General features: G+C 63.2%; 59 protein-coding genes, 4 tRNA genes and 1 rRNA gene (1 of these 64 cut by a window edge). 56 read left to right on the top strand and 8 right to left on the bottom strand.

Annotated features, from left to right (window positions below):
- From V4529_08760 to V4529_08745, 4 genes are all read right to left on the bottom strand, one after another.
- Positions 1 to 229, bottom strand: the start of a protein-coding gene (locus tag V4529_08760; GenBank protein ID MES2358420.1) for a hypothetical protein. It extends 356 nt beyond the left edge of the window; 229 of the gene's 585 nt are visible here — the first part of the coding sequence; it begins with the start codon at positions 227 to 229; its stop codon lies beyond the left edge, outside the window.
- A gap of 57 nt (positions 230 to 286) precedes the next feature.
- Positions 287 to 967, bottom strand: coding sequence for a hypothetical protein (locus tag V4529_08755; GenBank protein ID MES2358419.1), 681 nt, complete (start codon positions 965 to 967; stop codon positions 287 to 289).
- 836 nt (positions 968 to 1,803) lie between these two features.
- Entirely contained in the window at positions 1,804 to 2,826 is a 1,023-nt protein-coding gene (locus V4529_08750; protein MES2358418.1) for a hypothetical protein, read from the bottom strand.
- A gap of 362 nt (positions 2,827 to 3,188) precedes the next feature.
- Positions 3,189 to 3,815 (bottom strand): redox-sensing transcriptional repressor Rex, encoded by a 627-nt coding sequence (locus V4529_08745; protein ID MES2358417.1) that lies wholly within the window; start codon positions 3,813 to 3,815, stop codon positions 3,189 to 3,191.
- Between the two features lie 89 nt (positions 3,816 to 3,904).
- Between V4529_08745 and V4529_08740 the strand changes: the two genes are divergently transcribed.
- The 18 genes from V4529_08740 (at position 3,905) to recN (ending at position 21,489) form a co-directional block, all read left to right on the top strand.
- Complete coding sequence (locus V4529_08740; GenBank protein ID MES2358416.1) at positions 3,905 to 5,137, top strand: arginine deiminase family protein; 1,233 nt, start codon at positions 3,905 to 3,907, stop codon at positions 5,135 to 5,137.
- Positions 5,134 to 5,835 (top strand): 3'-5' exonuclease, encoded by a 702-nt coding sequence (locus V4529_08735; protein MES2358415.1) that lies wholly within the window; start codon positions 5,134 to 5,136, stop codon positions 5,833 to 5,835. The genes V4529_08740 and V4529_08735 overlap by 4 nt, the downstream gene beginning before the upstream one ends.
- Before the next feature lie 32 nt (positions 5,836 to 5,867).
- On the top strand, positions 5,868 to 6,752 hold the full coding sequence (locus V4529_08730) for an MBL fold metallo-hydrolase (GenBank protein MES2358414.1): 885 nt from the start codon (positions 5,868 to 5,870) through the stop codon (positions 6,750 to 6,752).
- Between the two features lie 190 nt (positions 6,753 to 6,942).
- Positions 6,943 to 7,458, top strand: a complete 516-nt coding sequence (gene infC, locus V4529_08725; GenBank protein ID MES2358413.1) for a translation initiation factor IF-3 — start codon at positions 6,943 to 6,945, stop codon at positions 7,456 to 7,458.
- Positions 7,459 to 7,467: 9 nt separating this feature from the next.
- The gene (gene rpmI / locus V4529_08720) at positions 7,468 to 7,665 is read left to right on the top strand and encodes a 50S ribosomal protein L35 (protein ID MES2358412.1); all 198 of its coding nucleotides are present in this window, start codon (positions 7,468 to 7,470) and stop codon (positions 7,663 to 7,665) included.
- Between the two features lie 98 nt (positions 7,666 to 7,763).
- Positions 7,764 to 8,129 (top strand): 50S ribosomal protein L20, encoded by a 366-nt coding sequence (gene rplT, locus V4529_08715; protein ID MES2358411.1) that lies wholly within the window; start codon positions 7,764 to 7,766, stop codon positions 8,127 to 8,129.
- Between the two features lie 106 nt (positions 8,130 to 8,235).
- Entirely contained in the window at positions 8,236 to 9,276 is a 1,041-nt protein-coding gene (pheS, locus tag V4529_08710; GenBank protein ID MES2358410.1) for a phenylalanine--tRNA ligase subunit alpha, read from the top strand.
- Positions 9,273 to 11,663 carry a phenylalanine--tRNA ligase subunit beta gene (gene pheT, locus V4529_08705; protein ID MES2358409.1) on the top strand — a complete coding sequence of 797 codons (2,391 nt, stop codon included), beginning with the start codon at positions 9,273 to 9,275 and terminating at the stop codon, positions 11,661 to 11,663. The genes pheS and pheT overlap by 4 nt, the downstream gene beginning before the upstream one ends.
- Positions 11,641 to 11,934, top strand: coding sequence for a hypothetical protein (locus tag V4529_08700; GenBank protein MES2358408.1), 294 nt, complete (start codon positions 11,641 to 11,643; stop codon positions 11,932 to 11,934). The genes pheT and V4529_08700 overlap by 23 nt, the downstream gene beginning before the upstream one ends.
- Positions 11,931 to 12,230, top strand: coding sequence for a cell division protein ZapA (locus V4529_08695; GenBank protein ID MES2358407.1), 300 nt, complete (start codon positions 11,931 to 11,933; stop codon positions 12,228 to 12,230). Before V4529_08700 ends, V4529_08695 begins: the two co-directional genes overlap by 4 nt.
- A gap of 9 nt (positions 12,231 to 12,239) precedes the next feature.
- Positions 12,240 to 13,829 (top strand): ribonuclease Y, encoded by a 1,590-nt coding sequence (gene rny / locus V4529_08690; protein MES2358406.1) that lies wholly within the window; start codon positions 12,240 to 12,242, stop codon positions 13,827 to 13,829.
- Complete coding sequence (locus V4529_08685; GenBank protein MES2358405.1) at positions 13,819 to 14,706, top strand: tetrahydrofolate dehydrogenase/cyclohydrolase catalytic domain-containing protein; 888 nt, start codon at positions 13,819 to 13,821, stop codon at positions 14,704 to 14,706. The genes rny and V4529_08685 overlap by 11 nt, the downstream gene beginning before the upstream one ends.
- 10 nt (positions 14,707 to 14,716) lie before the next feature.
- A complete protein-coding gene (gene xseA, locus V4529_08680) occupies positions 14,717 to 15,952 on the top strand; it encodes an exodeoxyribonuclease VII large subunit (protein MES2358404.1) in 1,236 nt (411 codons plus the stop codon).
- Positions 15,949 to 16,161, top strand: a complete 213-nt coding sequence (gene xseB, locus V4529_08675) for an exodeoxyribonuclease VII small subunit (GenBank protein MES2358403.1) — start codon at positions 15,949 to 15,951, stop codon at positions 16,159 to 16,161. Before xseA ends, xseB begins: the two co-directional genes overlap by 4 nt.
- Complete coding sequence (locus tag V4529_08670; GenBank protein MES2358402.1) at positions 16,154 to 17,053, top strand: polyprenyl synthetase family protein; 900 nt, start codon at positions 16,154 to 16,156, stop codon at positions 17,051 to 17,053. Before xseB ends, V4529_08670 begins: the two co-directional genes overlap by 8 nt.
- Before the next feature lie 7 nt (positions 17,054 to 17,060).
- Positions 17,061 to 18,959: a 1-deoxy-D-xylulose-5-phosphate synthase gene (dxs, locus tag V4529_08665; protein ID MES2358401.1), complete on the top strand. Its 1,899-nt coding sequence runs from the start codon at positions 17,061 to 17,063 to the stop codon at positions 18,957 to 18,959.
- Positions 18,956 to 19,828 carry an NAD(+)/NADH kinase gene (locus tag V4529_08660; protein ID MES2358400.1) on the top strand — a complete coding sequence of 291 codons (873 nt, stop codon included), beginning with the start codon at positions 18,956 to 18,958 and terminating at the stop codon, positions 19,826 to 19,828. The genes dxs and V4529_08660 overlap by 4 nt, the downstream gene beginning before the upstream one ends.
- A complete protein-coding gene (recN, locus tag V4529_08655) occupies positions 19,822 to 21,489 on the top strand; it encodes a DNA repair protein RecN (GenBank protein ID MES2358399.1) in 1,668 nt (555 codons plus the stop codon). Before V4529_08660 ends, recN begins: the two co-directional genes overlap by 7 nt.
- 128 nt (positions 21,490 to 21,617) lie before the next feature.
- On the opposite strand, the gene V4529_08650 is transcribed toward recN, so the two are convergent.
- Entirely contained in the window at positions 21,618 to 23,279 is a 1,662-nt protein-coding gene (locus V4529_08650; GenBank protein ID MES2358398.1) for a hypothetical protein, read from the bottom strand.
- A 30-nt stretch (positions 23,280 to 23,309) separates the two neighbouring features.
- On the opposite strand from V4529_08650, the gene V4529_08645 reads away from it, so the two are divergent.
- Entirely contained in the window at positions 23,310 to 25,121 is a 1,812-nt protein-coding gene (locus tag V4529_08645; protein ID MES2358397.1) for a hypothetical protein, read from the top strand.
- A 67-nt stretch (positions 25,122 to 25,188) separates the two neighbouring features.
- A tRNA-Leu gene (locus V4529_08640) sits at positions 25,189 to 25,273 on the top strand.
- Positions 25,274 to 25,379: 106 nt separating this feature from the next.
- Here the strand turns inward: V4529_08640 and V4529_08635 are convergent.
- On the bottom strand, positions 25,380 to 26,213 hold the full coding sequence (locus V4529_08635; GenBank protein ID MES2358396.1) for a Rad52/Rad22 family DNA repair protein: 834 nt from the start codon (positions 26,211 to 26,213) through the stop codon (positions 25,380 to 25,382).
- A gap of 534 nt (positions 26,214 to 26,747) precedes the next feature.
- Between V4529_08635 and V4529_08630 the strand changes: the two genes are divergently transcribed.
- The 23 genes from V4529_08630 (at position 26,748) to murI (ending at position 47,945) form a co-directional block, all read left to right on the top strand.
- Complete coding sequence (locus V4529_08630) at positions 26,748 to 27,269, top strand: hypothetical protein (protein ID MES2358395.1); 522 nt, start codon at positions 26,748 to 26,750, stop codon at positions 27,267 to 27,269.
- Between the two features lie 89 nt (positions 27,270 to 27,358).
- Complete coding sequence (locus tag V4529_08625) at positions 27,359 to 28,357, top strand: M20/M25/M40 family metallo-hydrolase (protein ID MES2358394.1); 999 nt, start codon at positions 27,359 to 27,361, stop codon at positions 28,355 to 28,357.
- Positions 28,354 to 29,430 carry an aspartate-semialdehyde dehydrogenase gene (gene asd / locus V4529_08620; protein ID MES2358393.1) on the top strand — a complete coding sequence of 359 codons (1,077 nt, stop codon included), beginning with the start codon at positions 28,354 to 28,356 and terminating at the stop codon, positions 29,428 to 29,430. Before V4529_08625 ends, asd begins: the two co-directional genes overlap by 4 nt.
- A complete protein-coding gene (lysC, locus tag V4529_08615) occupies positions 29,427 to 30,788 on the top strand; it encodes a lysine-sensitive aspartokinase 3 (protein MES2358392.1) in 1,362 nt (453 codons plus the stop codon). The genes asd and lysC overlap by 4 nt, the downstream gene beginning before the upstream one ends.
- The gene (locus V4529_08610) at positions 30,785 to 31,477 is read left to right on the top strand and encodes a dihydrodipicolinate reductase C-terminal domain-containing protein (protein ID MES2358391.1); all 693 of its coding nucleotides are present in this window, start codon (positions 30,785 to 30,787) and stop codon (positions 31,475 to 31,477) included. Before lysC ends, V4529_08610 begins: the two co-directional genes overlap by 4 nt.
- Positions 31,474 to 32,373 carry a 4-hydroxy-tetrahydrodipicolinate synthase gene (dapA, locus tag V4529_08605; protein ID MES2358390.1) on the top strand — a complete coding sequence of 300 codons (900 nt, stop codon included), beginning with the start codon at positions 31,474 to 31,476 and terminating at the stop codon, positions 32,371 to 32,373. The genes V4529_08610 and dapA overlap by 4 nt, the downstream gene beginning before the upstream one ends.
- The gene (locus tag V4529_08600) at positions 32,370 to 33,245 is read left to right on the top strand and encodes a 2,3,4,5-tetrahydropyridine-2,6-dicarboxylate N-succinyltransferase (protein ID MES2358389.1); all 876 of its coding nucleotides are present in this window, start codon (positions 32,370 to 32,372) and stop codon (positions 33,243 to 33,245) included. Before dapA ends, V4529_08600 begins: the two co-directional genes overlap by 4 nt.
- On the top strand, positions 33,242 to 34,513 hold the full coding sequence (gene aroA / locus V4529_08595; protein ID MES2358388.1) for a 3-phosphoshikimate 1-carboxyvinyltransferase: 1,272 nt from the start codon (positions 33,242 to 33,244) through the stop codon (positions 34,511 to 34,513). The genes V4529_08600 and aroA overlap by 4 nt, the downstream gene beginning before the upstream one ends.
- Positions 34,503 to 35,051: a (d)CMP kinase gene (locus tag V4529_08590; GenBank protein ID MES2358387.1), complete on the top strand. Its 549-nt coding sequence runs from the start codon at positions 34,503 to 34,505 to the stop codon at positions 35,049 to 35,051. The genes aroA and V4529_08590 overlap by 11 nt, the downstream gene beginning before the upstream one ends.
- A gap of 184 nt (positions 35,052 to 35,235) precedes the next feature.
- Positions 35,236 to 35,511, top strand: a complete 276-nt coding sequence (locus tag V4529_08585) for a hypothetical protein (protein ID MES2358386.1) — start codon at positions 35,236 to 35,238, stop codon at positions 35,509 to 35,511.
- A gap of 5 nt (positions 35,512 to 35,516) precedes the next feature.
- On the top strand, positions 35,517 to 36,890 hold the full coding sequence (gene nusA / locus V4529_08580) for a transcription termination factor NusA (protein MES2358385.1): 1,374 nt from the start codon (positions 35,517 to 35,519) through the stop codon (positions 36,888 to 36,890).
- Entirely contained in the window at positions 36,890 to 37,213 is a 324-nt protein-coding gene (locus tag V4529_08575) for a ribosomal L7Ae/L30e/S12e/Gadd45 family protein (protein ID MES2358384.1), read from the top strand. Before nusA ends, V4529_08575 begins: the two co-directional genes overlap by 1 nt.
- A complete protein-coding gene (gene infB, locus V4529_08570; GenBank protein MES2358383.1) occupies positions 37,206 to 40,079 on the top strand; it encodes a translation initiation factor IF-2 in 2,874 nt (957 codons plus the stop codon). The genes V4529_08575 and infB overlap by 8 nt, the downstream gene beginning before the upstream one ends.
- Positions 40,080 to 40,088: 9 nt before the next feature.
- Positions 40,089 to 40,454 (top strand): 30S ribosome-binding factor RbfA, encoded by a 366-nt coding sequence (gene rbfA / locus V4529_08565; GenBank protein MES2358382.1) that lies wholly within the window; start codon positions 40,089 to 40,091, stop codon positions 40,452 to 40,454.
- Positions 40,444 to 41,139, top strand: coding sequence for a tRNA pseudouridine(55) synthase TruB (gene truB, locus V4529_08560; protein ID MES2358381.1), 696 nt, complete (start codon positions 40,444 to 40,446; stop codon positions 41,137 to 41,139). Before rbfA ends, truB begins: the two co-directional genes overlap by 11 nt.
- Positions 41,136 to 42,104 (top strand): bifunctional riboflavin kinase/FAD synthetase, encoded by a 969-nt coding sequence (locus V4529_08555; GenBank protein ID MES2358380.1) that lies wholly within the window; start codon positions 41,136 to 41,138, stop codon positions 42,102 to 42,104. Before truB ends, V4529_08555 begins: the two co-directional genes overlap by 4 nt.
- A gap of 12 nt (positions 42,105 to 42,116) precedes the next feature.
- Positions 42,117 to 43,772: a protein translocase subunit SecD gene (gene secD, locus V4529_08550; GenBank protein ID MES2358379.1), complete on the top strand. Its 1,656-nt coding sequence runs from the start codon at positions 42,117 to 42,119 to the stop codon at positions 43,770 to 43,772.
- The gene (secF, locus tag V4529_08545) at positions 43,773 to 44,768 is read left to right on the top strand and encodes a protein translocase subunit SecF (protein ID MES2358378.1); all 996 of its coding nucleotides are present in this window, start codon (positions 43,773 to 43,775) and stop codon (positions 44,766 to 44,768) included. It abuts the gene before it with no gap.
- Positions 44,699 to 45,472 carry a TatD family hydrolase gene (locus V4529_08540; protein ID MES2358377.1) on the top strand — a complete coding sequence of 258 codons (774 nt, stop codon included), beginning with the start codon at positions 44,699 to 44,701 and terminating at the stop codon, positions 45,470 to 45,472. Before secF ends, V4529_08540 begins: the two co-directional genes overlap by 70 nt.
- A gap of 89 nt (positions 45,473 to 45,561) precedes the next feature.
- Complete coding sequence (locus V4529_08535; GenBank protein ID MES2358376.1) at positions 45,562 to 45,906, top strand: hypothetical protein; 345 nt, start codon at positions 45,562 to 45,564, stop codon at positions 45,904 to 45,906.
- Positions 45,907 to 46,077: 171 nt separating this feature from the next.
- On the top strand, positions 46,078 to 46,464 hold the full coding sequence (locus tag V4529_08530; protein MES2358375.1) for a Rid family detoxifying hydrolase: 387 nt from the start codon (positions 46,078 to 46,080) through the stop codon (positions 46,462 to 46,464).
- A gap of 1 nt (position 46,465) precedes the next feature.
- On the top strand, positions 46,466 to 47,110 hold the full coding sequence (locus tag V4529_08525; GenBank protein MES2358374.1) for a hypothetical protein: 645 nt from the start codon (positions 46,466 to 46,468) through the stop codon (positions 47,108 to 47,110).
- 7 nt (positions 47,111 to 47,117) lie between these two features.
- Positions 47,118 to 47,945, top strand: coding sequence for a glutamate racemase (gene murI, locus V4529_08520; GenBank protein MES2358373.1), 828 nt, complete (start codon positions 47,118 to 47,120; stop codon positions 47,943 to 47,945).
- Here murI and V4529_08515 read toward each other — a convergent pair.
- On the bottom strand, positions 47,901 to 48,665 hold the full coding sequence (locus V4529_08515) for a UDP-2,3-diacylglucosamine diphosphatase (protein ID MES2358372.1): 765 nt from the start codon (positions 48,663 to 48,665) through the stop codon (positions 47,901 to 47,903). The two genes, murI and V4529_08515, sit on opposite strands and share 45 nt — an antisense overlap.
- A 35-nt stretch (positions 48,666 to 48,700) precedes the next feature.
- Here V4529_08515 and V4529_08510 point away from each other — a divergent pair, with 35 nt between their 5' ends.
- The 10 genes from V4529_08510 (at position 48,701) to V4529_08465 (ending at position 54,705) form a co-directional block, all read left to right on the top strand.
- Positions 48,701 to 49,111, top strand: coding sequence for a thioesterase family protein (locus V4529_08510; GenBank protein ID MES2358371.1), 411 nt, complete (start codon positions 48,701 to 48,703; stop codon positions 49,109 to 49,111).
- 1 nt (position 49,112) lies between these two features.
- Positions 49,113 to 50,927 (top strand): peptidylprolyl isomerase, encoded by a 1,815-nt coding sequence (locus V4529_08505; GenBank protein MES2358370.1) that lies wholly within the window; start codon positions 49,113 to 49,115, stop codon positions 50,925 to 50,927.
- Positions 50,924 to 51,589, top strand: coding sequence for a hypothetical protein (locus tag V4529_08500; protein ID MES2358369.1), 666 nt, complete (start codon positions 50,924 to 50,926; stop codon positions 51,587 to 51,589). Before V4529_08505 ends, V4529_08500 begins: the two co-directional genes overlap by 4 nt.
- On the top strand, positions 51,567 to 52,079 hold the full coding sequence (gene lptE / locus V4529_08495) for an LPS assembly lipoprotein LptE (GenBank protein MES2358368.1): 513 nt from the start codon (positions 51,567 to 51,569) through the stop codon (positions 52,077 to 52,079). Before V4529_08500 ends, lptE begins: the two co-directional genes overlap by 23 nt.
- The gene (locus V4529_08490; protein ID MES2358367.1) at positions 52,073 to 52,423 is read left to right on the top strand and encodes a hypothetical protein; all 351 of its coding nucleotides are present in this window, start codon (positions 52,073 to 52,075) and stop codon (positions 52,421 to 52,423) included. Before lptE ends, V4529_08490 begins: the two co-directional genes overlap by 7 nt.
- 26 nt (positions 52,424 to 52,449) lie before the next feature.
- On the top strand, positions 52,450 to 52,896 hold the full coding sequence (rfaE2, locus tag V4529_08485) for a D-glycero-beta-D-manno-heptose 1-phosphate adenylyltransferase (protein MES2358366.1): 447 nt from the start codon (positions 52,450 to 52,452) through the stop codon (positions 52,894 to 52,896).
- The gene (gene rph, locus V4529_08480; GenBank protein ID MES2358365.1) at positions 52,889 to 53,608 is read left to right on the top strand and encodes a ribonuclease PH; all 720 of its coding nucleotides are present in this window, start codon (positions 52,889 to 52,891) and stop codon (positions 53,606 to 53,608) included. The genes rfaE2 and rph overlap by 8 nt, the downstream gene beginning before the upstream one ends.
- Positions 53,605 to 54,228 carry a non-canonical purine NTP pyrophosphatase gene (locus V4529_08475; protein MES2358364.1) on the top strand — a complete coding sequence of 208 codons (624 nt, stop codon included), beginning with the start codon at positions 53,605 to 53,607 and terminating at the stop codon, positions 54,226 to 54,228. Before rph ends, V4529_08475 begins: the two co-directional genes overlap by 4 nt.
- A 41-nt stretch (positions 54,229 to 54,269) precedes the next feature.
- Positions 54,270 to 54,343 (top strand) — tRNA-Pro (locus V4529_08470).
- A gap of 125 nt (positions 54,344 to 54,468) precedes the next feature.
- The gene (locus V4529_08465; GenBank protein MES2358363.1) at positions 54,469 to 54,705 is read left to right on the top strand and encodes a hypothetical protein; all 237 of its coding nucleotides are present in this window, start codon (positions 54,469 to 54,471) and stop codon (positions 54,703 to 54,705) included.
- Positions 54,706 to 54,872: 167 nt separating this feature from the next.
- On the opposite strand, the gene V4529_08460 is transcribed toward V4529_08465, so the two are convergent.
- On the bottom strand, positions 54,873 to 55,298 hold the full coding sequence (locus tag V4529_08460; protein MES2358362.1) for a DUF2267 domain-containing protein: 426 nt from the start codon (positions 55,296 to 55,298) through the stop codon (positions 54,873 to 54,875).
- Between the two features lie 218 nt (positions 55,299 to 55,516).
- Between V4529_08460 and V4529_08455 the strand changes: the two genes are divergently transcribed.
- From V4529_08455 to V4529_08445, 3 genes are all read left to right on the top strand, one after another.
- Positions 55,517 to 55,593 (top strand) — tRNA-Arg (locus V4529_08455).
- 111 nt (positions 55,594 to 55,704) lie between these two features.
- Positions 55,705 to 55,778: transfer RNA gene (locus V4529_08450), tRNA-Lys, on the top strand.
- A 504-nt stretch (positions 55,779 to 56,282) separates the two neighbouring features.
- Positions 56,283 to 57,070, top strand: a 16S ribosomal RNA gene (locus V4529_08445); the annotation flags it as partial.

The following is a 57,070-nucleotide window of genomic DNA, read 5'->3' as shown; positions in this document are numbered from 1 at the left end:
AATTGGAGCCGCGCCGCGGATCATAGTCTGGCGGCTTGAGGTCGGCGGGAAGTGGCAAGCCGCTGACGCGCCTGAGCACATAGACGCCCGGCTCGGGGAGGCGTGCCGACTGAGCCGCTGCTCGCGGCTGGCCGACCACTCCAGCCGGTGATGGCGCAACAGCGCGCGGTCGGCATGCCGACAGGGCAGCGAGTGCGATCGGGACCGAGAGAAAAAACACCCGTCTCATCGACGCTCCCAATCCTCTATGGGAGTCCCGCACAATCCGCGCAAGACTACGGACGTTTCACAGACCCTCGCCATGGCTTATGTCACTCGGCTTCGGGTGCGCACCCCGTTCTAGTGAGTTGCGGACAGGGGCGCAGACGTATGCCGGGATCGGGGGACCGCGCAAGAATGCTGCTGCAAGCGAACTCGTCTGGTCGCGAACGTACAGATTAGCGGCGAACTCTATCGTATCTCCCCTGACTCGCACCGCTATACTGTCCGGCGGTCCATCAACGATGAGGGCGCTAAAATAGATCCGGCCACCAGCAGTCCAGTACCGGCCCTCGGTCTGCCGGTCCATCGTGTTCGGCCCCTTGTCCGTCGAGCCGACCAGGTCGGCACAGATGATCGTATGGTAGATGCTATCAGGTGTCAGGTAAAGCCGACCACCGATGACGCGCTCGAAAAGATTGTAAGCTCCGCTCGGCTTGAGATCAGCGGGAATCGCCAAGCCTCTGACGCGCATGAGAGCATAGACGCCCGGCGCGGGGAGCCGCGCCGACTGCTGCTTCGACTGAGGCCCCGCTTGGGATCCCGACTGGGGTTGGTCGACGGCCCCAGTCGGTGCTTGTGTGGTGGCTGGCGGGCGGCACGCCGAGAGGAATACGAGCGATCCGAGCAATCCGCCGCTCGCTCGTGCAAGCCTCCGACGCGTCGCCGTACCCTTGTCGGTGAGCCACATCGCATTGCTTCTTATCATATACCAAACCGACTCAACTACAGGTCAACTGCAGTAGAAGAGATTGCACATCCATACCGTCCGCACGCTAGGGTCATAACCGTTTCGTTGCGGTATCGCGCCCCACGACCACTGGACCGGGACCGGGTCGTATGGGCTGCGTAGCCCCGCGAACTTGCTGCGCTCATCCGGTGTGATGTTCGGCGAATAATATCCAGGTACCGGCTGGCAGCCTGGTGGCCCTGTGTTTGCCGGCGACGCTCCCGATGTTTCTGACGCTCCTGATGTTGCTGCGGGTGCTGTCATCGAGGCCGACGCAGTTGTCGGAGATCCAGTCACACTATATATACACGCACTGTTGTAACTGGCGGGCTTTTCCATGCAGTACATCAGGTAGTCAATGCCGTCAGCTGGGATGAAGGTGTTGTCTGACCGGGTCACCGTGCAATCGCGTATTGCGGTCGCGACCGTTGCGTGCGTGAATGCGACGTTGTCACTGTAGTACTGGTAGCCGGGGTCGCTACGGTACACGGTCCGCGTCGCTATACCATCTCCCAGGTGCAGCAGCGTCGACGCGATCGCCCCTTCCGTCCTTGGGCCGGTTGGCCCAAAGCCCGTGCCGACCGGCGGTCCGGCGAAGTCACCGTTGTTGAACTCCGGGTACAGCGTATCTCCGAGCGTGGCACCCCAGAGAGCAACGGCGTGATAATCGGCGAACCCTTCGCGTAAGGCACATTGGTAATTCGTAACTAGGGTGTAGCTGTGGTGCGAGCAGGTGGGATCGTTAGCATTGGCGGTCGTAATGCGTATTCCTCCCAGCCTTGTTTGATGCACGGCGTGTCCGTACTCGTGCGCTGCTACAAAGAGGCCGTAGGTGCCCGTGGCGTAGCCCTCGTGGATCGTGATGGAATCTGTCGTGGTATTGTAGTTGGCCAAGTAGTATCCTGCGGCCCGTCGACGAAATTGACACCGATCGGATTTCTCGAGACCGCGAACACCTGCCGCGACCTGGTCACGGTCTGGCTTGTGTTGTCGAACGCCTCGGCCTGCGATGGAGCACCGACCGGGTAATCCCCGGTATACGTTCCACACCAATCCACGGACGCATTTGCCTGGTCCGGCCAGTAGCCCAGATCCGCTTGCGGCATCGAGGGCCGGTTCGTTACGAGCACCTTGACATCGGAGTTGACCGAGCTCGCCGCCATCTGGAGATAGCCACGCTCGTATGCAGGCGGGCAGGTCAATGTGAAGTTGCCATCGGCGTCAGTCTGCGTCACCGAATTAAACCCGGTTCCGCGCGTGTCGAAGATCCCGATCGTGGCGCTAGGGAGAGGCACACTGTAGCCTACCCTGGCATTGTAGTAGACAAGCGTGCCAGCGAATTGTGTGGACGACGGGCCCGGCGGTGGTGGCGGCTCGCAGGTCGGGTCGTTTGGATCGCAGATCGGTATTAGTGCGGGCTGCGCTGAGAGGCCTACCGCAGCGGATGGAGCGGCTGCGTATTGTAGCACAGGGTCGTGCGTAGTGTTGGTCTTACGAAACCCTTGAAGCTCCGCAAGCGAGTGAATAACCTGGCCACCCGTGGTCGTGACGTTCACCCATACGACCTTTGTAGCAGCGGAGTTCTGCACCATGCCACTGGCATCGATTTCGGGGTCGTCGCTGGTGAGTGATGCGCGCACGTAGTACAGACCAGGCACAGGGAAGGTCACACTCACTGCCCGTCGAACCTGCCCCGGTCCCTGCTGTGCTGCGCCGCGCCACGATAGCTGCACACCTGGATTACGCCGCGCGACGCTGCGCATCCCGTGCGTCGACCGATAGGCGATCTGGGCGATCGCTGGCACGTCAAGCTCCGCATGCGCACGCGTGGTCTGCATGTTTACATCGGCTGATACTTCGAGTGTGACCGGCGTTCCAACCCGAATGGCCGAGACAGCGTTAACACTGATCGGGCCGAACCGTTGTCGGACCGGCGGCTCGACGATTAACTACTCCATCAACGACAACCGCAGCTTCGGATCATTCTATTTTGCGCCAGGCAGTATACACAGCTCGCAGGACGCAAGCTTTGTCCTGGAATGTCCCTCCCCCAGGCGAAAATGTACCGGACTGTGTGTACGCGCAAGGTGGAGTCGAATCAAAGGCGGTCGGTGGCCCTGGAATCGCCCTGATGTTAAGTGCGAGAATGTCCGGTGCCTAACGCGCGGACTTCGCCATCTCCCCGAATTCCGTGAAGAACCTATTTCGAGAGGTTCGCCAGGGCGAACGATAGCGCCTCGAATTCCAGCCCCATGTTCACAGTACGCGTCACGACATCGGCGGGAACGGTAATCTGTGCAGGCGCGAAATTCATGATTGCCTTTATGCCAGCGGCCACCATCGTATCCGCCACAAACTGCGCCCCATCGGCTGGCACGGCAATCACGCCGATGTCGAAGTGTTCCTTCGCGGCATCGTCGGCGAGCCGGTGGACGTCGCGCACCGGAATCGAATCCAGTCTCGTTCCAACCTTGGCAGGCGACGCGTCGTAAAGCGCCGATACGTGGAAGCCCTTCTCCCGGAAACCCGGGTACTGGGCCAGCGCCAACCCGATCTTGCCGGCTCCGACTATGGCCACGTGCCAGTCCCGTCCGAGTCCCAGAATCTCGCGCAGCCGCGTAGTGAGCTCGGGGACGAAATAGCCCAGTCCTCGCTTTCCGAACGAGCCAAAGATCGACAGGTCCTTGCGCACTTGCGCCGAGGTGGTCCCGCCCAGGCGGGCGAGAACATCGCTGGATACGGTTGCTTCACCGCTGTCTTCGAGTTCCTCCAGGAATCCGAGATAGAGCGATAGACGACGGACTGTAGAGTCTGGTACGCGTTTCAAGTACGAAATTGGGCTTGTGAAATTCTTCACAAAGGTATGATAAAAGCACCAAAGCCCGCAAGTTGACCGCGCCGCTATCTTACGAAAAGATGCCAGTCAACATCAATTCCGAGATCGGACCCCTTCGCTCCGTCCTGGTGCATGAGCCCGGTCCGGAACTCCTCGCCGTCACCCCCGACACGCGCGAGGACTACCTGTACGACGACATCATCCACGTGGAGACGGCGCAGACGGAGCACCGCCGCCTCGTCGCCGTGCTGGAGCGGTTCGCCACCGTACACTACGTGCGCGATCTGCTCGCGGAAACGGTAGCGACCATCGAGGCTCGGCATCTGATCATCCGCGAAGCGATGGACATTCTCCAGTCCGCGCCCATCGCCAAGGACCTCAACGACCTTCCACCGGAAGACGTCGTGCGCGTCCTGATCGAGGGCCGCGAGGAAACCCCGGGACCACTCGCGCGTACGCTCAACGAAACCGGATACGCCCTCCCGCCAGTCCCCAATCTCTTCTTCACACGCGACACCGCGATGGGACTCGGCAAGCACGTCATGATCGGCTCCATGAGGTACGGCACCCGCTGGACCGAAGAGCTGATCATGAAGACGCTCTTCGCACACCACCCGGCGCTCGCAAATGCGGGAATCCTGTACGACGGATCCGTCGAGCGGCGCGTGAATTACACACTGGAAGGCGGCGACGTGCATCCGTTGCGGCCGGACCTGCTGATGATCGGGTTCAGCGAGCGGTCCAGCCCGGCCGCGATCGACGAGCTGGTGTCACTCGTGTTCGGCAATACTGCTTTCACGAACATCATCGTCGTCGTGATGCCCAAGGAAAACACCGCGATCCATCTCGACATGATCTTCACGCAGATCGATCGCGAGCAGTGTGTCATTCACGCGCCGCACTTCATTGGCGCAGAGCGTCTGTCGATCCTGCACTGGAGCAAGGGCGACGCGACGATGCGTGAGATGCCCAACGTCTTTGTCGCGCTGCACCAATGTGGCATGCGTATAGAACCGATCGTTTGCGGCGGCAAGAAGCGCATAATGCAGGAGCGCGAGCAGTGGGCGTCGGGTTGCAACTTCTTCGCGATTCGTCCGGGACTGGCGGTGAGCTACGCGCGCAATCATGAAACGCTGCGCGAGATGGAGTCTTCAGGATACCGCGTAGTCGCCTCGACGTCGTTCCTGGAAGGTCAGGAGCGCATCGAGGATGACGAGCGCGCGGTGATCACCATCGACGGAAGCGAGCTCGTGCGCGGCGGCGGCGGACCCCGCTGCATGTCGTGCCCCATCGAGCGGGAAGACGTCTGGTGAGCGATACGGTGAGCCGCGCAGTCGGCAGCACGATGAATCTGAGCCGGCTGTCGTACGCCGTTGTAGACGTCGAAACGACCGGCGGCAGTCCGGCGTACGGCCATCGCATAACCGAGATCGCGGTAGTCGTCGTATCGGAAGGTCGTATCACCGAGATATTCGAGCGCCTGGTGAATCCGGATCGCTTCATCCCGCCCTTCATTACGCACCTCACTGGCATCAGCGAGGGGATGGTCGCGACAGCGCCGCGCTTCGAGGAGATCGTACCGGAGCTTGTGATGGCACTGGCCGGCAACATCTTCGTCGCGCATAACGCACAGTTCGACTGGGGATTCGTGAGCGCCGAGCTGGAGCGCGCGGTGGGCAAGACGCCGACCGCATTGCGGCTCTGCACCGTTCGACTTGCGCGCGCGCTGCTTCCGCAGTTGCCGCGCAAGTCGCTCGACTACGTAGCACATCATTACGGCGTTCTCGACGTGCCGTCGCGCTATCAGCTCAACCGCGGCACGAGACACAGCGCAGCCGGCGACGCGATCATTACGGCGCATTGTTTGCTCCGTATGATAGACGATGCCGCGGATCGCGGCTTCACCACCTGGGACGACATTCAGCGCGCCACGAGTCGTGGATCGCGCAGCGGCAAGAACCGGCGTCCGTCGCCGATGCCGACCGCCGCTCTCGACGACCGCACCGCGTAGGCAATACTCGCAGGCAATACAGGTACTACAAAATGCCAGCACCCACTCCACTCGTACAATCACGTAGCATCGGCAATCTTGTCGTTCACGCGATACAGGCAGGCGGTCAGCGACTCGACGGTGGCGCGATGTTCGGCGTCGTGCCCAAGCCACTGTGGGAGCGTCGCATACCCGCCGACGAGCGCAACCGCATCCAGCTTGGCATGCGCTGTCTTCTCATCGAGCATCCGAGCGGTCTCATTCTCATCGACAGCGGTGCAGGCAACAAGGAGAACGCGAAGTTCCACGAGATCTACGGCGTGGAGAACGTCGGCGCCAATGGACGCACCGCGCTCGAAGACGGTCTCGCACAGGTAGGCGTGAGCCCCGAACAGATTGCGATCCTCATCAGCACACACCTGCACTTCGACCACGCCGGCGGCAACACGTTCGTGGACGACGCGGGCGTGGTACGTCCCACGTTTCCGCGCGCGCGCTACCTGGTGCAGCGGGGCGAGTACGAATTCGCAACCCATACGAACGAGCGCACAGCGGCGAGCTACTTCGATCGCAACTACGTCCCGACTCTCGAATCCGGGCAGCTGGAGCTGCTGGAAGGGGAATCGGAAATCGTGGATGGGATCGGCGTGCTGGTGACGCCGGGCCACACGCCATACCACCAGAGCGTGGTCATTCGTTCGGCGGGCGAGACCGCGATCTTTCTGGGCGATCTGGTCCCGACGCATGCCCATCTGCCGCTCCCGTGGATCATGGGTTACGACGTGGAGCCGCTGGTCACTCTCGAGTCCAAGCGTGGGCTCCTCAAGCGAGTGGAGCAGGGAGACTGGACCGTCATCTTCGAACACGACGCCGTGGTGCCGTGGGGTCGGGTGCAATTCGACGGGAAGGCCTACAGCTTGCGTCCGGAATCGGCCTAGGGTAACTTTCCAGGCTTAGTTTAATGCGGAAAGTGGTTGCCTAGCGGCGACCCACCCTCCGGCCCCGGCGTTGCCGAGGTGCTGTAGGCGTCCTGAATCATTCACACCGTGACCGCCACGGTGGGTTTGGCGCGGACTCCTACGTGGGAGGCCCGCGTTTTTTGTTTTCTCTCTTATCGAGGTTTTGCTCATCCCCCCAGACGTCAAAGGTCCGCGCGTCAATCGTCAGATCCGTTTTTCGCCTCTTCGTGTCATAGGCGACGACGGCGCCCAGCTTGGAATCATGGATGTTGATACGGCATTGAGCAGAGCGCAGGAGCTCGGCCTCGATCTCGTCGAAGTCGCACCACTTGCTCGTCCTCCGGTCGTCCGAATCATGGACTTCGGGAAGTACAAGTTCGAGCAGGCCAAGATGGCTCGTCAGGCCAAGAAAAAGCAGCATGTGATCGAGCTCAAGGAAGTCAAATTCCGCCCGGGCATCGAGGAGCATGACTTCCAGACCAAGGTCCGGCACGCGCGTGAATTTTTGGGTGAAGGGAACAAGGTGAAGGTCACCTTGATGTTTCGCGGGCGCCAGATCGCGCACCCCGAGCTGGGAAGGAAGGTCGTGATTCGTGTCGCCCAGGAGCTGGTCGACGTGAGCAAGATCGAGGCAGATCCGAAGTTCGAGGGAAAATCCATGACGATGATTCTGGCACCCAAGTGAGGGACTAGCATGCCGAAGATGAAGACACACAAGGGCGCGAAAAAGCGCTTCTCTATTACAGGTAGCGGCAAGGTTCGGCGCAACAAGGCCAACAAGAGCCACATCCTCACCAAGAAATCCGCCAAGCGGAAGCGCAACCTGCGCCGCCCCGGCACCATCGCGACATCGGGCGACGAAAAGCGCATGAAACGTTTGTTGGTGGCGTAGTTGTAGGGCGCGGATGTATCCGCGCCTGGCCCCGTCGAATGCAATCGAACTGTCCAATCCGCGACCACACGTCGCCTATCATAGAGGAGTAGCAGCCCATGCCAAGGGTACGATCCAATGTCGCGCGTCTGAAGCGCAAAAAGCAGGTAATGAAAGCCGCGCGCGGTGCGTTCGGCGCGCGTAGCAAACTCTGGAAATCCGCCAAGGAAAACGTCGAGCGTGGCTGGAAGTACGCTTACCGCGACCGCAAGAACAAAAAGCGTGAGTTCCGCAAGCTCTGGATCGTTCGCATCAACGCTGCCGCTCACATCCACGACATGAGCTACAGCACCTTCATCAACGGGCTCGGCAAGGCCGGCATCGAGATCGACCGCAAGGTCCTCGCCGATATCGCCGTGCGCGACGCAGCCGCCTTTGGCGTGCTCGCCGAGCAGGCCCGCAAGGCGCTGAGCGCCGCCGCGTAGGCAGCGTCAACGATTCACCGGCATCGCGCCGGATGATGCGCTGACGGGGCGGCCTCGATACTTTACGAGTCCGCCCCTTTCATTTGTAAGTCCATCCATCGCAAAAGTGCCAGCAACGACGCTCAACGACTTCCAGTCATCGGCTGCCGACCTCGAACGCGCAGCATCGGCGGCTTTCGCCGCGGCCGACTCGTCCGATTCACTGGAAAGGGCGCGCGCGGAATTCATAGGCCGATCCAGCGGACGCCTGCTCGAGCTGCAACGTCTCGTTCCCACGTTCGAAGGTCCCGACCGCGGTATCGCCGGTCGCGCCTTCAACGACCTCAAGAAGGCCCTGGAAGGCAGGCTCGAAGCGCGCCGAACGGAGCTCGAATCCGGCGCCCGCGCCAGCGCGCCGCAGATCGACCTCACCATGCCGTCACGCCGCCAGTTCCGCGGCGCCGAGCATCCTGTGACCGTCGTCATCGAAGAAATCGTCGAGATATTCCGCGAGATCGGATTCACGGTCGCGACAGGCCCGGAAGCGGAAACCGAGTGGTACAACTTCACCGCGCTCAACTTCCCGCCGGATCACCCGGCGATGGACATGCACGACACCATGTATCTCGCCGAGGACGTGGTGCTTCGCACGCACACGTCACCGGTGCAGATTCGGTCGCTGCAGGCCGGCCCGCCGCCAATTCGTGTCGTGATACCCGGCAACGTGTATCGCCTCGATCCATTCGACGCGAGTCACGCGCCCATGTTCGCACAGATCGAAGGACTCGCGGTGGATGAGGGAATCAGCTTCGTCGATCTCAAGGCGACGCTCACCCATTTCGCTACGCGCTTCTTCGGCGCGACCCGCACGCGCTTCAGGCCAAGCTACTTCCCGTTCACCGAGCCATCCGCGGAGATGGACGTGGAATGCCGGCTCTGCAAGGGATCCGGCTGTCCTGCGTGCAAGGGAACGGGATGGATGGAGATTCTGGGATCGGGAATGGTGCATCCAAACGTACTGGACGCCGCCGGCGTCGATAGCGAGAAGTACACGGGCTGGGCGTTCGGCATGGGGCCCGCTCGCATCGCGCTTCAACGCTACGGCATTCCGGACATTCGCGTTCTGTATGACTCCGACATGCGCTTCCTCGCGCAGGTGGCGCGATGAACGCGTCGTATGAATGGCTGCGCGAGTTCACCGATTTCGATCTCACGCCGGAACAGCTGCGCGATGTGATAACCAGTCGTGCAGCGACAGTCGAGGATGTGATTTCGCTGCGCGCGGATCTCCGCGACGTCGTCGTCGGTCTGGTGGTCGAGGCCAGGCCGCATCCCAATTCGGATCATCTCTGGGTTACGAAAGTGGACGCCGGGATGGGCGAGCTGCTCGACGTCGTGTGTGGCGCACCCAATGTTCAGGCCGGCTCGAAGTACCCCTTCGCGCCATCCGGCTCGACGCTGCCTGGCGGTCTCAAGCTCGAGCGCCGCAAGATACGTGGCGAGACTTCAAACGGAATGCTGTGCTCAGCGCGCGAGCTCGCGCTCGGCACCGAGCACGACGGCATACTGACGCTCCACACCGATGCAGCGCCAGGCACACCGTTCCTCGACGCCTTTCCCGCCGGCGATACCCGCTTTGTAGTGGACGTGCTTCCCAATCGCCCCGATCTGCTGTCGCACGAAGGCCTGGCGCGCGAGATCTCGGCGTACACTGGCAACGACCTGCACATGCCGGAACATCCCGGCATGTCGGCTGCCCCCGCGTTCGAGCACGGTACCAGTGACGGAAGCACCGGCGGCGTTCGCGTCTCCATCGATGAGCCGTCAGCGTGTCCGCTGTACACTGCGACGGTGATTCGCGGCGTCAGGATCGAGCCGAGCCCTGAGTGGCTTGCGAATCGCCTCATCAGTATTGGATTGCGGCCGATCAACAACGTCGTCGACGCGACCAATTACATGCTGCACGGCTTTGGTCAGCCGATGCACGCGTTCGATCTCGATCGCCTGCGCGGACCGGAAATTCACGTGCGCAACGCCCGGCCTGGCGAGCGCATCACGACGCTGGACGGCGTCGAGCGCAAGCTCGATCCGACCATGACGGTGATCGCGGACGCCGATCGTGCGCAGGCCATTGCGGGCGTGATCGGTGGCAGCGAAAGCGCCGTGTCGGATGGCACCAGCAACGTTCTGCTCGAAGTCGCAGTATTCGATCCTCGCTCGGTGCGCTCGACGCGTCGCGCGCTCGGCACATCCACCGATGCGAGTTATCGCTTCGAGCGTGCACTCGACGCGCACGCGTCCGCCGATCTGGCGCGCTACGCCACGGCGCTCATAATATCGCTCGCCGGCGGACGTGTCGACGGCGCGCCGATCGCAGTCGGTTCGCCGCGCCCATCGCCGCATCAGTTGTCGCTCCGCGTATCGCGCGTCGCGAAGATTCTTGGCGAGCATGTCTCCGCGCCAGAGTGCATGCGTCTGCTCGGCAGCGTCGGCTTCGGGGTCAACTCCGGCGAGAACGAGGTGCTGCACGTCACGCCGCCACGCTGGCGCTCCGATGTCACCCTCGAGGTGGATCTGATCGAGGAAGTCGCGCGCTTGCGTGGCTACGATTCCTTCTCCGACGAGCTGCGTCCATTCAGGGTCGGTTCCGCGCCGGAGTCGCCCGCATACGTCGTCATGCGGCGCGTGACGCGTGCGCTCGTCGAAGCCGGCATGATGGAGGTGCGCCCCATTCCATTCGTCGCCGATGCGGGCGAGCATGGTGTGCGCGTTCTCAATCCGCTGGCGGAGAGCGAGGCGTTGCTCCGAACCAGCGCGCTCCAGACGCTCGCGCGCCGCGTGGAGCACAACTTCGCGCACATGACGCGCAACGTTCGGTTGTTCGAAGTCGGTGTCGTCTTCAGTCGTGGCCTGGATAAGCGGATTCCCATGGAGCGCACCGTGGCCGCGGCCGTGATATCGGGCGACCGCAGTCCCGCGCATTTCACCGATCCGAGACCGGCACAGATGGACATCTGGGACGCGAAGTGGATCGCGGAGACGATCGTTCGCGCCGCCTTTGGCCAGTCCGGTCCGTCCCGTCCGGAGCTGCAGCCCAATGCGGCGCGCGATGGGTGGGATGTGGTTCACGACGGCTCGACGATCGGGACCGTCGGACCGATCACCGTCGACGCGCCGGTCTGGGCACCGCCGGTCTTCGGAATCGAGATCGACCTCACTGCTGCGTTCGGGATCGCGCGGGAGCCGGTTGTTTATCGTCCGCTACCCGTCACCCCCGCCGCCGAATTCGACCTGGCGCTGCTGGTACCGGCCGACGTCGTCGCCGCCGACGTCGCCCGCGTCATCAGAACGAATTCGGGCGAGATGCTGGAATCGCTCGTGCCTTTCGACGAATTTCGAGGTGCGGGGGTGGGCGACGGATATCGGAGTATCGCCTGGCGCTTGACGTTCAGGCATCCAGAGCGCACCCTACGCGACAAGGAAATCGAAGGCCGCCGCGCGCGAATCCTGCGCGCCCTCAACGAGGAGCTCGGTGTCAGACCACGCACTACCTGAGAATCCGCAGTTCGCCCAGCTTGGCCGCCTCGTGCGCCGCCTGGGCGAGGAGCTGGCGAGCTATCGCAAGCGCGCGTTGAGCGCCGAGGCTCGGCTCCGCACGGTCGAAGACGAGGCCGCCCGCGTTGCTGGAACGTCGCCTCAGCGCGTGCTGGAGCTGGAGCGCGAGAACGCGGAGCTCAATCGCAGGCTCAAGGTCGCCAGGACGCGAACGGAGAAGATGCTCGCGCGTGTCAGGTTCCTCAAACAACAGCGGGACGGCACGGCATGACCAAAGCAAAGACTACCACCGTCCGCGTCACCATACTCGGCGACGACTACACGCTGCGGTCGGCCACGTCGGCCGAGGAAACCCAGGCGATCGCGAAGCAGGTCGATCAGTCGATCCGCGAGATAATGCAGTCAGGTCTGGTGGTGGAGACCCACAAGGCCGCAATTCTGGCCTGTCTCCGCATGGCCGGCGAGCTGGCCCAGGTCCAGGCCGAAGCCGCAGAGCTTGCGGCCCAGATGACCGCCCTCAGTCAGGAGATCCGGCCGTGGCTGCCACCGGCCAAGCGTTACGATTAGCTTCCGAAGATGGACTTCACGGCTATTTTGGCCGCGGGCGCGATTCTTGTGCTGGTCGCCGGCTGCGGCCTTTTTTTCGTCATAGGGCGTAAAGCTGGTACCAGAGTGGAGGCGGAACGGCAGCAGGCAGCCGGTGCCTCTGCCGAACAAACAGCGAAGCGCATTATCAGTGATGCTGAACGTGACGCACAGGCTCTTCGCAAGACCGCCGTACTGGAAGGAAAGGAAGAACTCATCCGGCTCCGCGAGGAGTGGGAAGCGGAAGCGCGAAAGCGTCGCGAGGACGTCGAGGGCGACGAACGACGGTTGCAGGAGCGCGCGGGAACGATCGAGCGCAAGGCCGACGCACTTGAGCAACGCGAGCGCGAGATCAAACGCACCGCGTCTGAGATTACCACTCGCGAAAGCAAGCTCGGGGAACGTCAGGCGGAGCTGGACCGGCTCATCGCCGACGAGCGGCGCCGGCTCGAGACGCTGGCCGGCATGTCGGCGGCGGACGCCAAGAACGAGTTGATAAAGCGACTCGAAGAGGAGGCCCACGCCGATGCCGCCAATCGCGTGCGAGTCATTCGTGAGGAATCCCGGCGCAACGCCGAGCGGGAGGCGAAAAAGATCATCGCACTGGCGATTCAGCGGATCGCCGCTGAGCAGACAGTGGAGACGACGGTCTCGACCGTCGCCCTTCCCAACGATGAAATGAAGGGACGGATCATCGGCCGCGAAGGACGTAACATTCGCGCCTTCGAGCTGGCGACCGGCGTCGATGTGATCATCGACGATACGCCAGATACCGTCGTGGTGAGCTGCTTCGAGCCGATGCGGCGCGAGATTGCGCGCATGGCGCTGGAGAAGCTGGTGGCAGACGGGCGGATCCATCCAGGGCGCATCGAGGAAGTCGTAACGAAGGCGCGCGAGGAAGTCGACAAGGCGTTGATCGAGACTGGCGAGCGTGCGGCGTACGAGAGCGGCGTCCACGGATTGCACCCCGAGCTGCTCAAGCTCATCGGGCGTATGAAGTGGCGCACGAGTTACGGCCAGAACATCCTCAATCATTCCAAGGAAGTTGCCTGGCTGGCGGGCATCATGGCTGCAGAGCTGGGGCTGGACGTGGCGATGGCGCGGCGCGGCGCATTGCTGCACGACGTTGGCAAGGTGCTCACGCACGAGCATGAAGGAACGCACGTGCAGCTGGGCGTCGAGATGGCCACCAAGTACGGCGAGCATCCGCTGGTCGTGAACGCGATCGCCGCGCACCACGACGACGTTCCGCACGAGAGCGAGATATCCGTGCTCGTCCAGGCAGCGGATGCGATAAGTGGAGCGCGTCCGGGCGCACGTCGTGAATCATTCGAGACGTATGTGAAGAGGCTCGAAGGAATCGAGCGGATCGCGTCGGACTATCGCGGTGTCGAGAAGGTGTTCGCAATCCAGGCGGGCCGCGAAGTTCGGGTGATAGTGACGCCGGACGTGATCGACGATCCTCGCATGGAGACGCTGTCGGAGGAAATCGCCTTGAGGATCGAGCGCGAGCTGCAGTATCCCGGTCAGATCAAGGTAGTGTTGATTCGTGAGACGAGGGCCGTCGGAATTGCCCGCTGAACTGATAGACGGAACCGCCATCGCCGCGCGGATCCGCGGCGAGGTGAGTGCGGAAGTCGCGACGCTGAAGGCTACGGGCGTCGTGCCAAAACTTACCGTCGTGCTCATTGGCGACGATCCGGCGAGCGCCGTGTACGTCGCTGGCAAGGCGCGTGCGTGTGTTGAAGTCGGCATGGAGGAGAATACGATTCGCCTCCCGGCATCGACGTCACAGCACGAGTTGATGGAGCTGCTCGACCGGCTGAACGGCGATTCGTCGGTGCACGGCATTCTGGTGCAGTCGCCCTTTCCCCGACAGATCGAACCGGGTGCGGTGATCCGTCGGATAGATCCGGCCAAGGACGTCGACGGTTTTCATCCTGTCAATGTCGGGAAGCTTCTAGCCGGCGACCGCGATGGATTCGTTCCGTGCACTCCCGCCGGAATCCAGGAACTGCTGCGTCAGTCCAACGTGACGACGCACGGGCTGCATTGCGTTGTCGTTGGCCGGAGCAACATCGTCGGCAAGCCCATGGCCGCGTTGATGGTGCAGGATGCGCCGACGGCCAACTGCACTGTCACCATCTGTCATCGCTACACGCGCGACCTCGGGTCGTTCACGCGTTGCGCCGACATTCTCATTACCGCCGTGGGTCGGCCTGGTCTCATTTCGGCTGACATGATAAAACCCGGCGCCGCCGTGCTCGACGTCGGCATCACGAGAATTCCGGATGCGACACGGAAGAGCGGCACACGCCTCGTGGGCGACGTCGATTTCGACGCCGCGCGTGAAGTTGCTGGTCTCATTACGCCCGTGCCAGGCGGTGTCGGGCCGATGACGATCGCGATGTTGCTGCGCAATACTGTCCGCGCGGCGCAGCGTCTGGCGGCCGCGTGAGCTCCGCGCGATGAGACGCTCATACGGCTCTCGCGCGACGCGCTCCGGTGTCGAGTTCGATCTGTTCGGGTCCGGACCCGGCGCGACACCAATCGTCGCGCCGGCAACACCGGGCTCATCCCCCGAGACGGCGATACAGGTCGCGTCGCTGACCGAGACCGCACGCGCTGTGATCGAGGGCTCGTTCGCTCCGCTGTGGGTGCGCGGCGAGGTCAGCGACTTCAAGCGTCACAGAAACGGGCACTGGTATTTCTGCCTCCGCGATGCATCTGCGCAGGTGCGCTGCGTGGTGTGGTCGCGCAGCCAGCGCGGAATTCCGGCGTCGCCGGACGAGGGAATGGAAGTCACGGCCTTTGGCCAGCTCACCGTGTATTCCGCGCGCGGCGAGATGCACCTCAACGTCACCGCTCTCGATGCGATTGGCGATGGGCTCTGGCGCAAGGCGATGGAAGAAACGCGAGTGCGTCTCGACCGTGAGGGCCTGCTGGCTCCGGAGCGCAAGCGCGCCCTTCCGTCGGCACCGACGCGCGTCGGCATGGTGACCAGCCCGGATGGTGCCGCACTGCGCGACGTCATCTCCGTGATTCGTCGCCGCGCGCCGCACGTGAGTCTCGTGGTGAGCGCCGCGACGGTGCAGGGGCCCGGCGCGCCTGCGGAAATCGTCGCCGCCATCCAGCGCATTTGCCGCTTCGGCGAGATCGACGTTTTGATCGTCGGACGCGGCGGCGGTGCACGCGAGGACTTGTGGGCGTTCAATAGCGAAGCCGTTGCGCGCGCAATCGCGGACTCCACCGTGCCCGTGATTTCCGGTGTCGGTCACGAGATCGACGTGACGATCGCCGATCTCATCGCAGATCATCGCGCCGCGACTCCATCCGCTGCCGCGGAAGCAGCGGTACCGATGCGGAGCGACCTGCTCGCCGCGCTACGCGACATGAGCGACGAGTTGTGTGCGTCGCTCGCCCAGCGTGCGTCGCGGGCCCGCTCTGATCTCGAGAGCGGGGCCATGGCGCTCCGGCGCGCCGCGTCGATCGATGCGGAGCGGCGGCGCGCGGCAATCAGCGCAACCGCCGGTCGTCTCAACGCGCTCAGTCCGCTCGCGACGCTTGCGCGTGGCTACGCGGTCGCTCGCGACACGGTCCACAAGACAACGCTCGCAAGCGTCGCCGACTTCAAGCCGGGTGCGCCTTTCACTCTCACATTGCGCGACGGTGACGTCGCCGCGCGGGTCGCGGACAAGCCATGAGCTACGAAAAGCGAGTCGAGCGGTTGCGGGAAATAGTCGCAGATCTCGAGGGCGATGGACTGCCGCTGGACAAGGCGCTCAAGCTGTTCGAGGAAGGGATCGAGATACTCCGGCTCGCATCCGACGAACTGACCAGGGCCGAGGGACGCGTTCAACTGCTCATCGAGAGCGCGGAAGGCGTCTTCGAGACACGCGACATCGATGTCTGAGCCAAACCTGGCTGTGGACTTCGGATCCGACCGCAGCTACATCGACGCTGCGCTCGGCGCGGCCTGCGAGACCCTCCCGCCAATGTCGCAACGTCTCGACAGGGTTGTCCGCTACGCTCTTTCAGGGCCCGGCAAGCGTCTGCGTGGCATTCTCGTCGCAGCGTCGTACCGTGCAGCTGGCGGTGGGGGCAACGTCTACGGTCTGGCAGCCGCTGTGGAGATGCTGCACGCGTATTCCCTCGCGCACGACGATCTACCCTGCATGGATGACGACGACATGCGGCGCGGTCGTCCGACCGCCCACAAGGCATGCGGCGTCCCGGCGACTGTCGTCGCTGGCGTTGCGATTATCCCGATCGCTGCCGCGGCCGCTGCGCGCTCGGTGCGGGCTATGTACGGCGGGGCTCCGCGGGCAGCGCCAATCGTTGCCGTGCTGATGCAGGCGGCCGGCGCCAGTGGTATGATTGGAGGACAGCTGCACGACCTCATTGCCGAAGACATTCCGGCAGATTCGCTCGAAAAGCTGGAACGGATTCACCGCGCGAAGACAGGTGCACTGATGGCCGCGTCGGCAAAAGTGGGCGGTATGGCGGCAGGTGCCGCCGGCCCCGCGGTGGAGGCGCTTGGAAGCTTCGGTGCCGACATTGGCCTCGCGTTCCAGATAGTGGACGACGTGCTCGACGTTACTTCCTCCTCCGACGCGCTCGGCAAGACGGCTGGGCGTGACGCGGAGCTGGGCAAGAGCACATATCCGGCGTTGCTCGGTGTGAATGGTGCAATGGATCGCGCTGTTGCCCTCGCAAGGCAGGGTTGCAACACGTTGCAGGAACACAACCTGCTCAGCCAGGAGCTTCGTCACCTGGCCGATCTGGTGATTACTCGCACGCACTGACAGGCAGATGGCAATACTCGAAAGCATCACTTCATCGTCGGACCTCAAGGCGCTAACGCGCGACGAGCTGCGCACGCTCGCTGACGAAGTGCGCGCATTCCTCATCGACTCCTGCGCCCGAACCGGCGGTCACATCGGAGCGGGACTCGGCGTGGTCGAGCTCACCATCGCGCTGCATACGGCCTTCAATACGCCGACCGACCAGATCGTGTGGGATGTCGGACACCAAGGTTATCCGCACAAGCTCCTTACAGGACGCGCCAGAGGCTTCGACACGCTGCGCACCGAGAACGGCATGTCCGGCTTTCTCAAGCGCTCCGAAAGCCCGTACGATGCCTTCGGCGCGGGACACGCTGCGACGGCGATCTCGGCGGGCTTCGGAATGGCCGTCGGCCGCGATATTTCCGGCGAGTCGTTCAAGGTGGTGTCCGTGCTCGGTGACGGCGCACTCACGTCGGGGTTGTCGTATGAAGGATTGAATAATGCAGGTGCATCCGGCCGCGATTTCATCGTCGTGCTGAATGACAACGAGATGTCCATCGCTCCGAATGTTGGAGCCATGGCCAAGTATCTCAACTCGGTGCAGCGCAATCCGATCTACAACCGGCTGCGCTCAGCTATCGGCACTGTCGTGGACAGCATGCCGGGACCGTTGCAGGGAATGAGTACGCTGGTGCGCAAGTGGGAGGAGAGCATGAAGTCCTTCCTCACGCCGGGCGTTCTGTTCGAGGAGCTCGGCTTCCGCTACTTCGGACCGATCGACGGTCACGATATCGATCTTCTTCTCGAGACGTTCGCAGCGGTACGCCCCATGGAAGGCCCGCGCCTCGTTCACGTCGTAACCAAGAAGGGAAAGGGATTTCCGGCCGGCGAGAACGTCGAGAAGTGGCACGCGCTCCCCGCGGGTCATGACCCCGCAACCGGCAAGCAGGTCAAGGCGTCATCCGCGAATCCGAGCTACACCGCGGTTTTCGGAAAGGGGCTGGCGGAGCTTGCGGCCATCGATCCCAAGCTTGTCGCAATTACCGCGGCAATGCCGAGCGGAACCGGCACAGGAGTCATGGCGAAGGCATTCCCCAAGCGATTCTTCGACGTTGGAATTGCGGAAGGTCACGCCGTGACCTTCGCGGCCGGCCTCGCGACGCGTGGGATCAAACCGGTGTGCGCCATCTATTCCACTTTCCTCCAGCGTGCGTACGACAACATCATACACGACGTCGCTCTCCAGCATCTGCCTGTCGTGTTCGCCATGGACCGCGCCGGCCTCGTCGGCGAGGACGGGCCGACGCACATGGGATTGTACGACATCGCGTACATGCTTTCGATTCCTGGTGCAACGGTAACTGCGCCCAAAAACGGCACCGAGATGCTCGGCCTGCTGCGTACCAGCATGGCGCACAGGGATGGCTCGTTCTCGCTGCGATATCCGCGCGACGCGTCGCCCGACATCGTTCCGCCGATCGCGGAGATCGCGCCGGTCCCGTTTGGAACGTGGGAAGTGTTGCGTCACGGTTCCGAATTCGCGGTGCTCGCCGTTGGTACCATGGTCAACAACGCACTCGCTGCAGCTGACGTTCTGGCTGCCGAGGGACTGTCGATCACGGTTGTCAACTGCCGATTCCTCAAGCCGCACGACGAAGTCACGCTCAACGCACTGCTCGCGGACCATCGTCATCTTCTCGTGGTCGAGGAAGGAACCGTGGTCAATGGCTTCGGCGCGTACATGACGTCTGTCATCGCGCGACTGGATCCAACCGTGCGCGTCACTGCGCACGGAGTTGCCGACAGATTCATCGAACAGGCGTCGCGAGCGCGCCAGCTACAGCTGACTGGACTCGATGCGGCCGGAATCGCGGAGCGCGTGCGCGTGCTTCACGGCAGTGCCGCCGAGGCGGTCGCCGGATGATCAACATCGGGGTAATCGGTCATCGAGGATACCCCGCGCTCGAATCCATCATGGACGTGCTCGAGAGCGAAGCGCGTCAGCTCGGCGTCAGCTTGTATTTCGAAGCCGGCCTGCTCGATGCTCCCGACGATCGGTTACTCAGGTCGCCGTCGCAGATTCACGTCGCGCTGTCACTTGGCGGTGATGGAACCTTGCTCCGCACCGCCCGGTTTCTCGACGGTGCAGCGGTTCCCATCCTCGGTGTCAACCTGGGAAGACTTGGCTTCCTCACCAGCTGCAGCGCGCCGGAGCTCAAGACTGCACTCGAAGCGGTGGTTGCCGGTGACTACGACGTCGACGAGCGCATGGCACTGCGCGGCGAAGCGAAGCACAGCGACGGAACCCCTACGGAAGAATGGCAGGCGCTCAACGATATCGTGATGCACAAGGGCGGCTTCGCACGGATGCTGAGCGTACGGGTTATCGTCGACGGCGAAACGCTCGGCGACTACAACAGCGATGGAGTCGTCGTCGCGTCCCCGACCGGCTCGACGGCGTACAGTCTGTCGGCTGGCGGCCCACTCGTCACGCCGTCGCTCGATTCCATCATCCTCACGCCAGTCTCCGCGCACGCGCTTGCCATTCGGCCGATAGTCCTTCCGCCGAGCGTCACCGTGACTCTCGAATCGCTGGACGGTCCTGACGAGGTGTTGATCACCGTGGATGGACAGGCCGGTACGCGATTGGCTGCGGGCGACACATTAACGGTTCGCCGCGCGCCGCGCGCCGTGCGTATAGTTCGCTTTCCGGGCAACAGCTTCTTCGATCGGCTCCGCGTCAAGCTCGGCTGGGGCGGACTACCGACACGCGATCAACCCAAACAGTGCTGACCGAACTTCGAATCAGGAATTTTGCCATAATCGATTCGGTAACGCTTCCTCTCGAACGCGGGCTGAATGTTCTCTCGGGAGAAACTGGCGCGGGCAAGTCGATAATCGTTGGCGCGTTGGGATTGCTGCTGGGAGAACGGGCCAGCGCCGATCTGGTGCGCCCCGGCGCCGAGCGCGCGACAGTCGAGGGGGTCTTCGATCTCAGCGGGCGTCCGGCGCTTGTGGCTCTCGTAGATGAGCGTGGCATCGACACGGAAGGGGAAACGCTGGTGCTCAAGCGTGAGATCGCCGCGTCGGGGCGCGGCCGCGCCTGGGTGAACGGCACGCCGGTAACGGCAACGATACTCGCGGAGATCGGCCGGTCGCTCGTCAATCTGCATGGCCAGCACGAAGCGCAGACGTTGCTCGACGACGAGTCGCAACGCCAGATTCTGGACGCGTACGCGGACGCCACAACCGCCGCGCGTGACGTTGCTTCGGAGTACGCCTCGCTGGCGGCGATCCGACGAAGGATCGAAGAGATCACCAAACGGCGCGCCGACGCCGAGCGTCGCGCGGACTACCTTAGACACGTCGCGCGCGAAATCAGCGACGCGCAGCTCGTCCCGGGCGAGGACGTCACACTCGAAGACGACGCGCGTGTTCTCGAGAACGCAGACGAGTTGCGCACACTTGCGCAGGCAGTGTCGCAGGCGCTCAGCGATGACGAGGACGGTGCGCTTGCGCGCCTCGCATCGGTTCATCGCGCGCTTGGTCAGATCTCACGGATCGACGCAAGCGCGTCCAAGATGCAGGAGTTGTACGATACCGGCTTCTACGCGCTCGACGAGCTGGCGCGCGTAGCGTCCGACTACGCGTCTTCCGTTGAATTGGACCCCGAGCGTCTTGCCGGCGTTCGGGCGCGCCGCGAGCTGATCTTCCGTCTGAGCAAGAAGTACGGTGGCACCCTCGCCGACGTCATCACGACAGGCGCCGCGGCGCAGGCCGAACTCGATCTCGTCGATTCAGCCGAGTTCGACGTTGCGCAGCTCCGGAAGCAGGAAGGAGAAGCGTCGGACCGGCTGCGTGCTGCGGCAGCGCGTCTCACGACGCTTCGCAAGCGCGCTGCTACCGCAATCGGCAAGGCAGTGTCCGCGGAGCTTCCGCAATTGGGAATGGACTCCGGCCGCTTCACCGTCGCACTGACGCCGCGCGCGGAAATATCGCCGCAGGGCGCCGAGGATGTTGAGTTTCGCGTTGCACTGAACGTCGGCTACGATCCGCGACCGCTCGCACGCGTCGCATCAGGCGGTGAGCTCGCGCGCGTGATGCTCGCACTCAAGACTGTGCTCGCAGCCGTCGATCACATCCCGACTCTTGTCTTCGACGAAGTCGACGCCGGAATCGGTGGCCGCGTCGGCTTGCAGGTGGGCGATACGATGCGTCGAGTCGCCGAGCAGCATCAGGTATTCGCAATATCCCATCTGCCGCAGATCGCCGCGCGCGCCCACCATCACATAGTGGTTGCCAAGGGCGCGCGTGAAGGCGTGACCACCGCAGACATCAGTGTCCTCTCCGCCAACGATCGAGTGACAGAGATAGCGCGCATGCTGGGCGGCGATCCCGAAAGCAAGGCCAGCAGGGCACACGCGAAGGAATTGCTGCAAGCCGCAGGGTCATAACCCAACACCCGCCGAATTGGCGGTCCGCGCAGGATTGACGATCGGCTCCCACGCCCAGGCATCGCCCGCGTAAGGAATGTCATGCGAAGGTGGGGGAGGGATGCATCCCTGTCTGTCACACCAGATTCCTACCGCTTCAGCCTCCAATACAACCGAATCAAAATCTGATCGTTGATCAACTTCGGCACCGCGCCACCGGTCCCGCTCACCGTCTCCGTATGCAGGTAACTCACGTCGAACGGGATCTTCGACTTTCCCTGACTCACTGCATGCGCATTCGAAAACGCAATCCCACCGCCGACTCGTTGCTCCTTGAAGTCCGTACCAAGCCCGAGATCCGGTAGTGCAACGCCACCTGCCGTGTACGCATCGGCCGTCTTGTGACGATACAGATACTGACCGCCCAGTGAGATGAAATCATTGAACACCCAGCGCGGTGTCGCCTCGATCTCGAGCATGTTTCCGAGTTGCCGATTGACGGCAACGGCGGTGGCGGCCGGAGGGAACGTAACGCCGGGTGCGTATCGTACCGTCATCGAATCGCTCGTCGCCTTTGCGTACCGTGCAACTCCGGAAACCCAGAAGTGACCGCCGAGCAGGATGTCCAGATAACCGCGCGCGAGAACCGCGCCTGCATGCGTTCCTGTTCCGATGTCAGTGAGCGCATCGGACGCCGGAAGCGATCCCGTTGGGAAGCGATATCCGCCAGCGACAGCGAGCCGGGCATTGATTCCGTGCGGCGTGAAACGTGATGCGTTGCGTGCGCGAAACGAATCGAACAACAGCAGCTTCGCAGTCAGCTCCGCGTCGCCGAGGCCCGTTCGCTCGATCGTCTGGAACGGCTGCAGCGAGACCCCGTACGACGGATCGCTCAGCAGCGTCTGCACACCCGGCGTCGCCAGTGGAGTCGGAGCTCCCACGACACCCGTCGCCGTGATGGCCGGCACTCCCGTCGCAGGATTCGCCGCGAACGCATTCAACGCACCGCGCACGCTGCTGACACGCGCATCGACGGCGCTCTGCACGGAACTTCCACGCGTCGGCACCAGCGCGCCATTCATGTACAGAGACGCGACCGAGTTACCGAATCCCGTCGCTGACGCGACGAGCGCCGCGGAGCCGGTGCATTGCGGATCGCTTGCGCCCGCGCCGGAGCAATAGGCCCTCACCGCCGTCGCCGCCGTGATCACCTGTGCAGTGAAGATGGAATCGGTTGCGCGCGCGACGGCATCTCCCGCCGCAGCCGGATTGGGACCCAGATTGGCCTCGTTCGCCGCGGGATTCGCGCGAAAGAACACGCTCGTCCGCGTATGCACGATCGGAACCATCGCCGTCACCGACAACCAGCGCGAGATTCCGGCCTCGATCGATATCGGAACGTTCGCGACACGGTCGGTCACCTGCGTGACAGTCTTCCCGACCGACACGTTGAGGCCTGACACGCCCGTGATAGCCCGCAATGTGTCCTGAACCGGCTTGAGGATGGGCAGCTGTGCCACCCCCACGCTGTCGAGGCTGAACCGGCCGCCGAGCGGTTGGAGAACTCCCGCCACGCCCGGCTTCGGGGAAACGAACAGCTGATCCCAGTACGACCAGTCGCTTTCCACCTTGATCCGGAAACTGCCAGACGGCGTGATCGATGCATCTTCGCCCAGCCCGGTGATCGCCTGGGCACCAGCTGCGCCAGCGCACAGCGACGCCGTGAGGGTGAAAATTGCTGCTTGGAACCAGCGTCCGGGCATGTGCTCTCGGTAAAAATCGTTGTAGGCGCGACGCGGGGACGTTAGCATTCCGGTTCCGTCCGTGTCAACCAAAGCTAAGTGAGGTCTGAGCTGCGCACGCCACCAACCATCCCGTGGCAGGTAACCGGGAACCACTGGCTCTCGTTGCCGTGCGTGCATCCGGCCGACGGTTCCATCCATGGAATCGGACTGATCTCGCTGGCCCACCGGGGTGCCATCGAGTTCGCCGGCGCCGCTGACTTCGAGAACGGGGCAGGCGAGCCGCTGCTGCGCCTGGGCTTCGAGTCGAATGGCGCCCCGATCGAGCTCGCCACGACCCGGGTGGCCTGGCAGCGCGTCCTAGAGTGGCTGCCGGCCTTCAATTCGACGGTTGGCGATCTCGTCATACGCGGAACCATCTTCGCTCCCTGTGGCCGCGCTGCCGACTTCCCTGGCTTCGTCTACGCGATCTCCATCGAGAATCGCGGTCAATCGCCTGCCGCTGTCACCTTTCGCGCTCAAGGCACGCTCGGCGTTCGGCAACACCGCATCCGTACCGCGCGCCGCTTCGACGACGCGCACATCGCGACGCTGACCGACGACATAATCACTCTGCGCGGAACGAATCGCGGCTCGGAGACAGCGTTGGCGTTGACTGGCGATTCGATGATCGGTACCGTCGCCGAGACCACCGATGGCATAGCGCGGTTCACGTTGAGCCGCGAGGCCGTGCTGCAACCAGGCGAGCGCGTCGACCTCGCATTGTACGCCGCGGCGGGCCCCGAAGTCGACGGCGCCGTCGCCATGGTGCAGCGGATGCGACGCCGCGGCTGGCGAACGCTCGCGGCACAGACGCGCGATGCAATCTCGACGCTGCAACAATCCACCGGCATTCCCGCGGCCGACCGTCTCATCAATCGGCATCTGATGTTCGCGTACTTTTATGCTGCCGGTCGAGCCATCGACGACGCTCGCTGGTACATCTTCCGCTCGCGCATTCCATGGTGCGCGCAGGGATTGACGGTACGCGACTACGAGGTGCTGATGTGGCTGGTGCCTGCATTTCAGCTCGCCGATACCGCGCTCGCGCGCGAATTGCTGCTGAGAACATGCGAGCTGCATGGATACGCGCCGGGCCGCGGTGTCAACTACATCGATGGCACTCCGTTCGATGTGGCGTTCTGTCTCGATGCGGCCGCTGCATATCCGGTCTCTGTGGACCGCTACGTCGCGCAGACAGGTGACGATCGCATCGTCGAGGATGCGCCAATCGCCGAGGCACTTTACGCGGCGAACGACGACATCGCAGCGTCGCGTCATGGATCGCTGCCATTGTACAGAACGGATGCAACTCCGTCCGGCGCGGATGCGGAGCTGCCATACACGCTGCACGGCAACGCGCTCGTCGCAGACGCGCTCGAAGTACTCAAGCAGACGCTCGACGAGAAGACCGCGGAACACGTTCAGAACGCCGACGCCGTCCGCGCCGCAATCACGCGCCAGTTCGCGACTGACAAGGACTCGTCGCGAACGCTGCTCGCTACGGCAACCGATCTCGCCGGTGCAACGTCCATGCGTGACGATCCGGTGGGATCGGTGTTCTGGCTACCGCTCTATCACATGCTCTCGCGCGACGACTCGATCTATCGCCGCACCGTCCGACGACTCGAGCAATCCGACGCCGATGCCGCGCACATCAACCTCGCCGAGCGATGCGCTACACTCATGGGACCCGACGCCGCGAAGACGCTCGAATGGTTGCGGCGCGCCGATCTCGACGGTGGTCTCGCTGCCGAATTCGTGGACGCCGACGGCATGGCTATTGGCAATGGCGGTGACGCATCGCTCTCGGCGCTCATTGCGTACTCGGTCTGGTATGCCGTCAGTGTGCTTGGCATCCCCGCCGGTTGACCCGCCCTACGTGGGTCATCGCGGCTTCGTATATTGATGTGTTGCACCACGCACTTTGCGTGTGACAGCTCGGATGGCGAAATGGGTAGACGCGAGGGACTTAAAATCCCTTGGAACATAATTCCATGCCGGTTCGAGTCCGGCTCCGAGCACTATGATGCAACGACCACCGCACTACCCGTACATTCTGAACACAAAGAGGGGAAGCGAATCCGTGATTCGCTTCCCCTCTTTGTGCGCATGCGATTGACTTCCGCGTTAGAACGGAATCTCGTCCGTCAGCGCCAGCTTCGCCGCGCGCGACTTCCGCGCCGGTGCCTTGGGCGTCTCGACTTCGGCGGTCGACTCTTCCGCGGAGTCAGATCCATCAGGCTCCGCGTGCGATCCGTTGGTCTTTACCGGCCACACGACTCCGTCGCAGTTTCTATCCCGGCACTTGTAGTCGGGCGCCTTGGGATTCCGCTTGGTCAGGCGGTTGTCCCACATGCGCCCGCCGCACTTGGGGCAGCTCACTGCGTCGACGTCCGTCAGGGTGTTCGCTTCCTTCATCGCACTCACGTCGTCGGTCGCAACCGCGGAACGGCTCAGCTTTCCAGCGCCGTTCCCGTGTCTGCGCTCGTATGCGTTCGCCGGATCTTCGACTGGCTTGGCGTACTTGCCGTCGCCATCAACCTCGACCCAGTTCTGCTCGTACGAGTACAGCTCGTTTCCAATTCCGAACCGAACCGCTGCGCGCTTGAACGCATCGGTCGACGCCTGCTTGTAGTCGCGTCCGGTCCCGACGTCCTCACGGATCACGCCGAGTACCTGAAGCCGCGCCTTGAACGCGCAGACCGAATCCGAATCGACCTCGGCGCCGTGGATCTGCGGCAGCATCTCGAGAGTCAGGTCCCACTCACCCGGGACCACTGTGTCGAGGCGCTCCCGCACCGTGTTCGCTTCGATATAACACACGAAGCGCGCGAAGTACCGCCCGTCCCTCGCTACCGGCTTGCCGTCCTGGCGCCACGAGATCGTTCCCGCAGGCACCGGGGCCGCCAGCGCTGACCAGACAGCGTCCTTCGAATTGAATGTCTCCTGTCTCGCAATCATTTCCGTTTCCTCGCCCTGGTCTTGCCAGAGCTCCTGGGTCTAGGCGCATTCGCGCTCATTGTCCGAACAATCCTCCGTACTTCCGCAACCGCCTTGCAGCTACGTCCGTGTTCGCAATACCAACCGTACCGGTCGAAGTACACCAGGTGCAGCGTCCTTTCTTTCTCCCTCTGCTCCCACACCTTCCACAACTCTGTCACCGTCGTGTCGGGCCCACATTGAAGCCACGGATCGAGCGGCTCCACGTCGTAGGTGGACGGGACCTGCGGAATCTGGACCTTTCGCGTTTTCCGAGCCCCGGCGCGGCCTTTGACCTGTTTCATTGGCACGTGCCAAGTCGTTGGTAGTTCACTACTTACGGTGCAATTTTCGGTGATTGTTCGGTATGTGGAAACCTAGTGTTTTGCGTGTTTCAAAGCAAGGGTTCTGTGTGGAAAAGTGCCAATTATTCGATCGCGAGGCACCCCTCCTGCCTTCTGGCTCGGGACGTGCTTGGCCACCGTCAATTGAGCCGGATCACCCCACGGAGGACCAATGGATACAGGAAACGACTTTCTCAAATCCCAAGTGCACAACGCCGCCGTCCAGCACCACGCCTTTCTCAAGGGATTGGAGGACCACGCAGCACAGGCCGAAGACCCGCGCTTTCGCGATCTCTGTACACGTTACATACCCGCCATGCGCGACCACCAACGCCTGCTGGAAGACTATCAGCACGAGCTCGGTGCGCCGAGCGCAGGCGTCCTCAAGCGGGCCCTCGGCGCCACGGCCAACGCTGCCCGCGACCTGGCCGACTCGGTCCGCGAAAGCGATTTCCTTCGCCTGGTAGCCGACATAGTTCTGTCCCGCCAATCCGAAGACACCTTCAAGACTTTCCGGGAGGCTGGCCGCGCGCTTGGCCTGCCGCAACTTGCGGGTATCGGCGAGGCGGGCGAGCGAGACCACGATTCGTACAACCGGGAGGCGAACCGACTCGTTCAGCAATTGTTCGTCGAGCAGGTCCGGCAAGGCGACCATCGCGTTGCTCCGACGTCCACGGCGGAACTCAGCCACTAGGCCGAGCAATGGTTTGTGAGGGCAGGCCCCCGGTGCCTGCCCATTTCTCTCCGCTCCCAACGCGATACCTCTGCCACTAACTTGCGCGCATGACCGATGTCGTCGCGCTCGCCGCAGAACTGCTGTCGATACAATCATTTACGAGAGACGAGGGAGCGGCGATCGATTTCGTCGCGCGCTGGCTCGTGAGCCGGCACTGGAACGTGTCGATCCAGGAAGTCTCGCCTGGACGCGGTAACGTGTGGGCTTCGCGGCGCGGTGGAGGAGTCACTCTTTCCACGCATCTCGACACCGTGCCGCCCTATCATCCGCCAAGGCTGAGCGGCAATCGTCTCTACGGCCGCGGCGCGTGCGACGCGAAGGGAATCGCAGCTGCAATGATGGCGGCAGCCGAGCAGCTCGTAAGCGAAGGCGAAGACCGCGTGGATCTCCTCTTCGTGGTGGGCGAGGAGAAAGGATCCGACGGCGCACGCGCCGCCAACAATCTCGCGGCGACCAGTCGCTACCTCGTCAACGGTGAGCCAACCGAGAGCAAGCTGGCGAGCGGCTGCAAGGGATCGTTGCGCTTCATCGTCCGCACGCACGGACGGGAGGCGCACTCCGCCTATCCAGAACTCGGCGCCTCGGCCATCGAGCCGCTGCTGCGTTTGCTTCCGACGATCCATGACGTGGATTTCCCCTTCGATCCGGTGCTCGGTGCAACGACGGTGAACATCGGGACGATCACCGGTGGAACTGAAGCGAACATCATTCCCGGAAGCGCGGAGTCGGAAGTGATGCTGCGTCTCGTGAGCGACGTCGAGCCAATCAAGCGCCTCATTTCGGACTGGGCCCACGCAGGTGGCGCAGACGTCGAATTCGGATCGACGATTCCGGCTCAGCACTTTCACGTGCTGGATGGCTACGAGGTCGCACCGGTCTCATACACGTCCGATATCCCGCTGCTCTCTCGCTGGGGAACTCCGCTGTTGTTCGGACCGGGATCCATCCATGTGGCACACACACCCGACGAATACGTCGATGTCGATGAGCTGCGTGCGAGTGTCTCGACGTATGTTTCACTCGTAAGGCAACTGCTAGCTCAATGACCGGCAATGATATCGCTCGCGACCGGATGCCGGTCGCGGTGCTCGGCGCAACTGGCGCCGTGGGCCAGACTTTCATCAGACTGTTGCGCGACCACCCGTGGTTTCGTGTCGCCGAGGTTGCAGCATCAGAAAGATCTGCGGGCAGGCGATACGCAGATGCCACGCACTGGCTCGAGGGAGAAATGCCAGCGGATGTCGCGTCGCTCACGGTGACGCCGTGCACGCCCGATTCGGTTTCATCTTCGATAGTCTTTTCAGCGCTCGACTCGGGCGTCGCGGGCGACGTTGAGATTGCATTCGCACGCGCCGGCAGGTTCGTTTGCAGCAACGCCAAGAATCACCGCATGCTGAGCGACGTTCCGCTGCTCATCCCCGAGATCAATGCGCAACACCTCGCCGTGATCGACGCGCAGCGCAAACACCGTGGATGGACGGGCGCGCTCGTGACGAATGCGAACTGTTCATCCACCGTTGCGGCGCTACCGCTGGCGCCGCTGCATGAAGCCTTTGGTATAACCAGCATGTTCATCGCGACCATGCAGGCGGTCTCTGGCGCCGGATACCCGGGCGTACCATCGCTCGACATAATGGGCAACGTCATTCCATACATCGCGGACGAGGAGCCGAAGATCGAAGCCGAGATCGGCAAGCTGCTTGGCGTCGTGAATGAGAATGCGATCGAGTCGGCGCCGTTCCGGGTGACTGCGCACGCCAATCGTGTTCCGGTCGAGCACGGACACACGACCTGCATGTCGATCGGGCTCGCGTCCTCCGCGACGCCGGAGCAGGTGTCCGACGCCATCATGGCGTGGACCGGCCGCGAGGAAGCCATGGATCTTCCATCGCGGCCCCATCGGCCGATCGTCGTCACGACAGCGCCGGATCACCCGCAGCCGCGCCGCGACGTGATGCGGGGCAACGGGATGACCGTCACGGTGGGACGCATCCGGCGCGACGAGCTGCTCGATGTACGGATGGTAGCGATGGGCAGCAACACCATCCGTGGCGCGGCGGGCGGCGCAATAATGAACGCGGAGCTGCTCGTCACTCAGGGCTACGTGGCTCGTCCGTGATAGTCGTCAAATTTGGTGGCACCTCCGTCGGCGATGCGGATGCGATCTGCCGCGCGGCGGATGTCGTCGCGAGCCGGCTGCATCGCGCGCCTGTCGTGGTAGTCTCCGCGGCGAGCGGCACCACGACCGAGCTGCTCGGCATCGCGGAACAGGCGGCGCGCGGTCAGCTCATCGGCGCACTCCGGTCGGTCGAGCACATTCGCGAGCGGCACGTCGCGATGTGCGACGTTCTGCTTCGCGATGTCCCGGGTGGTCCAGACACTGCTGCGGAGATTGCCGCGATGTGCGATGAGGTCGCGAGCCTGGCCGAGGCGCTCACGACGCTCGGCCACATAACACCGCGGAGCCTCGATGCAGTCGCGTCGTTCGGTGAGCAGATGTCCGCCTTGCTGGTCACCGAGGCATTCCGCGCGCGAGGAATTCCAGCGCAGCATCTGGACGCGCGCGAAGTCATTGTCACCAGCGACCATTTCAACCAGGCGGAGCCGAGTCTGGATGCGATCTCGGACCGCGCGCGCGATCGTGTCGCGCCGATGGTCCGGTCAGGAATCATTCCGGTGCTCGGCGGCTACATCGGTGCTACAGCGGCCGGCGTTACGACGACGCTCGGGCGCGGCGGCTCCGATTACACCGCGTCGCTGCTCGGTGCAGCCCTCGGGGCCGACGACATCGAGATATGGACTGATGTGGACGGAATGCTCACCGCCGATCCTCGCGTGGTGAGCGATGCGAAGCTCATCTCGCAGATCCGATTCGACGAAGCGTCGGAGCTCGCGTCGTTCGGGGCCAAGGTGTTGCATCCGAATACGATTGCACCGGCTGTCCGGCGTGGAATCCCCGTGTACATCTACAACACGCGTAACCCGACGCGATCCGGGACGCGAATCATGTTCGACGCTCCGCGCCGTCCGGTGACGGCCATCGCCGCCAAGGGCGACGTTACGACAGTGCGGGTGAGCGCGCCCCGCATGCTGCTCGCGAAGGGCTTTCTGCGCAGCGTTTTCGAGATCTTCGAGCGGCAGCGCACATCGGTCGACGTCGTCTCCACTTCCGAAGTATCCGTCTCGGTTACGCTCGATGACGCCACGCGACTGGATGAGCTGCTCATCGACCTGCGCCTGCTCGGCGACGTTTCGATCGAGCGGGATCGTGCTGTCGTTGCGATAGTCGGATCCGGCATCGGTGACCGCGGCGACTGCATGGGCCGGGCGCTGCAGGCGCTCGGCGGCATGCACGTTCACATGGTTTCACTGAGCGCCAGCGGCATCAATCTCACCGTTGTCGTTGACGGCCCCTCGATGCAGGATGCCATGCGGTCGCTGCATGCCGAGTTCTTTCCTCATGAGGCGAATTCATGACTGCGCTTCGGCTGGCAGTAATCGGCCCGGGTAAGATGGGAACGGCAGTCGCGCATCTTGCACGTACGAGCGGGATCGACGTTGTCGCGACGCTGGGCGCCGGCACTGTCATCGACTCGAGTTCGCTCGCCGGTGCACAGGTGGCGATTGAATTCACGGAGCCCGGCGCAGCTGCGGCGAATGCCCGGGCGTGTATCATCGCCGGATGCCCGATCGTGATCGGTACAACTGGTTGGTATGGTGAGCTGCCGGAGATTTCGCGGCTCGTCTCGGAAAAAGGCGGGTCACTGTTGTGGGCGCCGAATTTCTCGCTCGGCGTACATGCGGTAGCCCGCATGATGCGTCGCGCGGGTGAGATCTTCGCGAATCTCCCGACCTTCGATGCCGCGCTGGTGGAGACGCATCACGCGGAGAAGAAGGACGCGCCATCCGGCACGGCGCGCATGCTGCAGCAAAAGTTCGCGGAGGGATCGGCTCGCGAGGTTCCGATAACGAGCGTTCGCGTCGGCTCCGTGCCCGGCACGCACACGCTCATTCTCGACGGTGGTTTCGAGCAGATCGTCATCTCGCACGAAGCGCGCGACAGGCGGGTATTCGCGGAGGGCGCACTCGTCGCGGCCAGATGGCTGATCGGACGTCGTGGCGTCTTCACGCTGGACGATGTGTTATCCAATGAGGAGGTTCGATGAAATCGACAGTTCCCATGCTGCGTGGTGCTGGCACCGCGATAGTCACTCCGTTCACCACGGCGGGTGAGCTGGACGAAAAGGCATTACGAAGCTTCGTCGCATGGCAGATAGAGGAGGGGATCAACTACATCGTGCCTTGCGGATCGACCGGAGAGGCCGCAACGATGACCGCGGACGAACAGCGGCGCGTTGTCGAGATCACGGTAGAAGTGGTTGCCGGACGAATCCCTGTCGTCGCGGGCGCAGGATCCAACGATACTGCGCGCGCGCTGGCAAACTCCAGGATGATGCGCGACGCGGGCGCGACGCACCTCTTGCACGTGTCGCCGTCGTACAACAAACCGCCGCAACGCGGCATAGTGGCACACTTCCGCGCGATCGCTGATACGATCGATCTGCCTGTGGTCGTGTACAACGTGCCGGGACGCACAGCAAGCAATGTGACAGCCGAGACGACGCTCGAGCTCGCCACTCACCCAAATATTGTAGCGGTGAAGGAGGCTTCGGGAAATCTCGCCCAGATAACCCAGATTCTTCGCCATCGGCCCCGCGATTTCTCTGTACTGTCGGGAGACGACGCACTCACGCTTGCCGTGATGGTGGCCGGCGGCGACGGTGTGACGTCCGTGACGTCCAATGTGACCCCGGCACTCGTCACACAACTCTGCGCGGCCGCGCACCGCGGCGACTACGATGATGCGCGAGCCATCGATAGTCGCCTCGCGCCCTGGACTCACGCAGCCTTCGTCGAATCGAATCCGATACCGGTCAAGGCTGCTCTCGCGATGATGAAGCTGATGGGCGACAACCTTCGCCTTCCACTCGTCCCGCTCGCCCGCCAGCATCATGGGTTGGTGCGCGCAGCACTCGTCTCGGTCGGAGCACTACCAGCATGACGCTTGGTTCGAGCCATGCACACGAAGCGCTCGCCAGCAGGATCGAAGCGTTCGCTTCGGTCCGTGGGACCCCGCCACCGGATGCGCGCGCCGCAGTCGATGAGCTGCTCACGTTGCTCGAGGCCGGCGCCGTGCGCGCAGCTGCGCGCGCGGCCACTGGCGATTGGTGCGCCGTACCATGGGTCAAGCTTGGCATTCTGCTCGGTTTTCGTGTTGGTGCCGTGGTCGACATGTCGTTTGCGCGGTCCGGTGACACCGATGTAACGTTTTCGTTCTTCGACAAGGATACCTACCCGCCGCGCGCGCTTCGGTTGAGCGATGGCATTCGCGTGGTTCCGGGAGGTTCTTCCATCCGGCGCGGAGCATTCCTTGCTCGCGGCGTCGTGTGCATGCCGCCCAGTTACGTCAACGTCGGCGCATACGTCGGTGCAGGGACCATGATCGACTCCCACGCTCTTGTCGGATCGTGCGCGCAGGTCGGTGAGCGGGTGCACCTGAGTGCTGCGGCGCAGCTTGGTGGAGTGCTCGAACCAATCAACGCAGCTCCAGTTGTCATAGAAGATGACGTCGTCGTCGGTGGAAATTGCGGTGTGTACGAGGGGACCGTAGTTCGGAGCAGGGCAGTTCTCGGAGCGGGCGTCGTTCTCACGCGCAGCACACCCGTGTTCGACCTCGTCAACCAGACCGTCTACAGAGCATCGCCGGATCGGCCACTCATCATTCCGATGGGCGCGGTCGTGATACCCGGCACGCGACCCGCGTCATCCGAGTGGGCAACTGAAATGAAACTCTCGATCGTTACGCCGATCATCGTCAAATATCGCGACGAGCGCACTGACGCGGCGACGGCACTCGAGGAGGCTCTCCGATGACCGGCATCGCGTCCATTCGCGGCGTCGTGCGGGTTCCGGGCGACAAGTCCATCTCTCATCGCAGTCTGATTCTCGCTGCGCTTTCTGATGGCACGAGCCATATCAGCGGTCTTCTGCGCTCTGCCGACATCGACAGCACCGCGTCGGTGTTGAGCGCGCTCGGTGTACGCATCGAGCCCGACAAGGAGGGCATAGCAGTTCACGGACGTGGACTTCGCGGCCTCCTGGTTCCCAAACGGCCGCTCGACTGCGGCAACAGTGGCACCACGGCGCGCCTCATGGCCGGCGTGCTCGCCGCGCATCCCTTCGACAGTACGCTCATCGGCGACGCGAGTCTCAGTCGCCGGCCGATGCGAAGAGTCACCGAGCCACTCGAGCAGATGGGTGCACACTTTACGATGGGGGGCGATGGCGATGGTCTCCCGTTGACCATCCATGGCGGCACTCTCGGAAGCATCGGCTGGAACAGTCCCACGGCGAGCGCGCAGGTAAAGAGCGCCATTCTTCTCGCGGCGCTCAACGCGCAGGTGAGCGCCAACGTGACGGAGCCGACCCGGTCGCGCGATCACACGGAGCGCATGCTCGCTGCACGTGGAATTCCGATTGTGGTGGACGGTGAATCTGTATCCATCGGTGTTGCGCGCTCGATGCGCGCGGTGGACACGCACGTACCCGGCGATCCCTCCTCCGCGGCGTTTTTCGTAGCGCTCGCGGCGCTGGTTCCCGGCCGCACACTCGACATGCCTGGCGTCTGCGTCAATCCCACCCGCACCGGCTTTCTCGACGTGGTTCAACGGATGGGCGCGGTGGTTTCGCTTTTGGACTCCTCCGATGAAGGCGGCGAACCTACTGCCACCATCCGCGCGACAGGCACCGACTCCCTGCGCTCCGTGAATGTCGGCGCCGCCGAGATGCCTTCGATGATCGACGAGGTCCCGATACTCGCGTGCCTTGCCGCGCGAGCGGATGGAGAGACCGTGATCAGCGGCGCGGCCGAGCTGCGAGTGAAAGAGAGCGACCGCATTTCAGCCGTCGTGCGTAATCTGCAGGCCATTGGTGTGGACGCCGAAGAGCGGTCCGACGGCATGGCCATTCGCGGGAGTCGTGCGCCACTTTCAGGCCGCATCGAGACGCACGGCGACCATCGCATCGCCATGGCCTTCGGCGTACTCGGCGCGCTCCCTGACAACGAGATCGATATCGTCGGCCCTGAATGCGTCAGTGTGTCCTATCCTTCGTTCTGGAGCGATCTGCGACGTGTCGCGTAGCACAGTGGTGATCGCTATCGATGGTCCGGCAGCCTCGGGAAAATCGTCAACAGCGGCATGGGTGGCGCGCGAGCTGGGATACAGGCACCTGGACTCGGGCGCGCTGTATCGCGCCGAAACCGGCCGCCGTCTCGGCATCGCGGACCCGCGCTCCGCCGAGGTTACAGCGGCCGTATCGGCAGTCGCGCAGATGCCTGAGGTCCGCGCCGCGGTGAACGCGGAACTCCGTCGAGCAGCCGCGACTGAGAACGTAGTAGTGGACGGTCGCGACATCGGGAGCGTCGTCTTTCCCGACGCGCAGCTCAAGATCTTTCTGGTCGCCGATCCGTGGGAGCGCGCCCGTCGCCGTCTGCACCAACGTCTGGAGCGCTCGGCCACCGACGCCGAAATCGCCGACGAGACCCGTCGGCTGGTCGAGCGCGATGCCAGTGACGCCACCAACACCCTTCAGGCGCGCGACGCGGTTCTGATCGATACCACCTATCTCACCCAGGAGGACCAGGTTCAGCGGATAGTGGCGCTGGCGCAGAAAGTGTAGGAATGTCGGGCTGCTAGAGCTTCGTCGGTTGGCTCCCAGCCGGCTATCCCGCCGCCCCCTACTCACAGAGTTGCTTTCTGCTCTTATATGAGTAGATTTCCATCACGCCCCGCACCTTGGAGGCGTTTTCAATGTGGGGTGGTCCCCCGCATTTTTTTATTCATAGAGGTCAGTTAGAAATCACATGAGCCCTGCCTTGCAAGACGTTGTGGGACAAGCGATTGCACCTCTGGGGTTTGATGTTTTTAGTGTCCGGCAACGTGGGACCAGAAGTCGGGCGGTGCTCGAGGTGAGAATCAATCGGCGCGATGGCGAAGGTGTCACCGCCGGAGATTGCGCTCGTGCGTCGCGCGCCATCGAGGAACGCCTCGATGCCGACAGGTCGCTGGGCGAGTTCTATACGCTCGAAGTGTCGTCGCCTGGCATTAGCGATGATGCTGAAATCAACTGGAAGAGGTAGGCACCATGGCAGTCGAATCTGGAAACATCCTGACAGCGATACGCGAGCTGACGAACTCCAAGTCAATGGACAGTTCGGAGCTGCGCGATCTCTTGCAGGACGGTATCCTCGCCGCACTCGCCAAGAAGCACGGCGGTCCGGTGCAGGCCGAAGTCGACATCGATGAAGATCGCGGTGCCATTCGTATCGTGCTGCTCAAGACCGTCGTGGAAAAGGTCGAGGACGCAGCTCGCGAGATATCGCTCGAAGAAGCACGCTTCGAGGATCCGGAGTTCCAGGTCGGCGACGTAATGGAAATTCCGACCGATTTTGCAGAGTTCGGCCGCTCTGCAGTGCAGGCGGCCAAGCAGCGCATTCTGCAGCGCGTGCGCGAGGGCGAGCGCTCCAAGATTCGCGACGAGTTCACATCACGCGTTGGCGAGCTGTTGAGCGGCGAGGTTCAGCAGATCGAGCGCGGCAAGCTCGTCATCATGCTCAACCGCTTCCGCGAAGCAGAAGCCGTGATGCCGTACCGCGAGCAGAATCATCGCGAGCACTATCATCAGGGCGAGCCGATTCGCGCAGTTCTCAAGAAGGTCGAGGAGACACCCAAGGGACCCCGCCTCGTGCTCAGCCGCGCGGACGGTCTCTTCGTGCAGGCGCTGTTCAAGCTCGAAGTGCCGGAGATTCAGGCCGGCACGGTGGAGATCCGCTCTGTCGCGCGCGAAGTTGGAAGCCGTACCAAGATCGCCGTCTTCTCGCGTGACGAGGCGGTCGATCCGGTCGGCGCGTGTGTCGGCGTAAAGGGCGCGCGCGTGCAGGCCGTAGTAAACGAGCTGAGCGGTGAGCGCATCGATATCGTCCCGTGGTCTGGCGATCCGGAACGCTTTGCGCGCCTCGCGCTGGCACCCGCCAAGGTTGCGCGGGTATTCAGTGACGCCACCACGCGCACGATTCAGGCGATCGTCGACGAGGATCAGCTTTCGCTGGCGATCGGCAAGAATGGACAGAACGTGCGTCTCGCATCGGAGCTCACCGAGTGGAAGATCGATCTCTACTCGAGCCGGGAGTGGATGGAGCGCGCGGCTGATACGCTGCCGTTTGCACCGCTCGAAGATCACCCGAACGCAACCAATCCAAAGTTGGCCGACATCGAAGGATTGCCGCCTGCGACGGTTGCGATCCTGGAGAATGCCGGCTATCGACGTCTGGACGACATTCTGGATCTCGAGCGCGAGGATTTCCTCAAGCTTCCCGGCATCATGATCGAAGATGCGGAAAAGCTCGTGGCCATCATCGACGAGTTGACCACCGATGCTCCCGACGAGGAAGCGACGGCGGCGCAGAGCGAAACCAGCGAGCCGGCTACTCCGGATGCGGAGCCGCCGGTCACGACGTGATGGACGATAAAGCCGCTCTGCGACTGATCGGCCTTGGCGCGCGTGGCAGACTGGTCGTGGTAGGCGTTGATAGAACGAGGGATGCGGTCTTCAAGGGGACTCTTCGGCTGGCGATTGTCGCAGCTGATGCGTCGCCTAATAGCCGCGACAAGATCGTCCCGCTCCTCCAGGGGCGGAGTATTACTATGATTGAAACAGCCTCGGCCGATGAACTCGGCAGGGCTGTTGGACGCACGACGACGGCCGTCGTCGGCGTCCTGGATGCCAAGTTGGCACGTGGCGTGAGAGCCACGTACCGGGGACAGGGAGAACTGGGTGAGTAAGTTGCGCGTAACGGACATGGCTGGTGAATTCGGGATTCCCGCTGACGAGGTGATCAACCTCCTGCGTCAGATGGATATCCCAGTACGCAGTCACGTGAGTCCGCTAACCGACGATCAGGTCGCGCGAGCTCGTGCGCGCTGGGAGCGTGAAAAGCGCGCCCGGTCCGCCGCGCCCGCACCTGCCGCCGGTGCCAGACGTCGCCGCGGTTCTGCCGCTGCGGCCGAAGTCCCTGCGCCTGAACCCGAGCCAGCTCCTGCGGTTCGTCGTCGTCGCGCCGCCGAAGTCGTGCACGAGCCGGAAGTTGTGGCCGCCCCCCCAGCGCCCGCGCCGACGCCGGCTCCGGTCGAGAAGGCCGCGGAGCCGGAGCCGGTTCAGCCTGCTCGCGTGCGCCGCCCAGCACCTGTCGTCGAGCCAGTGGCCGAGGCCAAGCCTGCGCCGGTGGTCGAACAGCCGGTCAAGCCAACCCCGGTCGCGCCGGTCCAGCAGGTACAGAAGCCCGCCGAGCCTGCGACTCCGCCACGCGAAGTCACTCCGCCGCCAGTAGCTGCCGCGCCACAGGCGGAGCGACCGGCGCAAGCACCGGTGCCGGCAGAACGCCCCGAACTCCAGACCGCGCATTCAGCGCCGACGCCAGCAACGCATCGTCCGCAGACTGCACGGCCCGACCGTCCGCGGCCGACGCCTCTGCCGCCGCTTCAACCGCGTGCCAGCGCCACCCCTCCGCGTCCACTGACGCCGGGTGGTCCGCGGCCGCGCCCGGGTAGCTCGAGCAATCAGCGCCAGGGCTCAGGACCGCCGAATGCGCGTCCGACAGCCTCCGCTGCTTCCACCAGCGTTCCGGGTACACCGTCGCGCGAGAGTCGTCCACGTCCTACGGGCGATCGTGCACCTGCACGCCAGGATGACCGCTCGCGTGGACGCGGTCGCGGTCGCCGCGTGGATCAGGAAGCGGTATCGGCCAACATCTTCAAGACGATGACATCCATGCGCGGAAGCTCGCGCAAGGGCGCGCCACGCCGCGATGAAACTGTATCGCGCGAAGAAGTGGAGGCGCAGCGCAAGGCCGCTGTCGAGAAGGAAAGGAAAACGGTCCGCGTCAACGAGTTCGTTACCGTGGCAGAGCTTGCTCAGCAGCTCAAGGTCCCCGGTAACCAGATCGTTGGCTTCGCCTTCAAGAACCTCGGCCTCATGGTCTCGATCAATCAGCGACTCGACTTCGGTCAGATCGAATTGATCGCTGGCGAATTTGGATTCCAAGCCGTGCTCGAGGACGAGTACGCCGCGGATACCGAATCACTGCTCGAGAAGGACGCCGCGGAAGATCTCATTCCCCGTCCGCCGGTCATCACCATCATGGGTCACGTCGACCATGGTAAGACGTCGCTGCTCGATCACATTCGCAAGGCGCACGTCGTCGCGGGCGAGTCGGGCGGTATCACGCAGCACATCGGTGCGTATCACGTGACGCTTCCGGGCGACCGCGCGATCACGTTCCTCGATACCCCTGGTCACCAGGCATTTACAGCCATGCGTGCGCGCGGTGCTCAGGTAACTGACATCGTGGTTCTCGTTGTCGCTGCGGATGATCAGGTGATGCCGCAGACGATCGAGGCAATCTCGCACGCCAAGAACGCCGGCGTTCCGATGATCGTCGCGATCAACAAGATCGATCTGCCGGGCGCAAACCCGATGAAGGTCAAGCAGGACCTCCTGCAGCACGGTGTCGTGCTCGAGGAGTTTGGTGGAACAACGCTCGCCAGCGAGATCTCGGCGAAGACAGGCCAGAACGTGCCGGCGCTTCTCGATCAGCTCGTACTGCAGGCCGAGATTCTCGACCTCAAGGCGAACCCGGACCGTCGTGCAGTTGGCTCTGTCATCGAAGCGCAGCTGGATCCGGGCAAGGGTCCCGTTGCAACCGTTCTCGTGCAGAACGGCACCCTGCACGTCGGCGATGACTTCATCTGCGGCATGTATTCAGGTCGCGTTCGTGCGTTGCTCGACGAGCGCGGTCGCAACCAGAAGAGTGCCGGGCCTGCAATTCCGGTTCAGGTGCTCGGCATCGGCGGTGTTCCAATGGCCGGCGATCAGTTCCTCGCAGTCGAGGATGCAACCGCGTCGCGCGAGATCGCGCAGCGTCGTCAGCGGCTCGACCGCGAGGCGCGCAGCCGTCGCACGATGAAGGGCAGCGTCTCGCTCGAAGACTTCATGTCGCAGACGGCGCCAGGTCAGGCGCGCGCTCTCCGCATCGTCATCAAGGCGGACCAGGGCGGTCCGGCGGAAGCACTCGCCGACGCGTTGGGCCAGCTGTCGACGGCCGAAGTCACGGTCGAGGTCATCCATCGCGGTGTCGGTGCAATTACCGAGAGCGACATTCTGCTCGCACGTGCATCGGGCGCGATCATCGTGGGCTTCCACGTGCGGCCGGACAACAATGCACGCAACGCCGCCGAGCGGGAAGGCGTCGAGATCAAGCTGTACAAGATCATCTACGAAGCCGTCGAGGACGTCAAGCTTGCGCTCGAAGGCATGCTTCGTCCCGAAGAGCGCGAAGTGGTGCTCGGCGACGCGCAGGTCCGCGAGGTGTTCAAGGTCTCGCGCATCGGCGTCATCGCCGGTTGCAGCGTGCGGAATGGAATCATCAACCGCACGGGCCGTGTGCGTGTCATTCGCGATGGCGTCGAGATGTACGACGGTGTCATCGGCTCGTTGCGCCGCTTCAAGGACGACGTGCGTGAAGTGCGCGAGGGCTTCGAGTGCGGTATCGGCATCGAGAACTTCAACGACATCAAGGTCGGCGACATTCTCGAGTGCTACACCAAGGAACAGGTCGCGCGCACGCTTGCGTCGAGCGCCGCGGCATCGTGAGGTCTCGCGATGCCTCGCGACAATCGCCGCGCTGAGCGCGTAGCCGCCGCCATTCGTGAGGAGGTCGCATCCTATCTCACGAGTGGCTCACGTGATCCTCGCATCAGTGGGATGGTCACGGTCACCGGCGTGGATGTCACGTCGGATCTCAGGCGCGCGCGAGTCTATGTCAGCGTCATGGACACCAACGGCACCGATCCGGTCGCGATTCTCAATCAGGTCGGCCACCGACTGCGCGGCGAGATCGGTCGCGCGCTGCGGCTGAGGCTTGCCCCCGAGCTCGATTTCCAGATCGACGAGACTGCGGCCCGGGCGTCGCGCATCGAGTCGCTCCTGGCACAGATCAAGGCGGAAGACTCGAACCGTGAACGGTGACGACGGCGACGTATCTGGTCTGCTGCTCGTCGACAAACCAGCTGGAATCACGTCACATGACGTCGTCGACATCGCGCGCCGCGCATACGGCGAACGCAGCATCGGCCACCTCGGCACCCTCGATCCGTTCGCCACTGGACTGCTCGTCCTTCTGCTCGGTCGCGCCACACGCCTGGCGACCTTCATCGACAACGAGCCCAAAGTTTACGATGCTACGATCCGTTTCGGCGAGGAGACCGACACCGGTGATCCGACCGGCGACGTGATTCGCACAGCACCTCTCCCGTCCCGTGACGCTGTCCTGTCGGCGATTCCATCGCTCACCGGCGTCATACCGCAGGTCCCGCCGGAGTTCTCGGCAAAGAAGGTGCAGGGCGCACCGGCGTATCGTGCGGCCCGTGCCGGTGCGAGCGTCGTGCTCGCCCCGTCTCCCGTCACGGTGCACGAGTGGCAGATCGCGTCGCACACCGACGACGAGCTGAACGTCTCCATTATCTGCGGCGGCGGCACATATGTGCGCGCGCTCGCCCGCGACCTCGGCCGTGCATGCGGCAGCGCAGCGCATCTCACCTCGCTGCGTCGAACGCGCAGCGGCGAGTTCGATGTCATCGACGCCGCAACGATCGACGATCTTCGCGCCAGTCCGAAGCCGACGGTACGCAGGCTCAGGGTGATCGCCGAGTGAGTGCAGCGCGGATAGTTCGCGACGGCGCGCATCTGCCGCCGGAAGTGAAGGGAGCCGCGGTGACCGTTGGCACCTTTGACGGCGTGCATCGCGGACATCTGGATGTGATCTCGCGCCTCGTCGCCGCGGCGAAGAGTGAAGGACTGCACAGCGTTGCCATAACATTCGAGCCACATCCTCTCGACGTCGTCAATCCCGCCGCCGCGCCGCCGCTTCTGACCGTCGGTGAGGAGAAGCTGGACGCGCTCGCGCGGACCGGTCTGGATCACGTAGTGGTGCTCCAATTCACCCACGAGCTCGCGTCACTCAGTGCGACCGAATTCGTGGACCAGGTGCTGCGCGATGACTTCCGCATGAAGCACCTACTCATCGGCCACGACCACGGCTTCGGTCGCGAGCGAGCGGGGAACGCAGCGGTGCTTCAGGCACTCGGTGCGAGCCGCGGCTTTACCGTCGACGTCGTGGATCCGGTCGCCGCCGAAGACGGACGCTGGATCTCCTCGACTGCGATACGGCGCGCTGTAGCCGGTGGCGACCTTCCGCGTGCAGCGGAGTTGCTCGGACGGCCGTACTCGATCAGTGGGGTCGTCATTCCCGGGGCTGCCAGAGGGCGCGCGCTGGGCTTTCCGACTCTCAACCTCTCGCAGCCTTCGTCGCGCAAGCTGCTGCCGCCCGATGGCGTTTACGCGGTCCGTGTCGTCACCCCCACGGGGACATACGGCGGGATGATGAATCTGGGCCCACGGCCAACTTTCGGTGACCACGAACGGTCGATCGAGGCGTATCTCTTCGACGTTTCTGGCGACTTTTACGGACAGCCCGTGCGGATTGATGTTCTGAAGCGTCTGAGGGACACGCGTGCCTTTCCGACGGCCGATGCGCTGGTGCAGCAGATCAAGCTGGATGAGTCCGATGCGCGGTCCGCGTTGACCGTGGCGTCGTCTCAGGGTAACCTTAAGGGCTAATCTCGATATTCAATGTCTCTCAAATACCGCATCCTCCTCATTCTCGCGCTGATCGCCGTGTCGGCGTGGGCGTTGTTCCCGCGCACCGTGACCGAGCGAGTCAAGCGCAATGGCGTCTACGTCGTCGACACCGTTCAGCGTGTCCCCCTCAAGCGCGGCCTCGATCTTCAGGGCGGAATGCACCTCGCTCTCGAGATCGATGACTCCAAGCAGAAGGTGGCCGACAAGAGCGACGCCATCGACCGCGCGCTCAAGGTCGTGCGCACCCGTATCGATCAGTTCGGCGTGTCCGAGCCGCTCGTACAGAAGGCCGGCGCCGACCGCATCATTGTGGAGCTTCCCGGAATAGATGATCCGCAGCGCGCAATGGACGTCGTGCAGAAGTCGGCGTTCCTGCAGTTCGAGATAACAGACAAGACTGGAGCGCTCGAGAAGGCACTTCCGCGACTGGATGCCGCGGTGAAGAGTCTTGGCTCGACCGCTGCGCTGAAGGGCGTTGCCGCGCCAGCGACGACGCAGACGGATAGCGCCAAGAATGCTCTGCAGGGCCTGTTCTCCAAGGACACCGCGAAGAAGGCGCCGGGCGACACGACGAAGAAGGACACCGCGGCGGTTGCGGGCGGCGCGTTCTCGAAGCTGGTCCAGCAAGGCCAGATGCCCGGCGAGTACTATGTTGCGCAGAACGACGTGCCAGCGCTTCAGCGCTACCTGTCGCTTCCCTCGGTCCAGGCCGCGATCCCTCCCGGCAAGGTCATTCGCTGGTCCAGCGACACCACGTCGCTTGGCTCGCGTACCTATCGCGCCATGTATCTGCTCGACGCGCGGCCGATCATCACTGGCGATTATCTGACCGATGCGAAGCCCACTCAGTCGCCGACCGAAGGAACGGTTGTCCAGTTCACGCTGAACAACGAAGGCGGTCGTCGCTTTCGCAACGAGACGTCCAAGCACATCGGCGATTACATGGCCATCGTGCTCGACAGTCTCGTGATGGGGCGTCCGCCGGTCATCCAGGGAGCCATCGGCACCCAGGGACAGATCACACTCGGCGGTCGCGACCTCCAGGCAGCACAGGATCTCGCCCTCGTTCTGCGCGCCGGTTCGCTTCCCGTTCCGCTCAAGATCGACGAGGTCCGGAACATCGGTCCGAGCCTCGGCGCGGACTCGATTCACGCGAGTATTCAGGCCGGCGCCATCGCGCTCTGCCTCGTGGTGGTGATCATGATCGGTTACTACCGTTTCTCGGGCCTGCTCGCAGTCTTCGGTCTCGCGATCTACACCCTCTGCACGCTCGCCGCGCTCGCAGGTTTCGATGCAACTCTGACGTTGCCTGGACTCGCTGGCTTCGTTCTGTCGATTGGAATGGCGGTCGACGCCAACGTGCTGATATTCGAGCGCATACGTGAGGAGCTCGACCACGGCAAGTCAACACGATTGTCAATCGACGAGGGCTTCCGTCATGCACTGCCGGCCATCATCGACTCGAACGTTTCAGCGGCGCTCACCGCCGCAGTTCTGTATCAATTCGGAACCGGACCTGTTCGCGGCTTCGCTGTCACCCTGCTCGCTGGTATCGCCGCCTCCATGGTAACTGCGATATTCGTGGTGCGGACTTTCTACATCATCTGGCTCACCCGCAACACCGACCAGAAGGCACTGAGCATCTAAATGCTGCGAATCTTTCATAACACTCATTACGATTTCATTCGCTGGTGGCGCGTCGCCGTCGGTCTCACAGTCGCATTCATCGCGATCGGAATCGGCTCCCTTGCGATCAAGGGCGTGAACTACAGCATCGAGTTCACAGGCGGCACGCTCAAGCAGCTTCAGTTCAAGACTCCCGTCGATCCGGGACAGATCCGGTCGGCCATGGATCGCGCCGGCTTCAGGGACGCCGAAATCCAGCAGTTCGGCACGCCGCGCGACTTCACGCTTCGCGTCGCGGGCGCGCAGGATGTCGCCCAGCAGGCGGCGGGCGCCGAGCTGGTGTCCAAGCGCGTCGACAGCGTCCTGTTCGATAAATTCGGCCAGGCAAATGTGACGGTGCTTCGCACCGAAGCCATCGGACCCCGCGTTGGAGATGAGCTCAAGCGCAATGCGCTCATCGCCATCCTCCTGTCCTTCGTCATTACCCTGGTCTACCTTGCAATCCGTTTCGAGTGGCGGTTCGGCCTCGCAGCGATCATTGCGACTGGCCACGATGTGTTCACCACGCTTGCGTTCGTCAAGGTCATGCACCTCGAGGTCTCGCTCACAGTCGTCGCCGGCCTGCTGACGGTGCTCGGATATTCGCTGAACGACACGATCATCATCTTCGATCGCGTGCGTGAAGACCTCCGCAAGGGCCGCAAGGAAACGCTGTACGACACGCTCAACCGCGCGATCAACGAAACGCTGCCACGCTCGATCCTGACGCACGCGACCACGGCCGCGGCAACTCTTGCGCTTCTGCTCTTCGCGGGTGAAGTCATCCGGCCGTTCGCCTGGGTCATGCTCTTCGGAATCGTGACCGGAACCTTCAGCTCCGTGTACATCGCCGGCCCGGTGCTCATCTGGATCGAGCGCAAGTATCCTCGTAACGTCCCGGCAACCGCATGGAAAGGTTCTTCGACAGCCACGCCCACCTCGCGGACGAAGCCTTCGGCGGCGACCGCGACGCGGTAATCGCACGCGCCCGCGATGCGGGCGCTGAAGGCATCGTCTGCATCGGCGCATCGATCGAGCAGGCACATGAATCAGCCCGGATAGCGGCAACGCATCCGGGCTGGATCACATTCACGGCCGGAATCCACCCGCACGACGCGGCGTCGTTCGATCCCGTCGCTGACGTCACGGCGCTCGAGCGCCTGCTCGACGCAGGCGCAGTTGCGGTAGGCGAATGTGGACTCGACTACCATTACGACAACTCGCCGCGCGACGCTCAGCGACGCACATTCGCGATGCAGCTCGAGCTGGCAAAGCGTTTTGACCGTCCCGTGGTCGTTCACACACGCGACGCGGACGACGACACCGCGACGATGGTCCGTGAGGCGGGCAGGGAAGGCATCCGAGGTGTTCTGCACTGTTTTACCAGCGGCGCCGATCTCGCACGCACAGCGCTCGATGCAGGCTGGTATGTCTCGTTCAGCGGCATCGTCACGTTCAGGAACTGGGCAGGCGACGAAATCATCCGCTCGATTCCCGATGATCGCATTCTCGTCGAGTCGGATGCGCCGTACCTCGCTCCAGTCCCGCATCGTGGCAAGCGCAACGAATCGGCGTGGGTCGCGCTCACAGCGGCTCGCTTGGCCAGCGTGCGCGGCGTCGACGCCGGAACGATGGGTGCGCAGGTGATCGACAACGCTCGGCGACTATTCCGCTGTCAATAGCAGGAAAGCTAGAGCAGAAATGTGATATCCCGCTATCGGAATGGCGTCAGGCGGTTCGGAAACTCGCCCGGGCTGCCGATACCCACAACATGGACGACACGCCCGGCCGACCAGACATCACACCGCCTCAGTGGAAGGCACTTCGCGCCGGCGCACCGAGCACCGGCCACACCGAGCGCCTCGTACGAGAGGCGTGGCGGCGCTACTATGTCGCTCGCCTTGCCGAAGCGCAGTTCGGGCCCGGCAGCCTCGAAGCATCCATAGCTCACTCACAGGCGGTCACGAGCTATCGCGAGTTGCGCGGCACGCTTCGCGAGCTGGATCCTTACTACCGCACCGACGCTTCAGCTGGCGACGTCGCTACGCCCGTCGTTCGTCACCTCAAGCTCGTGCGCGACGAACACCCCGAACCGGAACACCAGCCGGAATCCTAGTTCCGACGGCCCCCTCGCCATGCCGTGACGCCGCTCGGCCAACAGCGGCGAATCATGTGCCGAGCATGAGCGCAGCGTCGCGTCGAATCCCTCCTGCGACGCGGTATATTTCCTGATTCGTGGCCCGCGCTGCTGCACGGGCGTTTTCGCTCGCTCTTTCACGGTTTCAAAATGGCGCTCCAGCACGTCCACACCGACAATGCACCCGCGGCGATCGGCCCTTACTCCCAGGGTGTGATCGTCAACGGAATGTTGTATACAGCCGGTCAGATCGCACTCGACCCCGCCTCCGGCCAGATGTCCACAGGCGATGTGCGCGAGCAGGCCGAGATCGTCATGCGCAACCTGTCGGCGGTGATCACTGCCGCTGGTGCAACATGGGCCGATGTTGCGCGGGCCACCGTGTACATCCACGACATGGCCGCGTTTCCGATCGTGAACGAGGTTTACGGTCGCTGGCTCGGCGAGGCGCGTCCGGCGCGATCCACCGTGCAGGTATCCGCGCTCCCGCGTGGTGCCCTCGTTGAGATCGACGCGATCGTGGCGATCAACCGCTGACGTGAGCGACAGCGTCGGCGAGCTCGTGAGCGGAGCACGCCACGCTGCTCCGGTAATGCGTCATCGTCGAGGAATAGCACGCGCGCGTCGCGCGTGCTTCGCGACGCTCGTGTCGCTGCTTGCCGCCGCGCCGGTGGTTGCACAGCGCACGCAACCCATCGGTATTGGCCGCACGCCGATCCTCGCAGATACGATCGCCGACTCGCTGAAGCATCCGCCAATCGCGCCTCGTCGCGCCATGATCTATTCGATGCTGCTTCCCGGTTTCGCTCAATCGCGCCTCAATCGTCCGACATCGTCGATTCTATTTGCGGTGGCCGAGGTGCTCTCGATCGGAATGGCGCGGAAGGCCGCACTCGATCTGCGCGAGGCGCGCGCCGCACGAAAGGACAGCATTCCTACGGGCTTCACGGCTGACACGGTCACGGGTGTGATTACTCCGACCGGTTTTACGCAGAACAGGCTCGTCGCGCGCATCGGTGCGCGTCGAACGCATTATGAAGACTGGATCGCCGCTCTGATATTCAATCACATAATTTCCGGCGCTGATGCTTACGTCGCCGCGAATCTCTGGGACTTCAAGGCCAACGTCGCCGTGACCCCAACCCCGAACGGCGCCGCCATCGGCGCCTCGCTCGCATTCTGAACGGCTCTTGACACAGACTCCGACACACATGCAGTCCGATGCGCCCATCGGAGTATTCGACTCCGGTATCGGCGGCCTCACGGTCGTGCGCGAGCTCATGCGCCAGTTGCCCGACGAAGACATCATCTATTTCGGCGATACGGCGCGCGTTCCTTACGGCCCCAAGAGCCCCGAAACGGTGACTCGCTACGCTCACGAGATCACGTCGTTCCTGCGCGATCAGGGCGTGAAGAACGTGGTGGTTGCTTGCAATACCGCGACCGCGCACGCGCTCGATTCGCTGCGCGCGCATTTCGACATCCCCATTACGGGAGTCATCGAGCCCGGTGCGCGCGCCGCCCTTCGCGCATCGGCGTCACGACGCATCGGTGTCGTTGGAACGCAGGGGACGGTGAGCTCCGGCGCCTACGAGCGCGCCATCCATGCACTGGACGATGAGGCCGAAGTCACGGCGCGCGCATGTCCTCTGTTCGTGCCATTCGTCGAGGAAGGCTGGCTTGATCATCCCGCAATAAATCTTGTCGCGCAGGATTATCTGGCGCCGCTGCGCGACATCGGAATCGACGCGCTGGTCCTTGGCTGCACGCACTACCCGCTCCTGAAACCGGTGATCGCGCGCGCGCTTGGGCCGGACATAAAATTGATCGACAGCGCCGAGGAGACCGCGGGCGAGGTCGCCCGCCTGCTGACAGAACGCGGACTGCGTCACGCTCAGCGCGACGACCGCTCCCGCTTGCGTTTCATCGCCTCTGACGTGCCCGAGCAGTTCCGCAACGTCGGGGAGCGCTTTCTAGGCGCCGCGATCGATCACGTGGAGACTCTCACGCTCGGCTGACCCGTTCCACCGCAGCAGCTCGATCGAGCTGTCGGTTATTTCGATGTACGTCGGTGCATCGAGCCACGATCCCGCGTTTGCGAAGACCTGCCTCGCGCCCACACGCTCGAGCGCCGCAACGTGCGAGTGCCCGTAGACGGCAACGTCCAGCTCGGGTTCCGACTCGAGGCGCGCATGCCCGATCGCGCGCAACCCCTCGCCTCCGTCACGAGCCGAGTACGTGCGGCTCGCGTTCGAGCTGCCCGACGCGAGCCGCGTCGCCCAGTCGGGATGCAGCCGTCGGAACATTCCGATCGCAAGCGGGGAGCGCATGATCGGTCGCACCATCCTGTACTTCCGGTCCTCGACTTCGCGAAGTCCGTCGCCGTGCTCCACACGTACCCGCCACGGCCCGATCGACCCCTCCCACGGGCCTACGTGATATTCCACGCCGACGTCCTCGCGAAGGACATCTCCGCCCCAGCAGTCGTGATTGCCCGCGATGTAGAGGATCTCCGTTCCGCTGTCACGCAGTGCGGCAAGCGCGGCAAGCGTCCGGAAGCCGCGTCTTGGAATCACCGTCTTCCACTCGAACCAGAAGTCGAACAGGTCGCCGTTGATGATGAGGGCCGGAATTTTTCCGGTAATCCCCGCCAGATACCCTTCGAACGATCGTTCGACTTCGGCGTTCGCGACTCCCAGATGCAGGTCGGATACGATGTGGCATGGAGTGTTGAGCACGCGACAAGCTTAGCGCAGCGGCGGTATCTTAACAAATGCTCCAGGTGACCGAAGTTCGCGTGAGATACGCGGAAACTGATCAGATGGGCGTGGTCTATCACGCCAATTACCTCGCATGGTGCGATATGGGCCGCACGGATCTCATCCGGGCGCTGGGCGGCATGACCTACGCCGAGCTCGAACGCGAGGGCACCGCGCTGGCCGTCGTCGAGGCACATCTGCGGTACATCAAGCCAGCCAGATACGACGACGTCATACGCATCACGACGCGCGTCACCGAAGTGCGGTCCAGAGTCGTGCGGTTCGATTATGACATCGAGACCGCTGACGGCGCATCCATCGCTACCGGATACACCACCCTCGTCGCCATGACGCGCGAAGGGCGCGGCTCATGCATTCCTGACCATTTGAGGCAACAACTAGAGCGCGTGCGGGTAATCGCCTGACATGTTGCTGACACTTGCGCTGGCTACCGTGCTCTCCGGCTTCGGTGTTCAAGCCGTACGCCCGGTAGTCGCGATCCGGCAAGCCGGCGCGCATCACGCGCAGAAAGCTGATTCGCTCGAGGTAACCCTCTACGCTCGCATCCTCAAGTCGGCCGACCAGCGCACGCTCGACACGGCGCTGCTCGCGACCGCGCTGCAATCGCACGATGCGGAGATCCGGCGCGTCGGCGCTCGCACTCTGTCGCAGGTAGCGCTTCGACACAGACGCCGCGCACTGCCATTGCTGCGGGATCTCACCCATGACGCGGACTCGGTCGTCGCGTCTTCGGCGATATTCGGACTCGGTCTCGTACGCGACACGAGCGCGGTGTCCATGCTCGCGTCGATCGCTCGCACATCTGGCGCTGCCGCTCCGTCCGCGGCCTGGGCGCTCGGCGAGATCGGGGCGCCGGCGTCCGGCACGGTCGCGGCACTGCTCGGCGAATCACCCAAACGCAATGCAGCTTCGCGTGCGACATTGCGCGAGCTGCTGATTGCGATGTCCAAGATGCGGCCGCTCGCGGTCGCCGCGATTGCGCCGTATCTCCATTCTCCCGACGCCGAACTTCGCTGGGCCGCAGCGTACTCGGTCGCACGAGCGCGCGCGCGGTCAGGCGTGAGGCCGCTGCTGGATGCGCCGCATCCGGACGCTGCATTTCGCGCCGAGCTTGCGCGCGTGCTGGGCAAGCAGATGGTCGGTGACTCGCTGCGCGCGGAGGCCATCGGGCGATTGCGTGTGCTTGTCACCGATCCGAGCCCGTACGTTCGCATCAATGCGCTTCACTCGATTGCGTCATTTGGAACTGCCGAGCGAGCTGTAATTCTCCACGCGTTGTACGACCGTGATGCCAACGTGCGAGTCGCTGCTGCTCAGAGCGCGGCGCCCGCGTTCGACACCACGGTATCGCTGTGGCGCGAGGCCTGGGCGCTCGACACCACGTACAAGGTGCGCAGATCGCTGCTCGATGGAGCCGCTGCCTCGGGTGTGACGTTGCCAGCCGACTCGCTGTGGCGTGCTTCGCCCGATTGGCGGTTTCGAGCGGTCGCGATCGGCGCATGGTCCGGCTCGCGCGATACGGCACGCGCGCGCGGCGTTGCGTTGGCTGCGACGAGCGATCCCGATGCGCGCGTGCGCGGCGCTGCGTATCAGCTTCTCGCTGCGAGCGACACCGGTCGCCGCGATGCCGCTGTTCAGCGCGCTCTCACCGCCGGGAGATCCGATCCCGACTCGATAGTGCGCAGCTCGATTCCCGGAAACCAGGCGCGGTCACTCGACACGGCTGCGGTCGACCGTCCGCTCGAGTGGTACGAGAATGCCGTGCGTCGTGTAGTGCTGCCGTCGCTGCGCGGACACCCTCCGACCGCAACCTTGCGCACGATACGCGGACGTATTGTCATCACGTTCGATGGAGTGAAGGCGCCTCTCACGGTACTCAATTTTGCCACGCTCGCCGACAGGCACGCATACGACAACCTGAGATTCCATCGCGTAGTTCCCGGCTTCGTCGCACAGGATGGAGATCCGCGTGGCGACGGCGAGGGCGGTCCGGGTTACGCGATTCGCGACGAGCTCACACTGCTGCCGTATTCGCGCGGCGCTGTGGGGATGGCCCTGTCTGGTCCGGACACGGGTGGCAGTCAGTACTTCCTGACACTTACCCCGCAGCCGCATTTGACCGGCCATTACACGGTTTTCGGTGCGGTAACGAGCGGGCTGAACGTGATGGACGCACTTGTCGAAGGTGACGCGATCAACTCGATCCGCGTACGCTGGTGAGCGGTCTCCCGGTGTTGCGTCGCGCGCATCATGTCCGGCGAACCTCTGTCGCTCTGCTGCTGGTCCTTGCAGCCGCGTGCGCACCGCGTATCCACTCGTTGCCGGGTGTCGCACCGCTCGACGCGACGCTCCCGTCATTTCCACTCCCGGTGACTCCCCAGAAAATCACCTTCAAGTGGGAGTTGGATCAGGGGCAGATAGTCGGCCGCGGCGAGGGCGTCGCTCGCTTGGGCCCGCCCGATCATGCCCGCGTCGATCTGTTCCTGGGGGGTGGATTCGGTGCGGCCGCCGCAGCGATTCTCGTCGGAGACAGTCTGTTGGTGCCACCGGGATCCAACGGCCGCGACCTGGTGCCGCCCGCGCCCCTCCTGTGGGCAGCGCTCGGGCGTCTTGCGCTGCCCCCCGTTTCCGATACGATCATCCGTGTGTCGGGCGATACACTTCGGGCATCACTCGGCTCTCCGGTTCAGTGGAGAGTCACGGCAGTCGGCAGCCAGCTTACGCGCGTCGAGCGAGTGGCGGGCGACAGGATCGTCGAGTGGGTGGACCGGGCTCCGGGAAAGAAAGTTCGTTACGAGTTGTCTGGACGGCGTTCGCTCGTCCTTGATATCGAGATCCAACAACCGGTACCGCCGTTTGATGCGTCCGTCTGGCGCTTTTAAGAAGCTTCTACTCGTTGCTCCCTTCCTGCTCGCCGCCGTCGGCTGCCTTTATGGCTTCCACGGGGGCGGGTTGCCGTCGCACGTGCATACCATCGCCGTCATTCCGTTCGACAACCAGACGCCGGTTGCAGACATCCAGCGCGAGATCTCCGATTCGCTGCGTGTTCGGCTCATAAATCGGCTCGGGCTGCGCGAGGCTTCCGAAGCGCGTGCGAGCGCGGTGGTGCGCGGAACGATTCGGCGTTACGAATCGGGCATTCCGATCGGCGTCGACTCACGCTCGCGCGGCGCGCCCTCGGCGGTGCAGAGATCGTTGCAGATGGTGCTCGATGTCGACGTCGTCGATCAGGTCACGGGCAAGAATCTCTGGTCGCGCAAGGGATACATCGTCGACGGCCAGTACAACGAAGGTGAGGAGAGCATCGGCCGCTCCAAGGCGGTGGACAAGCTCGTGACGGCAATCGTCGAAGGAGTGCAGTCGCAATGGTGACGCGACGTGGTGCTTCCGATCTTGGCTGCCTTGGCTGGCTGCTGACGCTGGCGATCATGACCTACGTTGTCATCAACGTCGGGGCGCCCTACATGCGCTACTACCGTTTCCGCGATGCTGTCGATCAGCAGGTACGCTACGCAACGTTTCGAAAGGACGACGCAATTCGCCAGGAGATATGGGCCGCCGCCGACTCTCTCGATCTTCCCGAAGAAGCTTACCACGTGACGGTTGAGCGCGCGCCGAGTTCGATTCACGTCTTCGGCTCGTACGACGACTCGTGGAAGCTGTTGCGTTACTCGCGGACCGTGCACTTCATCCTTAACGAAAGTGGTCCGTTGTGACACCGCGTGACGCCGCTTCGAAAGTGATGTCGTGGAATACGCTGCGCGACTGGCGTACCGATTTCTGGGGACGCGTGGTGTTCACGAATGGCGTCTTCGATTTGCTGCATCCCGGCCACATCGACGTCATACAGGCCGCACGTGCCGCTGGCGATGCGCTCGTGGTCGGAATCAACAGCGATGAGTCGGTGCGCCGGCTCAAGGGAGATTCACGTCCCATCAGGTCGCAGATCGAGCGCGCGTACGTAATTGCCGCACTCGAATCGGTCGATGTCGTCACGGTCTTCGATGAAGACACGCCGCTCGAGCTCGTGCGGTGTCTCATGCCCGACGTGATAGCGAAGGGCGGTGATTACACGGAGGCGACGATCGTCGGCGCGGAAGAAGTCCGCGCGCGCGGCGGCGACGTACTTGTGATCCCATTGACTGCCGGCCAGTCTACAACCTCAATCATAGAGCGGATGCGTGGGTAGTTCCGAAGTGCCAGTGCGTGGCGAAGAGCAGATGCGGCCAGTGACCATCGAGCGCGGCGTCTCACCGTATGCAGAGGGATCGTGTCTCATCTCTTTTGGAATGACGAAGGTGCTCTGCGCAGTATCGATCGAGGACAGCGTGCCGTCGTGGCGGCGCGGGCGCGGCGAAGGCTGGTTGACCGCGGAGTACGCAATGCTCCCGCGTGCAACGCGCACGCGCACCTCCCGGGAGCGTGAGAAGATTGGCGGACGTACGCAGGAGATTCAGAGATTGATCGGCCGATCGATTCGTGCGATGCTGGACGACTTCAAGTTTGGCGAGTTCACGCTCAAGCTCGACTGCGACGTCATTCAGGCCGACGGCGGAACGCGCACCGCGGCGATTACTGGCGCGGCCGTTGCAGCGATTGACGCGTTCGACTGGATGGTCGCGCAGGGCAAGATCCCGGTGTCGCCAATCCGTCGGCGCGTCGCAGCCGTGAGCGTCGGCGTGATCGACGGAGTCGCCCGCCTGGACCTCGATTACGAGCAGGACGTGCGTGCGGAAGTGGACATGAACGTGGTCATGAGCTCCGAAGGCAAGTACGTGGAGGTGCAGGGCACCGGTGAGCACGGCACCTTCGATCGTGTTCAGCTCGATCGGTTGCTCGAGCTCGCCACGCGCGGCATCACCGAGCTCACGGAGCGACAGACCGTCGCACTCGGCCGGTGACGACGCGCTCCATCATCGCGACACGCAATCCAGGGAAATTGCGCGAGCTCCGCGGTATCTTTGCCCGCACCGCATTCCAGATCACCGACCTCACCGAGGCCGGTGTGACCGAAGCGGACGACGAAGATTCCATCGAGTCGTGGGAGACGTTCGAGGAGAATGCGCTCGCAAAGGCGCAGTATTTCTACCGACGCACCGGCCTTCCCACCTTCGCCGACGACTCTGGACTTGCAGTCGACGTGCTGGGAGGGCGCCCAGGGGTGCGCAGCAAGCGCTACTCGGGACGCGCGGATCTCACCGGCAAATCGCTCGACGCGGCGAACAATGCGACGCTGTTGGGGCAGCTCCGCCGTATGAACGCACTGCCGGCGACGGCGTCGTTCATCTGTGCTGCAGCCTTCGTGGATGGCGAGCGTGCAGTCGTGCGAACCGGGACCACCGCCGGCGTGATAGTCCCGCAGCCGCGCGGATTCAGCGGATTCGGTTACGACCCGCACTTCGTGTCGCAGGAGCTGCAGCAGACCTTCGGCGAGGCGTCGGAAGAGGACAAGGAGCGGATCGGCCATCGGGGCCGCGCCTTCAGATCGCTGCTCGAGGTGCTTTCGGGAGAAAACGCCTGAGCGTTGCCGTAACCGTCCGACCCCGACTAAGTTCATTGACTCGGGGCGTAGCGTAGCCCGGTATCGCGCCTGCTTTGGGAGCAGGAGGTCGCCAGTTCGAATCTGGCCGCCCCGACCTTGCTGCAGATAAGGCCCCGCATCGATCTTCGATGCGGGGCCTTATCTTGTTCCTGAGTGTCAATCCGGTCGATACGGCGGCCCTCGGAACGTCGCGCGATCACCATCAATGCAGGGGGCACGATGCGGCACGTGATTCAGCTCACCGGACCCGTCAACAACCTCGTCGCGCTCTGCGACGACGGAACGATGTGGGCATATCGGCCCGATACCTCTGACTGGGCACCGCTACCGCCCGTCCCGGGCCAGCCAGGAACCACGCAAGCCACCGACGCCGCGCCGCCGCAGGATCGCGCAGCGCTCGAGCGACAGGAGCACGCAGAACAGGCGCGCCGGGAGCGCTTTCGAAGCAAGCCGTAGCGAGCGCGAACGCGCAGGGCGTTCGCAAACTTTGTCACCATCGCGCACTGCGTCTCGGATTATGCACGACACGCATCACGCACACAATCCGAGTGTTGTGCGAGCACTGAAACTGCATTCCGAATCCAATCGTTGAATGCGATCTCATCCGCTGCACGGTGTATTTATCAGCTGCTTCCTTCACTCCTGATCGCGCCGGCGCGGCCGGAGTTTTGTGTCGGTTGGAACAGCGTCCGGTATTCGCCCGGTAGCTCCGCCCACAGGTGATTCACCTGGCCCTCGGAAACCGCTTCAGCAAGTGATTGGAGCACGATCCGAAGCTCGCGAATCGCTTCGTCGGAATCGATGTCGGCGCGTTCGGCGACGCGGTGCACGAATTCATCTACCGGAAAGCGCTCACCCGTACCGCCCGTGCGATTGCGCAGAAACCGCGCGATCCCGGGCGGAAGTTGCGACGCGACGTTATCCGCGGTGTCCGCCTCGACCCGCTCGGCGAGCGTCTCCAGTGTGGCGCGCGTTATGTCGAGCGCGCGTGTGCGGCTATTGAGTCCAGCGTGTTCCTGAACCAGAGCCAGAAAGTCGTCGTACTGCATATGTGGAGCTCCTCGCCGAGTACCGGCTGCTCGGGTGACTTTCGCTTGGCGGAGTGTTGTCGGGTTATGGTGTGGCAATGCGCGTTCCCGCGCTGTGGTTATCGGCGAGCTATCGGCGAGTTGGCAGTCGTCCGGACGGGCTGCGTCATTATGCGTGAGATCGTGGCGCGCGGGGCTTCCATTTTTGGGTCGTTCGCGCCAAATTGGGAGGCTGTCCAGCGCCAGTAGCTCAGTTGGATAGAGCGGCAGCCTTCTAAGCTGCAGGTCGGGGGTTCGATCCCCTCCTGGCGCACCACCTGGTAGGTCACGAGCGAGAGCGACCACGCGGTTCTGGCGGTGTTCTGCCGCTCGGTTACGGCAAGCGGTGGTGGAACTGGAGTGGTACGCTGGTAGTTCGGAGTGAAACGCCTCCTTAGCTCAATTGGTTAGAGCAACTGACTCTTAATCAGTAGGTTCTCGGTTCGATTCCGAGAGGGGGCATTTGTCATGCTGCGTGCGGTAGGGTTGGGAGTCTTGAAAAAGGCGTGAGAAAAGCGGCTTTCAGGGGTTCCTTTCGAGTGCGGCGTCCGTTAGGATGCGCATCCGCCGTAGTATGGCGAAGTTGTTGCTGATTGTAGAGTGGAATTGAGACGTCGAGGCGCGGCCGAAGTTGTTGCATTTTCGGAGCGTGGAGAGGCGGTTGCCGCGGTTGGTTGAGCAGGGCGTAGGGCGCGGCAAGAAGTCTGAAGAAAGTTCAAAAAGCCCCTTGCGAAAGAGGGGCAGAAACGATAGGTTGGAAGGCTGCCACTGAAAATGTGGCGAAACGCTGATTGACAATTGAAATTGAGATCGATGGATGTGCGAGGCTGACTCGTTGATCCGAGGCCATTCAGGGCTTCGGGGAGAGTATAGACCTGAATATTCATAAAAGTGATTCCGGACGTGGTAGCCTACGGGCTTAAATGTCCGTAGATGGCCGCGTTCGGGAAGAGCTATCAGATTTCTCTATTGGAGAGTTTGATCCTGGCTCAGGACGAACGCTGGCGGCGTGCATAACACATGCAAGTCACGGGGGCCAGCAATGGCAACCGGCGAACGGGTGCGTAACACGTAAGCGACCTACCTCGATGTGGGGCATAGCCGGCCTAACGGCCGGGTAATTCCGCATGTGATCCTTGAGGGGCATATCTCGGGGATGAAACCAGTAATGGGCATTGAGAGGGGCTTGCGGCCTATCAGCTTGTTGGCGAGGTAACGGCTCACCAAGGCGACGACGGGTAGCTGGTCTGAGAGGATGGCCAGCCACATTGGGACTGAGAAACGGCCCAGACTCCTACGGGAGGCAGCAGTGGGGAATCTTGCGCAATGGCCTAACGGCTGACGCAGCGACGCCGCGTGAGGGATGAAGCTCCTCGGAGTGTAAACCTCTGTTGCCCGGGACGAATAGCGGATTTTTCCGACTTGACGGTACCGGGTGAGGAAGCACCGGCTAACTCCGTGCCAGCAGCCGCGGTAATACGGGGGGTGCGAGCGTTGTCCGGAATCACTGGGCGTAAAGGGCGCGTAGGTGGCTTTGTAAGTTTGCGGTGAAAGCCCGGGGCTCAACCCCGGGTCTGCCGTGAATACTGCAAGGCTTGAGTACTGTAGAGGCAGGTAGAATATCGGGTGTAGCGGTGGAATGCGTAGAGATCCGATAGAAGACCGGTGGCGAAGGCGGCCTGCTGGGCAGTAACTGACACTGAGGCGCGACAGCGTGGGGAGCAAACAGGATTAGATACCCTGGTAGTCCACGC

Source organism: Gemmatimonadota bacterium (assembly GCA_040388625.1).
Taxonomy (GTDB): domain Bacteria; phylum Gemmatimonadota; class Gemmatimonadetes; order Gemmatimonadales; family Gemmatimonadaceae; genus Fen-1247.
The sequence above is the reverse complement of the archived record's forward strand: the minus strand, read 5'-3'. Positions and strand labels throughout refer to the sequence as shown.

Coding starts and splice junctions, on each gene's coding strand:
- V4529_08755 (MES2358419.1), bottom strand. CDS start 967: ATGATAAGAAGCAATGCGATGTGGCTCACCGACAAGGGTACGGCGACG.
- V4529_08750 (MES2358418.1), bottom strand. CDS start 2,826: ATGCAGACCACGCGTGCGCATGCGGAGCTTGACGTGCCAGCGATCGCC.
- V4529_08740 (MES2358416.1), top strand. CDS start 3,905: ATGCCAGTCAACATCAATTCCGAGATCGGACCCCTTCGCTCCGTCCTG.
- V4529_08730 (MES2358414.1), top strand. CDS start 5,868: ATGCCAGCACCCACTCCACTCGTACAATCACGTAGCATCGGCAATCTT.
- rpmI (MES2358412.1), top strand. CDS start 7,468: ATGCCGAAGATGAAGACACACAAGGGCGCGAAAAAGCGCTTCTCTATT.
- rplT (MES2358411.1), top strand. CDS start 7,764: ATGCCAAGGGTACGATCCAATGTCGCGCGTCTGAAGCGCAAAAAGCAG.
- pheT (MES2358409.1), top strand. CDS start 9,273: ATGAACGCGTCGTATGAATGGCTGCGCGAGTTCACCGATTTCGATCTC.
- V4529_08695 (MES2358407.1), top strand. CDS start 11,931: ATGACCAAAGCAAAGACTACCACCGTCCGCGTCACCATACTCGGCGAC.
- rny (MES2358406.1), top strand. CDS start 12,240: ATGGACTTCACGGCTATTTTGGCCGCGGGCGCGATTCTTGTGCTGGTC.
- xseA (MES2358404.1), top strand. CDS start 14,717: ATGAGACGCTCATACGGCTCTCGCGCGACGCGCTCCGGTGTCGAGTTC.
- xseB (MES2358403.1), top strand. CDS start 15,949: ATGAGCTACGAAAAGCGAGTCGAGCGGTTGCGGGAAATAGTCGCAGAT.
- V4529_08670 (MES2358402.1), top strand. CDS start 16,154: ATGTCTGAGCCAAACCTGGCTGTGGACTTCGGATCCGACCGCAGCTAC.
- dxs (MES2358401.1), top strand. CDS start 17,061: ATGGCAATACTCGAAAGCATCACTTCATCGTCGGACCTCAAGGCGCTA.
- V4529_08660 (MES2358400.1), top strand. CDS start 18,956: ATGATCAACATCGGGGTAATCGGTCATCGAGGATACCCCGCGCTCGAA.
- V4529_08650 (MES2358398.1), bottom strand. CDS start 23,279: ATGCTAACGTCCCCGCGTCGCGCCTACAACGATTTTTACCGAGAGCAC.
- V4529_08635 (MES2358396.1), bottom strand. CDS start 26,213: ATGATTGCGAGACAGGAGACATTCAATTCGAAGGACGCTGTCTGGTCA.
- V4529_08630 (MES2358395.1), top strand. CDS start 26,748: ATGGATACAGGAAACGACTTTCTCAAATCCCAAGTGCACAACGCCGCC.
- V4529_08625 (MES2358394.1), top strand. CDS start 27,359: ATGACCGATGTCGTCGCGCTCGCCGCAGAACTGCTGTCGATACAATCA.
- asd (MES2358393.1), top strand. CDS start 28,354: ATGACCGGCAATGATATCGCTCGCGACCGGATGCCGGTCGCGGTGCTC.
- V4529_08610 (MES2358391.1), top strand. CDS start 30,785: ATGACTGCGCTTCGGCTGGCAGTAATCGGCCCGGGTAAGATGGGAACG.
- dapA (MES2358390.1), top strand. CDS start 31,474: ATGAAATCGACAGTTCCCATGCTGCGTGGTGCTGGCACCGCGATAGTC.
- V4529_08600 (MES2358389.1), top strand. CDS start 32,370: ATGACGCTTGGTTCGAGCCATGCACACGAAGCGCTCGCCAGCAGGATC.
- aroA (MES2358388.1), top strand. CDS start 33,242: ATGACCGGCATCGCGTCCATTCGCGGCGTCGTGCGGGTTCCGGGCGAC.
- V4529_08585 (MES2358386.1), top strand. CDS start 35,236: ATGAGCCCTGCCTTGCAAGACGTTGTGGGACAAGCGATTGCACCTCTG.
- nusA (MES2358385.1), top strand. CDS start 35,517: ATGGCAGTCGAATCTGGAAACATCCTGACAGCGATACGCGAGCTGACG.
- V4529_08575 (MES2358384.1), top strand. CDS start 36,890: ATGGACGATAAAGCCGCTCTGCGACTGATCGGCCTTGGCGCGCGTGGC.
- rbfA (MES2358382.1), top strand. CDS start 40,089: ATGCCTCGCGACAATCGCCGCGCTGAGCGCGTAGCCGCCGCCATTCGT.
- secD (MES2358379.1), top strand. CDS start 42,117: ATGTCTCTCAAATACCGCATCCTCCTCATTCTCGCGCTGATCGCCGTG.
- secF (MES2358378.1), top strand. CDS start 43,773: ATGCTGCGAATCTTTCATAACACTCATTACGATTTCATTCGCTGGTGG.
- V4529_08540 (MES2358377.1), top strand. CDS start 44,699: ATGGAAAGGTTCTTCGACAGCCACGCCCACCTCGCGGACGAAGCCTTC.
- V4529_08535 (MES2358376.1), top strand. CDS start 45,562: ATGGACGACACGCCCGGCCGACCAGACATCACACCGCCTCAGTGGAAG.
- V4529_08530 (MES2358375.1), top strand. CDS start 46,078: ATGGCGCTCCAGCACGTCCACACCGACAATGCACCCGCGGCGATCGGC.
- V4529_08510 (MES2358371.1), top strand. CDS start 48,701: ATGCTCCAGGTGACCGAAGTTCGCGTGAGATACGCGGAAACTGATCAG.
- V4529_08505 (MES2358370.1), top strand. CDS start 49,113: ATGTTGCTGACACTTGCGCTGGCTACCGTGCTCTCCGGCTTCGGTGTT.
- lptE (MES2358368.1), top strand. CDS start 51,567: ATGCGTCCGTCTGGCGCTTTTAAGAAGCTTCTACTCGTTGCTCCCTTC.
- V4529_08490 (MES2358367.1), top strand. CDS start 52,073: ATGGTGACGCGACGTGGTGCTTCCGATCTTGGCTGCCTTGGCTGGCTG.
- rfaE2 (MES2358366.1), top strand. CDS start 52,450: ATGTCGTGGAATACGCTGCGCGACTGGCGTACCGATTTCTGGGGACGC.
- V4529_08465 (MES2358363.1), top strand. CDS start 54,469: ATGCGGCACGTGATTCAGCTCACCGGACCCGTCAACAACCTCGTCGCG.
- V4529_08460 (MES2358362.1), bottom strand. CDS start 55,298: ATGCAGTACGACGACTTTCTGGCTCTGGTTCAGGAACACGCTGGACTC.